Origin of the sequence: Thioalkalivibrio sp. (assembly GCF_007692535.1) — a bacterium.
Lineage (GTDB): Bacteria > Pseudomonadota > Gammaproteobacteria > Ectothiorhodospirales > Ectothiorhodospiraceae > Thioalkalivibrio.
On the sequence record NZ_REBW01000148.1, the window covers coordinates 1 to 41,229 of the forward strand.

The window sequence follows — 41,229 nt, forward strand, 5'->3', positions numbered from 1 at the left end:
GATCGTCGGCCATGTAGCCGATGGTGTAGATGTGCACCATCAGCGACACGAAGGTCACGACCAGCATCATCATCGCGGTCAGGTTGTCGACCAGGAAGCCGATCTCGAAGTGCAGCCCGTCGCTCACCATCCAGGTGTAGACGGTCTCGTTGTAGACCGGGGTGCCCCCGAACACGTGGGCATGGAAGACCACGACCGAGAGGAGGAACGAGACCGCAACCCCGAGGATGGTTACGCTGTGCGCGCCCACGCGGCCGATCTGCCGCCCGAACAGACCGGCAACGACCGCACCAAGCAGCGGCGCCAGAACGATGATGAGATATACCGTATCCATGGCGCCCTACCCCTTCATTGCGTCCAGATCCTGGACGTCGATGGTGCTTCGGTTGCGGAACAGCAGCACGAGGATCGCAAGGCCGATGGCGGCCTCGGCCGCGGCAACGGTCAGGATGAAGAACACGAACACCTGGCCCGCGAGATCCTGCAGGAAGAACGAGAACGCGATGAAGTTGATGTTCACCGCGAGCAGCATCAGCTCGATGCACATCAGCAGAACGATCACGTTCTTCCGGTTCAGGAAGATGCCGGCCACGCTGATCGAAAACAGCAGCGCAGCGAGCACCAGGTAGTGCGACAGCGTAATCATGGTTTGGCCCTGAGTTCCCAATGAGGGTCCGGTCGCCCGAATCCCGTCTCCATTACGGACGGCGCTCTGGCCGCCAGGCGTCGTTACTTATTCTTGTCCTGCGAGCTTTCGTCCTGCCGGCTCTTGCTCGGTCGACTCTTGTTCTTCTGCGCATCCCTCGACACCGACTCCATCGACACCAGTCGCACGCGGCCCTCGCGACGCGCCTTGACCTGTGTTGCCGGGTCGACATATTTGGTATCCGGTCGCCGGCGCATCGTCAGCGAGATCGCGGCGATGATCGCCACCAACAGGATCACCGCCGCGATCTCGAACGGGTAGACATACTCGGTGTAGAGGATCGCACCCAGCTCCGCGGTGTTGGAATAGTCGGCAGCGGCCCGCTCCGGGGCCTCCATCGTGATGAACCGGGTGATCACCAAGGTCAGCACCGTGGCCATCGCCGCCGCGACCACCAGGCCGGCCGGCAGAAACTCCGCGAAGCCCTCGCGCAGCCGCGCGATGTTGATGTCCAGCATCATCACCACGAACAGGAACAGCACCATCACCGCGCCGACGTACACCAGCACCAGCACGATGGCCAGGAACTCCGCCTCCAGCAGCAGCCAGATCGCGGCCGCGGTGAAGAAGGCCAGCACCAGGAATAGCGCCGCATGCACCGGGTTGCGCACGCTGATCATCGCCAGCGCCGCACCGAGGAGGATCGCGCCGAAGATGTAGAAAAGGATCAGTTCAAAGGTCATCGTCGGTCCCTGGCTCAGCGGTACATCGCGTCCGCCGAACGGGCGGCCGCGATCTCCTTCTCGTAGCGATCCCCGATCGCGAGCAGCTTATCCTTGGTCATGATCTGCTCACCCCGGTTTTCGAAATGGTATTCGAAGATGTGCGTCTCGACGATCGAGTCCACCGGGCAGGCCTCCTCGCAGAAGCCGCAGAAGATGCACTTGAACAGATCGATGTCGTAGCGGGTGGTCCGCCGGGTCCCGTCGGTCCGCTGCTCGGAATCAATGGTGATCGCCAATGCCGGGCAGACCGCCTCGCACAGCTTGCAGGCGATGCAGCGCTCCTCGCCGTTGGGGTAACGGCGCAGGGCATGCAGGCCACGGAAGCGCGGCGACATCGGTGTCTTCTCCTCCGGATACTGCACGGTGAACTTGCGCGCGAACAGGTAGCGTCCGGTCAGGCGCATGCCCAGCAGGAGTTCCCAGAGCAGGAAGGTCTTGAAGAAGTTGCGGATTGCGGTCATGTCATATTCCTCCGCTGCCCGGGGCGGGGCTCAGGCAAACCATGGACCCACCTTCAGGAAGATCAGCACGCCCAGCACGAACAGCCATACGATGGTGACCGGGATCAGCACCTTCCAGCCCAGCCGCATGATCTGATCGTAGCGATAGCGGGGGAAGGTCGCCCGGAACCACAGGAACAGGAACAGGAAGAAGGCGGTCTTGAGCAGGAACCAGTGGATTCCCGAGTCGAGGAACCAGCCGATCAGCGGCCAGGCGAACACGCTCTCCGGCACGATGCCCTGGAATGGCGAGAGCCAGCCGCCGAAGAACAGCAGCGCGGCAAGCGCCGAGATCAGGATCATGTTCGCGTATTCGGCCAGGAAGAAGACCGCGAAGGCCATGCCCGAATACTCGACGTGAAAACCTGCGACGATCTCCGATTCGCCCTCGGCCACGTCGAAGGGCGCGCGGTTGGTCTCGGCGACGCCGGAGATGAAGTACACCATGAACAGCGGGAACAGTGGCAGCAGGAACCAGTGGTAGATGCTCCCCTCCTGCGCCATGACGATCTGCCCCACGTTCAGGCTGCCCGCCGCCATGATCACGCCCACCAGCGCGAAACCCATCGCGATCTCGTAGGAGACGATCTGCGCGGCCGAGCGCATCGCGCCCAGCAGCGCGTATTTCGAATTGGAGGCCCAGCCGGCAATGATGATGCCGTACACCCCCAGCGAGGTCAGGGCCAGCAGGTAGAGCAGGCCCGCGTTGATGTCCGCCAGAACCATGCCGTCGTCAAAGGGAATCACCGCCCAGGCCGCCAGCGCCGGTGCGATCGCGAGGACCGGCGCGCTCAGGAACAGGAAACGGTTGGCGTTGGTGGGGACGATGACCTCCTTGGTCAACAGCTTCACCGCATCCGCGATCGGCTGCAGCCAGCCGCGAGGACCCACCCGGTTCGGCCCGATGCGGACCTGGATGTAGCCAATCACCTTGCGTTCCGCGTAGGTCGTGTAGGCGACCGCGAGCATCAGAGGCACGACGATCAGGGTGATCTTGAACAGGATCTGCATCACCACCGGCAGGCTGTAGAAGCTTTCCATGAGCCATTCAAACATGAGTCGTTCCTTGTCAGGCCCGGGCGAGGGTCACGGTGGTTCCCGGGGCGCCGAGACTTGCCAGCGCCGGGGCGCCCGCGACGGTTACCGCAATCCCGACCGGGATCGCCGCATCGAGCACCAGGGTCAGTTCTGCGTCGGCGCCGCCCTGCCGGATCCGCACCCGGGCACCATCCGCATGCGTGCCGGCAGACTGCGGATTCACGTAGACCGCATCGGCACGCAGGCCTTCGGACGAGGTCTGCAGGGGCCCGGCGCGACGCACCAGGGGATCACTGGAATACAGACCGCGCACCTGCATGCGGACCAGGCCGTCCGGCACTGCGGGGACCTCGACGTGCGCAAGGCGCAGGTCGATCTGGGTGCTGAACGGATCCCCCGGAAGTTCCTGCTTCAGTTCGTCACGCACGGCCCGGGAATCCATGTAGTCCATCCCGCGGACGTTCAGCAGGTTACCCAGTACGCGCCAGACCTTCCAGCCGGGACGCACCTCGCCGGGGGCGGTGGCCACGGCCCGAAAGCTCTGCCAGCGGCCCTCGGCATTGACCAGGGTGCCGGAGGTCTCGAAACCGGTCGCTACCGGAAGCAGCACGTCGGCCACCGCCTCGAGATCCGGGCCGGCGAAGGCAGCCAGCGCCACGACCATGCCGGCAGCGTCGAGCGCGCGCCGCGCCGCCGGCGGGTCGGCAAAGTCGCGTTCCGGATCGATCCCGGCGAGGACGAAGACGTCACGCCCCTCCTCGAGCATGGCCCGGACATTGGCCCCGGCCGTGGTCGAGGCTCCGCCGACGCCGCGGTGGGGTATGCAGCCGGCAAGCCAGGCACCGGAGGCATTCGCGCCGGGGGCCAGGTAGCCGAGCCGGGCCCCGGTGCTGCGCGCGATCCAGCCCGCCAGCGCTCGCAGCGTCGAAAAGGCAGGCCCCGTGATCGCCTCGGCGCCGAGCAGCAGGTGGGCCTGGTGCCCCTCGGTCAGGGCGGTGGCGATCCGTCGCTGGGCCTCGAGGGTGTCGTCGTCGTCCGTGGCCGCGGCAGCCACCACCTCGGCAAGTATCCTGGGCAGTTTCTTGCCCGACTTCGCGAGCTGTCCGGCGATGCCGGCAAGACCCAGCACAAGGCTGCGCGTGTCGCCCAGCAGTTGCGCCTCGGTGGAGTAGGTCAGGTCCAGCGCATGGGTGGAGACGACACTGACCCGCGCACCCTTCAAACCCGCCTTGCGCAGTCGATGGGCGAGCATGGGCTGCTCGCGACGCGGATTGCAGCCGACCAGCAGTACCGCGTCCGCGCGCTCCAGATCCTCGATGCTGCTGCCGAGCCAGGGAAACAGCGGTGCCCCGGCATCATCACTGAAGTCCAGCTGCTCCAGCCGATGGTCGATGTCGGTGACGCCGAGCCCGCGCAGGGTCTTCTGCGCCAGGTAGAGTTCCTCGAGCATCAGCGAAGGGGACAGCAGGGTGCCGATCCGTTCCGGTGCCGTGGTCCGCAGGCCCTCGGCAACGAAGGCAAGCGCCTCTTCCCAGGTGGCGTCCTTCCAGGTGCCGTCGCGCTTGATGCGCGGACGGGTCAGGCGGTCCTCCGCGTACAGCCCGGTGTAGCTGAAGCGGTCGCGGTCGGAGATCCAGGTCTCGTTGACCGCCTCGTTTTCCCGCGGCACCACCCGCATCACCCGGCCGTTGTGCGTATGCACGAAGACGTTCGAACCGACACCGTCGTGCGGAGCGACGGTCGGCGCCTGGTGGTATTCCCAGGCCCGCGCCCGGTAGCGTGAGGGCTTCGCGGTGAGAGCACCCACCGGACACAGGTCAATGACGTTGCCGGACAGCTCGTGGCTCACGGTGTGTTCGACGTAGGTGCCGATGCGCATGTGCTCGCCACGGCCGGTGGCGCCCAGTTCGCGCACACCTGCGATCTCCTCGCCAAAGCGAACACAGCGGGTGCAGTGGATGCAGCGGGTCATCTCGGTCTCGATCAGCGGCCCGATGTCCCTGTCCTTGACCACGCGCTTGGCCTCGGTGTAGCGGGACACGCTCTCGCCGTACCCCATCGCGACGTCCTGCAGCTCGCACTCCCCGCCCTGATCGCAGATCGGGCAGTCGAGCGGATGATTGATCAGCAGGAACTCCATCGTGCTCTTCTGGGCCGCGATCGCCAGCGGCGAGCGGGTGTGGACCTTCATGCCCTCCATCACCGGCGTGGCACAGGCCGGCAGCGGCTTCGGCGCCTTCTCCACCTCGACCAGGCACATGCGGCAGTTTGCAGCGACCGACAGCTTCTTGTGATAGCAGAAGCGCGGGATGCGGATGTTCGCCTCGTCGGCGACGTCGATCAGCATCGTGCCCTTCGGCGCGTGCAGCGTGCGTCCGTCGATCTCAAGCGTGACCAGGTCCTGGCTCATAGAGGTTTCCTGCACCGGGGCAGTCAGGCGGCCTGGGCCACCGGACTCCTGCCGTGCTGAATGTAGTGTTCGAATTCGTGGCGGTAATGCCTGATGAAGCTGCGCACCGGCATCGCTGCGGCATCGCCCAGCGCACAGATGGTGCGGCCCTCGATCTTGCTCGCGACGTCGTCGAGCCGTTCCAGGTCCTCGGGGCGGCCGCTGCCTTCGACGATGCGGGTCAGCATCCGGTAGAGCCAGCCCGTGCCCTCGCGACAGGGGGTGCACTGGCCGCAGGATTCGGAGAAATAGAACCGGGAGATGCGCTGCAGCACCCGCACCATGTCGGTGGTTTCGTCCATCACGATCACCGCACCGGAGCCCAGCATCGAGCCTGCCTTCGCGATCGAATCGTAGTCCATGTTGGCCTGCATCATGATGTCACCGGGCACGACCGGAACCGAGGACCCACCCGGGATGACCGCCTTGAGCCGACGTCCGTCGAGCACGCCGCCGGCAAGTTCCAGAAGATCCCTGAACGGCATCCCGAGCGGCACTTCGAAATTGCCGGGCTTGTTCACGTGCCCGGAGACCGAGAACAGCTTCTCGCCCCCGGATTTCGGCACCCCGAGGGCCGCGAACCACTCGCCGCCATTGCGGATGATGGACGGGATCGAGGCCAGGGACTCGGTGTTGTTGATGGTCGTCGGCCGGCCGTAGAGGCCGAAGTTGGCCGGGAAAGGCGGCTTGAACCGCGGCTGACCCTTCTTGCCTTCGAGGGACTCCAGCAGCGCGGTTTCCTCGCCGCAGATGTAGGCACCGGCGCCCAGCGAGGGATGAAGATCGAAGTCGACGCCCGAACCGAGGATGTCCTTGCCCAGGAAGCCGGCCTCGTAGGCCTCCTTCAGCGCGGTGGTGAAGCGCGTGTTCACCTCGTCCATGAACTCGCCGCGCATGTAGTTGTAACCGACCGTGGCACCGATCGCGTATCCCGCAATGGCCATGCCCTCGACCAGCGCATGCGGGTTGAAGCGCAGGATGTCCCGGTCCTTGCAGGTACCCGGCTCCGATTCGTCGGAGTTGCAGACGATGTATTTCTGCCCCGGGGTGTTGCGCGGCATGAAGCTCCATTTCAGCCCGGTGGGGAAACCGGCACCGCCCCGTCCGCGCAGGTTGGATTTCTTGACCTCCTCGATCACCTCCTCGGCCGGCATCCTTCCGCCGAAGACCTTCTTCAGCGCCTCGTACCCGCCAATGCTTTGATAGGTCTCCAGCGACCATGGGTTCTCGAGATCGCGGGTGGCGAAGCAGATCTGGTTGGCCATGGCTCAGGACTCCAGCTTGGAGAGGATCTCGTCCACCCGTTCGGGCGTCAGATTCTCGTGGTACACGTGATCGACCTGCATCATTGGCGCGCCACAGCAGGCCGCCAGACACTCTTCCTCGCGCTTCAGGTAGAACTTCCCGTCCGGAGTGGATTCGCCGAGCCGGATGCCGAGCTTGTTCTCGATGTGCTCGATGATGCGGTCGCCCCCGCGCAGCATGCAGGAGACATTGTCGCAGACGGCGATCGTGTGCCGCCCCACGGGCTTCAGTTCGTACATCGAATAGAACGATGCGGCCTCGTAGACCTCCATCGGCGGGATGCGAAGATACGCCGCCACCGCATCCATCATCGGCGTACTCAGGTAGCCCTCCTCGTGCTGCACCGCGCGCAGGGCGCCGAGCACCGCCGAACGGCGCTGATTCTCGGGATAGCGGGCCAGCCAGGCGTCGATCTCCTCGCGGGCATGATCGCTGAGTACGGCTTCGGTCTGGTTCTTCTGCGCGGACATTAGCGGTCCACCTCCCCGAACACGATGTCCTGCGTCCCGATGATCGCGACGACGTCCGCGAGCATGTGGCCCCGCGCCATCTCGTCCAGCGCCGACATGTGCGCGAACCCCGCCGCCCGCACCTTCAGGCGATAGGGCTTGTTCGCACCGTCGGAGACCAGGTACACGCCAAACTCGCCCTTCGGGTGCTCCACGGCCGCGTAGACCTCGCCCTCGGGCAGACAGAACCCCTCCGTGAACAGCTTGAAGTGATGGATCAGGGCCTCCATGTCGGCCTTCATCTCCTCGCGCCGCGGCGGCGAGAACTTGTAGTTCTCGAGCAGCACCGGGCCGGGATTGGCGCGCAACCACTCGACGCATTGCCGGATGATGCGGTTGGACTGGCGCATCTCTTCGATGCGCACCAGGTAGCGGTCGTAGCAGTCGCCGTTCACGCCCACCGGGATGTCGAAGTCCAGGCGGTCGTAGACCTCGTAGGGCTGCTTCCTGCGCAGATCCCACTCCACCCCGGAACCGCGCAGCATCGGCCCGGTCAGCCCCAGCTGCTTGGCCCGCTCGGGGGTGACCACCCCGATGTCGACGGTACGCTGTTTCCAGATCCGGTTGTCGGTCAGCAGGGTCTCGTACTCATCCACGCAGCCCGGGAACCGCTCGGTAAAGGACTCGATGAAGTCGAGCATCGAACCCTGACGGTTCTCGTTCAGGGCATCCACCTCGGCCTGGGTCTTCCAGCGCGAGGCGCTGAACTTCGGCATCGCGTCGGGGAGATCCCGCGCCACCCCGCCCGGGCGGTAGTAGGTCGCGTGCAACCGCGCGCCGCTGACCGCCTCGTAGCAGTCCATCAGGTCCTCCCGCTCGCGGAAGGCGTAGAGGAAGACCGTCATCGCGCCGATGTCGAGCGCATGCGCGCCCAGCCACAGCAGGTGGTTCAGGACGCGGGTGATCTCGTCGAACATCACGCGGATGTACTGCGCGCGCAGCGGCGGCTCGATCTGCAGCAGCTTTTCCATCGCCAGCACGTAGCCGTGTTCGTTGGCCATCATCGACACGTAGTCGAGCCGATCCATGTAGCCGATGGACTGGTTGTAAGGCTTGCTCTCGGCCAGTTTCTCGGTGCCGCGATGGAGCAGGCCGATGTGCGGGTCGGCGCGCTGGATCACCTCGCCGTCCATCTCCAGCACCAGGCGCAGCACGCCATGCGCGGAGGGGTGCTGTGGACCGAAGTTCAGGGTGAAGTTGCGGATCTCAGGCATCGTGGTCCTCTCCGGCCGGCTCGCCGTCAGCGTAGCGATGATCGTCACGGATCACCTTGGGCACCAGTACCCGCGGCTCGATCGTCACCGGCTGGTAGATCACCCGCTGCTGCTCCGGGTCGTAGCGCATCTCGACATGGCCGATCAGCGGGAAGTCCTTGCGGAAAGGATGCCCGACGAAGCCGTAGTCGGTCAGGATGCGGCGCAGATCGGGGTGCCCGGAGAAGAGGATTCCGAACAGGTCGAAGGCCTCGCGCTCGAACCAGTTCGCCCCGGCCCAGACCTCGGTCACGGACTCGATCTCCGGAAACTCGTCGTCGGGCAGCCATGCGCGCACGCGCAGGCGACGGTTGTGCGTCACCGAGAGGAGGTGCATGACCACGGCGAAGCGGGGACTGTCGCGTTCGATCTCGTCGGGCGCGTCGTCGAAGGTGAAGCGCCCGGAGGTCGCGGCCGTCACCCCGCGGCCGAAGCCCTGCGTCGATGCCGCCTCGGTGGACCACTCGGTGCGACCGTATTCCAGGTAGTCGACGCCGCACAGGTCCACCATCATGTCGAAGCCCAGTTCCGGATGATCGCGCAGGCGCTCGGCCACCGCCTTCCATTCCGCGGCGGGGACCTCGATCGTCACCTCGCCCAGCCGCACCTGCAGCAATTGCAGCTGCTGTTCGAACTCCGCCTGCAGGACATCGACCCAGTTCTCGCTTTCGGACATCGGTAACCCCGGCAGCTCAGCGTGCAATGGTGTTGGTGCGGCGGATCTTGTTCTGCAACTGGATGATCCCGTAGAGCAGGGCCTCCGCAGTCGGCGGGCAACCCGGCACATAGATGTCGACCGGGACGATGCGGTCGCAGCCGCGGACGACGGCATAGGAGTAGTGGTAGTAACCGCCCCCGTTGGCGCAGGAACCCATCGAGATCACCCAGCGGGGCTCGGCCATCTGGTCGTAGACCTTGCGCAGCGCCGGCGCCATCTTGTTGACCAGCGTGCCGGCCACGATCATCACGTCCGACTGGCGCGGGCTGGGCCGGAACACGATACCGAAGCGATCCAGGTCATAGCGCGCCGCGCCGGCGTGCATCATCTCCACCGCACAGCAGGCCAGACCGAAGGTCATCGGCCACAACGACCCGGTGCGGGCCCAGTTGATCAGCTTGTCGGCGGAAGTGGTGACGAAACCCTTCTCGAGAACGCCTTCTATTCCCATTCCAGGGCCCCCTTCTTCCATTCGTAGATGAAACCGACCACCAGGATGATCAGAAAGAGCGCCATCGCCAGCAGGCCGAACAGCCCGATGCTGTCCAGGGCAACCGCCCAGGGAAACAGGAACGCGATCTCGAGATCGAAGATGATGAACAGGATCGCGACGAGGTAGAAACGGACGTCGAATTTCAGGCGGGAGTCTTCGAAGGCCTCGAAGCCGCACTCGTAGGGGGAATTCTTCGCTGCGTCGGGTTTGCTCGGTCCGACCGCCATGCCCAGTGCGAGGGGCACGATACCCGCCACGGCGCCGACGACCAGGAAGATGAGTATGGGCAGGTAACCTTCCAGCATTCCTTTTCTCCCGAACGCCGCCAGGCGATGGCAGGTTCTTGGTGCGGACCGCCTTGAGACGCGGCACGCAAACTCGTGTGCTGGGTGAGATCTGGTGCAACAGGCAACCGGACCCGGCGCCATCACTCCCACCGGGCTGGGAGTCTAGGGTAAGCCCGGAAACAGTGTCAAGTTCTCTTAATATCGTAACCTATTGATATACTTGAATTAGTTTTATTTTTCGACAGCCGGTCTTGCGACACGGCGACCGCGCCGGAATGGTGCAGATGGTGGGACTCGAACCCACACGGCTTTCGCCACTACCCCCTCAAGATAGCGTGTCTACCAATTCCACCACATCTGCGTGCACTGTCCTGAGGCGGCTTCGCCGCCCCGCCCCGCCCGGGGCCGAGAACGAAGCCGAGGGCAGGAGATTACTCGGGTATGTCGCCCGGACGACCCGGCAACGGGTCGATGGGAAGGGATTCGTCGAGCACCCGCTCCTGGCGGGCCTCTTCCTGCATCTGATCGATCAGGCTGCGCGCCTCCGGCGCCGATGCGGCGAGGTAGGCGAGCGAGAGGCTGTTCACGAAGAATACCACCGCCAGGACAGCGGTGGCGCGGCTCAGGAAATTGGCCGAGCCTCGCGCGCCGAAGACCGTGGCCGAAGCCCCGCTGCCGAAGGCGGCACCGGCATCCGCTCCCTTGCCGTGCTGCATCAGCACCAGCGCGATCAGGGCAACAGCCACCGCCACCTGCACGACGAGCAGGATGCCATAAATCATACGTTGCCCTGCGCTTGCACCGCGGCAGCTGCGTTGACGATACCAATGAAGGAATCGGCGTCCAGCGAGGCACCGCCGATGAGTCCGCCGTCGATGTCCGGCAGGGAGAACAGCCCCGGTGCGTTGTCGGCCTTGACGCTGCCACCGTAGAGAATCCGAAGTCCGTCCGCGACTCTGGGATCGCGGCCCGCGACCCGGGCGCGAATGAAGGCGTGCACCTCGGCCGCTTGCTCCGGGCTCGCAGTCAAGCCGGTACCGATGGCCCATACAGGCTCGTAGGCGACGACCGCACGGTCGAAGGCCGCCACACCTGCCGCGTCCAGCACCGCATCGAGCTGTTCCGCCACCACCGCCTCGGTCCGCCCCGCCTCGCGATCGTCCAGTTGCTCGCCGACGCAAAGGATCGGGACGAGACCGGCCGACTGGGCCGCGATGAACTTGCGTGCAACCCAGGCGCTGTCTTCCTGCTGCCGGGCGCGACGCTCGGAGTGACCGACGATCACATACTCGCAGCCCAGCTCCTTCAGCATGTCCGCCGCGATCTCGCCCGTGAAGGCGCCCGCCGTCTCGTCGGAGCAGTCCTGTCCCCCGACGGAGATCGGCTTGCCCTGCAGCTGCGACACGACATCCGGCAGATAGACCGCGGGCGGGCACACGGCCACCGCCACGGCGTCACTGCCGTGAATGGCGCCGCTGAGCGCGGACAGAAGTTCTCGGTTCGCTGCCAGCGAGCCGTTCATCTTCCAGTTCCCTGCGACCAGTGCCTTACGCATGCAATCAACCTTGCTGAAGTATTCAATGAGGCGCGCGATGTTACCGGCGCGGTGCCTGCAAATCAACCTGGGCGACCGCGAGAGCCTCGCGGATCGCTGCGGCGATGCGCTGGGCGGCCGCCTCGATACGTACCGCGTCGTCACCCTCCACCATCACCCGGACCAGTGGCTCGGTGCCCGAGGGTCGCAGCAGCACCCGCCCGTTGCGGGCAAGTTCCGCAGAGACCTGTTCCACCATGGCCTTGATTGACGGTTTCTCCAGCACCCGGGCGGCGGAGCCCTCGACGGGCACGTTGATCAGGATCTGTGGATATTTCTTCACCGCCTGGCGCAGGACCGACAGCGGCTTGCCGGTGCGGTGCATCAGGTGCGCCACGCGCAGCGCCGCGACCGTACCGTCACCGGTCGTGGTGTGGCTCAGGCAGACGATGTGGCCGGAGCCCTCGCCACCGAGGTGCCAACCGTTGCGGCGCAGTTCCTCGAGCACGTAACGGTCACCCACCCGCGCACGCACGAAGGGGATACCGGCCGCGCCCAGGGCCATCTCAAGACCCAGATTGCTCATCTGCGTCCCGACCACACCCCCGGAAAAACCGCCGTCGGTGTGCTCGGACAGGGCCAGGATTCCAAGGATCTCATCGCCATCGACGACCTCGCCCTGCTCGTCGACCAGGATCACGCGGTCCCCGTCACCGTCGAGCGCAATACCGAGATGCGCGCCCACGGCGAGCACTCGCAGGCGCAGTTGCTCGGGATACAGCGCCCCGCAGTCGGCATTGATGTTGTAGCCGTCGGGACTGGCACCGATGGTCTCCACGTCCGCACCGAGTTCGTCGAAGACCTGCGGCGTGACGTTGTAGGTGGCTCCGTGCGCGCAGTCGATCACCAGCCGCAGGCCGCGGAGCTCGGAGCGCGCGGGAACCGCGCTCTTGCAGAACTCGATGTAGCGCCCGGCAGCATCGCGGATCCGCTCGGCCTTGCCGAGCCGGTGCGAATCCAGCGCGCCCATGGGGTGCTCCAGGTGGGCCTCGATCGCCTCCTCCATGGCATCCGGCAGCTTGTCGCCCTCGGGCGTGAAGAACTTGAAGCCATTGTCCTGGTAGGGGTTGTGCGACGCGCTGATCACCACGCCCGCCGCCGCCCGAAAAGTCCGGGTCAGGTAGGCGATCGCCGGGGTCGGCATCGGTCCCAGCAGCGCGATATCGACGCCCGCTGCCGACAGACCGGCCTCCATGGCGGATTCGAACATGTAGCCGGACACCCGCGTGTCCTTGCCGATCAGCACGGGACCCGAGCTTTCTTGACCCAGAACCGTGCCGACGGCGTAGCCGAGCCGCAGTGCAAACTCCGGCGTCATCGGCCACTCGCCTGTGCGACCACGAATTCCGTCGGTCCCGAAATACTTGCCCATCGGTCAGATCTCCCCTGTTTCCTGTTCACCCAGTGCCGCCAGAATCGCCAGCGCATCGGCGGTCTCCCGCACGTCGTGCACGCGCAGGATACGGGCACCCGCGCGCGCCGCCAGCATCGCTGCCGTGACGCTACCCATCAATCGATCCGTTACCAGCCTGTCCCCCAGCAGGGACCCGATCATGGACTTGCGGGACACTCCGACCAGCACCGGGTAACCAATGGCCACCAGTGTCGACAGCCCGCGAAACAACGCTATGTTGTGCTCCAGCGTCTTGCCAAACCCGAAGCCCGGATCGAGCACGATGCGCTCCTGCGCCACCCCGCGTGCCAGCAGCGCTTCGGCCTGTCCGGACAGAAACGCAACGACTTCGGCGACGACATCGCGGTACTGCGGTCGTTCCTGCATCGAGCGTGGCGTGCCCTGCATGTGCATCAGGCACACCGCGGCACCGCTCGCGGCGGCCACATCCATCGCGCCCGGAGCCCGAAGACCGTTGACGTCGTTGATCATGCCTGCCCCGGCCGCCACGGCCGCGCGCATCACCTCGGGCTTGCTCGTGTCGATGGACACCGGCACGTTCAGTTCCGTGCGCACCGCAGCGATCACCGGGATCACCCGCTCGAGCTCCGCATCCAGGGGTACGGATTCTGCGCCCGGACGGGTGGATTCGCCGCCCACATCGATGATGTCGGCCCCGTCGGCAACCAGCCTGCGTGCGTGCCCGATGGCGCTCTCCCGTCCGGCAAAGCGGCCGCCATCGGAAAAGGAGTCCGGCGTGACGTTCAAAACGCCCATGATCAGGGGGCGATCCAGCGGCAACCGATGTCCGGCAAAATCCAGGGGCAGGCGTTCGAGCATGCCGGGATGGTAATGGATTTACAAAAAAAAGGGGTACCCGGATAGGGATCCGGGTACCCCCGTGCACCGCCCTGGGCTCAGGGCTGCGGGGCGGGACCCCCGACGACCCCGGGACTGGGACGGTCGCCGGCATCCGCCGCGGGATCCGGACTCGGAGCGCCCACGTCGGGCTTGCCCGGGGCGTCCTCGTCCTTCCAATCCACTGGCGGTCTCGGATCACGGCCTTCCATGACATCCGTGATCTGCGGCTCGTCGATGGTCTCGTACTTCACCAGCGCGGCTGCCATCGCATGCAGTTTGTCCAGGTTGTCGGTCAGAATCGTCTTCGCCCGCTCGTAGGACGTGTCGATCACCCGGCGAACCTCCTCGTCGATGGCATGCGCGGTCTCGTCGGACATGTGCTTGGTCTGGGTGACCTGGCGTCCCAGGAAGACCTCGCCCTCGTCCTCCCCGTAGGCCAGCGGGCCCAGCCGATCGGACAATCCCCACTTGGTGACCATGTTGCGGGCGATCATCGTGGCACGCTCGATGTCGTTCGAGGCGCCGGTGGTGACCCGGTCGGCCCCGAAGATCAGTTCCTCCGCGATCCGACCGCCGAACAGGCTTGCGATCTGGCTCTCCAGGCGCGTCTTGGAGTGACTGTAGCGGTCCTCCTCGGGCAGGAACATGGTCACGCCGAGGGCGCGTCCACGCGGGATGATGCTGACCTTGTAGACCGGGTCATGCTCCGGCACGGTGCGGCCGACGATCGCGTGCCCGGCCTCGTGGTACGCGGTCAGCTTCTTCTCGTCCTCGCTCATCACCATGGACTTGCGTTCCGCGCCCATCATGATCTTGTCCTTGGCGCGTTCGAAGTCGGACATGTCGACGGTACGCTTGCCGGCACGGGCGGCGAACAGCGCAGCCTCGTTGACCAGGTTGGCGAGATCCGCGCCGGAGAAGCCCGGCGTGCCGCGCGCGATCAGGCTCGGCCGCACGTCGTCGGACAGCGGGACCTTGCGCATGTGCACCTTGAGGATCTGCTCGCGACCACGCACGTCCGGGGCCGGCACCACCACCTGGCGGTCGAAGCGGCCGGGACGCAGCAGCGCAGGATCGAGCACGTCGGGCCGGTTGGTGGCCGCGATGACGATTACGCCCTCGTTGCCCTCGAAACCGTCCATCTCGACCAGCAACTGGTTCAGCGTCTGTTCGCGCTCGTCGTGTCCGCCGCCCAGACCGGCACCCCGGTGACGGCCGACCGCGTCGATCTCGTCGATGAAGATAATGCAGGGCGCGTGCTTCTTCGCGGTCTCGAACATGTCACGGACCCGCGACGCGCCGACACCGACGAACATCTCCACGAAGTCGGAACCGGAGATGGTGAAGAAGGGCACCTTGGCCTCCCCCGCGATGGCCTTGGCCAGCAGGGTCTTGCCGGTTCCGGGAGAGCCGACCATCAGCACACCCCGCGGGATCTTGCCGCCGAGCTTCTGGAACTTCGACGGATCCCGGAGGAAGTCCACGAGTTCGGAGACCTCGTCCTTGGCCTCGTCGCAGCCGGCGACATCCGCGAAGGTCACCTTGACCTGGTCCTCGGACATCATCTTGGCCTTGCTCTTCCCGAAGGACATCGCACCGCGGCCTCCGGCCCCACCACCCTGCATCTGGCGCATGAAGTAGATCCAGACACCGATGAGCAGCAGCATCGGGAACCAGCTGATCAGGATATCCATCAGCAGCGAGCGCCGCTGGGGCTCCTGGGCGCGGATCTCGACGTTGTTCGCGAGCAGGTCACCGATCAGCCCCGGATCGTTGGGGCTCTCGGTCCGGAACGAGCGACCTTCGATGGTCGTGCCACGGATCGTGGTGCCCTCGATGGTCACGCTCTCCACCCGACCAGCCTTCACGTCGTTGATGAACGACGAGTAGGTCATGCTGCGGGCTTCCTGCTGCGGCTCGGGGCTGAAGTTGTTGAACACGGACATCAGCACGACCGCGATCACCGCCCAGATCACCAGATTTTTTACCAGGCCATTCAAAATAACACCTCGAAATCGCTTAGTTCGCCATAGTCAACGTTACACATCCCGGAGCCCTCGCGCCAATACGTACACTTCCCGTGACCGAGGCCGCGAAGCCTCTGGCTTGCGCACCATCACACGGCTGAACCGCTTTCGCATCTCACGCAGGAATTCATCCGAACCCTGCCCCTGAAACACTTTGACGAGGAAAGCCCCATTCGGTTTCAAAACCCTGACAGAAAGATCCAGCGCCAGTTCACAGAGGTAGATGGCCCGTGGCTGGTCGACCGCATCCGTTCCCGAGAGGTTGGGGGCGATATCCGACAGTACAAGGTCTGCCGGCTCGCCGCCCAGTCGGGCCAGGATGGCATTCAGGACCGACTCCTCGCGAAAATCCCCAGTCACGATGTCGACGCCCGGAATCGGGTCCATCGGCAGCAGGTCCGAGGCCACCACATGGCCCGACCGGCCCACGCGCTCCACGGCATACTGGCTCCACCCGCCGGGGGCCGCTCCCAGGTCGACCACGCGCATGCCCGGCCCCAGAAGATGGTCGCGCCGGTCGATCTCCGCAAGCTTGTAGACCGCGCGTGCACGATAGCCTTCCTGCTGGGCACGCACGACGAAGGGATCGTCGAAGTGCTCCCTGAGCCAGCGTTGACTGGACTTGCTGCGTTTCGCCATCCCCTCCCCTTCGGACCGGCAACGGCACCATGCTACACTGGCACCCCTACGAAACACCGGTATCTCGTACGTGGACCTGACCGACCCGCAGCGCAAGCTGCTTCGCAGCCTGGCGCACCCGCGCAAACCCATCGTGACCATCGGCCGCAACGGCCTGACAGATGCCGTGCTCGCCGAACTGGACCAGGCGCTGGAACATCACGAGCTGGTCAAGATCAAGGTCAAGATCGGCGATCGCGAGCACCGCAACGCCATGGTCAATGCCCTTTGCGAACGGACCGGCGCGGCCCTGATCCAGCGCATCGGATTCGTCGCCACCGTGTTTCGGCGCAATGCCGAAAAACCGGTGATCTCCCTGGTGTGATTCCCTTGGCGGGAATTCCTTCCCTCAGTTGACGTAGAGCACTTCCAGGATCTCGTACTCACGTGCGCCGCCGGGAGCCTGCACGGTCACCAGGTCGCCCTCTTCCTTGCCGATCAGCGCCCGGGCGATCGGCGAACTCACCGAAATCATGCCCTGCTTGATGTCGGCCTCGTCATCGCCGACGATGCGGTAGGTCACCGCGTTGCCGTCTTCCGTGGCCTCGAGCTTCACCGTCACGCCAAAGACGACCTTGCCGCTCTTCGGAAGGGTGGCGACATCGATGACCTGGGCGTTCGCGAGTTTGCCCTCGATCTCCCGGATCCGGCCCTCGATGAAGCTCTGCTGCTCGCGCGCGGCGTGGTATTCCGCGTTCTCCTTCAGGTCGCCGTGGGCGCGGGCTTCGGCAATGGCATTCACCACCCGGGGCCGGTCCTCGGCTTTCAGCCGGCGCAATTCCTCTTTCAGCTTCTCGGCACCGGCGACGGTCAGTGGGGTCTTGCTCATGATTCACTCCGGCCCTGCAGGCTCTCGGCATGCAGGTCCTGCAGGCAGAACACGTTCTCGAATTCCAGGTGGTCGAGCGCCTGCACGGTGGCCAGGGCGCCGGCAATGGTCGTCGTGTAGCTGACCTTGTGCATCAGCGCCTCGCGGCGGATGGTGAAGGAATCCGCGGTCGCCTGCTTGCCCTCCACCGTATTCACGATGAAGCTGATCTCGTCGTTCTTGATCATGTCGACGATGTGCGGCCGGCCCTCGGTGACCTTGTTCACCACCGTGACCTCGACGCCCTCCCCCTGCAGGAAGGCCGCAGTGCCGCGTGTCGCAAGCACTTCAAAGCCCAGTTCCACCAGGCGCCGGCCGACCTTGGCCAGGGTCGTAGCTTTGTCGATCTCGCGCACCGACACAAAGGCCTTGCCACGCACTGGCAGCCGCACGCCGGCTCCCAGCTGGCTCTTGGCGAAGGCCTCGGCGAAACTTCGCCCGACACCCATCACCTCGCCCGTCGATTTCATTTCCGGTCCCAGGATCGGATCCACGCCGGGGAACTTCGCGAACGGGAAGACCGCCTCCTTCACCGCGTAAAAGGCCGGTCGCACCGGTTCCCTCAACGCCTGTGCCTTCAGGCTGGTGCCCGCCATGCAGCGCGCGCCGATTTTTGCAAGGGGCAGGCCGACCACCTTGGATACGAAGGGCACCGTGCGCGAGGCGCGCGGGTTGACCTCCAGAACGTAGATGTCCTCGCCCTTGATCGCGAACTGGGTGTTCATCAGGCCGATGACCTTCAAGCCCAGCGCCATCCGGCGCACCTGCTCGGCCATCTCGTCCTGAAGTCGATCGGACAGCGAGAACGGCGGCAGCGAACAGGCCGAGTCGCCGGAGTGGACCCCGGCCTGCTCGATGTGTTCCATGATGCCGCCGATGAACACGTCCTGGCCGTCGCAGATCGCATCGACATCGACCTCGATCGCGTCGTCCAGAAAATGGTCCAGAAGCACCGGAGCGTCGTTGGAGACCGAGACCGCATCGCGCATGTAGCGCTTCAGGTCGTCTTCGTCGCGCACGATCTCCATCGCGCGCCCGCCGAGCACGTACGAGGGTCGCACGACCAGCGGATAGCCGATCTCGGCCGCCAGCTTCTCGGCCTCGTCCTCGCTGCGGGCGGTGCGGTTCGGGGGCTGACGAAGATCCAGCTTCTGCAGCAGGTGCTGGAAGCGCTCCCGGTCCTCTGCCAGGTCGATGGAATCCGGTGACGTACCGATGATCGGCACGCCCGCCGCCTCGAGGTCGCGCGCCAGCTTCAGCGGCGTCTGGCCACCGTACTGCACGATCACGCCCTTGGGCTTCTCCGCGGCGACGACTTCGAGCACGTCTTCCAGCGTCAGCGGCTCGAAATAGAGCCGGTCGGAGGTGTCGTAATCGGTGGAGACCGTCTCCGGATTGCAGTTGACCATGATGGTCTCGTAACCGTCCTCGCGCATCGCCAGCGCGGCGTGGACGCAGCAGTAATCGAACTCGATCCCCTGGCCGATCCGGTTGGGCCCGCCGCCCAGCACCATGATCTTCTCGCGGTCGGTGGGCTCGGCCTCGTTCTCTTCCTCGTAGGTGGAGTACATGTAGGCCGTCGTCGTCGCAAACTCGGCCGCGCAGGTATCGACGCGCTTGTACACCGGTCGCACGCCCAGGGCATGGCGCTGCTTGCGCACCGCTTTTTCGGTTTCGTTGAGCAACCGGGCCAGACGCCTGTCGGAGAATCCGCGGCGCTTCAGCTCGAACATCTCCTCCGGACGCAGGTCGTTCAGGAAGCGGTCCCGGGTGGTCTTCTCGATCTCGATCAGCTGGTGGATCTGGGCCAGGAACCAGCGATCGATCGCGGTCAGACCGAAGATTTCCTCGATGCTGAAACCCGCGCGAAAGCCGTCGGCGACGTTGAAGATCCGCTCCGGCCCGGGGTTTGCGAGCAATGTGCGCAGTCGCTCGACCACGTCATCGCCCTTCGCGTCGACCATCTCATCGAGGCCGTCGACCCCGATCTCGAGCCCGCGCAACGCTTTCTGCAGGGACTCCTGGAAAGTGCGCCCGATCGCCATGACCTCGCCGACCGACTTCATCTGCGTGGTCAGCCGCGCCTGGGCCTGCGGGAACTTCTCGAAGGTGAACCGCGGGATCTTGGTCACCACGTAGTCGATCGAGGGCTCGAAGGAGGCCGGGGTCAGCCCACCGGTGATGTCGTTGCGCAGTTCGTCCAGGGTGTAGCCCACGGCGAGCTTCGCGGCGATCTTGGCAATCGGGAAACCGGTGGCCTTGGACGCCAGCGCCGACGAACGCGACACGCGGGGGTTCATCTCGATCACGATGAGCCGACCGTCATCCGGGTTCACCGCGAACTGCACGTTGGAACCGCCGGTCTCGACGCCGATCTTGCGCAGCACCGCCAGCGAGGCGTCACGCATGATCTGGTATTCCTTGTCGGTCAGGGTCTGCGCCGGGGCCACGGTGATCGAGTCGCCCGTGTGCACGCCCATCGGGTCGAAGTTCTCGATGGAACAGACGATGATGCAGTTGTCCGCCTTGTCGCGGACCACCTCCATCTCGAACTCCTTCCAGCCCAGCGCAGACTCTTCCAGCAGCACCTCGTTGGTCGGCGACAGGTCCAGGCCGCCCTTCACGATTTCCTCGAATTCGTCGCGGTTGTAGGCGATGCCTCCCCCCGATCCGCCGAGGGTGAACGACGGCCGGATGATCACCGGGAAACCGATCTCCGGTTGCACCCGCTGCGCGTCCTCCCAGGTGTGGGCAATGAAGGCCCTCGGCGTGGCCAGCCCGATCTCGCTCATCGCTTCACGGAACCGCTCGCGGTCCTCGGCCATGTCGATCGCATCTTCGTTGGCGCCGATCATCTCGACGCCGAATTCCTTGAGCACGCCCTGGTTGGCCAGGTCCAGCGCGCAGTTCAGCGCGGTCTGTCCGCCCATGGTCGGCAGCAGCGCGTCCGGACGCTCCTTTTCGATGATCCTTGCAACCACGCGCCAGTCGACCGGCTCGATGTAGACCGCGTCGGCCGTCTCCGGGTCGGTCATGATGGTCGCCGGATTGGAATTGACCAGGATCACGCGGAACCCCTCCTCGCGCAGGGCCTTGCAGGCCTGAGCGCCGGAGTAGTCGAACTCGCAGGCCTGGCCGATCACGATCGGCCCGGCGCCGATGATCAGGACGCTCTGGATGTCGGTACGCTTGGGCATGGCAAGGCAGCTCCGGAGTCGGATTCGAGTGCGGCTTGGGGAAGGATCTAGCGGCGCGCGGCGCGCATCGCGGCGATGAAATCATCAAAGGCGGGGGCGACGTCATGCGGACCCGGGCTGGCTTCCGGGTGTCCCTGGAAGCTGAACGCCGGGCAGTCGTTGCGCGCAATGCCCTGCAGGGTGCCGTCGAACAGGGAGCGGTGGGTGGGCTCCAGGCAGTCCGGCAGGTTCTGCTCGTCGACCGCGAAACCGTGGTTCTGGCTGGAAATCATCACCTTGTTGCTGCGCAGGTCCTGGATCGGATGGTTGGCTCCGTGATGGCCAAACTTCATCTTCACCGTCCGTGCGCCGCTGGCCAGCCCGAGCAACTGGTGCCCAAGGCAGATGCCGAACAGCGGTGTCTGCTCCGTGCAGAAGCGACGGATGGTGGCCACTGCGTAATCGCAGGGCTCCGGATCGCCGGGTCCGTTGGAGAGGAAGATCCCGTCCGGCTGCATGTCCAGGGCGTCCTGCGCCGATGTGTGGGCCGGCACGACGGTCACCCGGCAGCCACGATCGACGAGCATGCGCAGGATGTTGTGTTTCATGCCGAAATCATAGGCGACCACGTGAAACTCGGCGTCGGTCGGGCTGAGCCGGTGCACCGGTCCGTCGAGATTCCAGGTGCCGTCCAGCCACTCGTAGCTGTTCCTGGTGGTGACCTCGCGCGCGAGATCCATGCCCTTGATGCCGGGAAAGGCGCGCGCCTGCTCCAGCGCACGCTCGACATCGATCTCGCCCCCCTGCATGCAGCCGTTCTGCGCACCCTTCTCCCGCAGGATGCGGGTCAGCTTGCGGGTGTCGATGCCGGAGATCGCGACCACCCGGTGACGCATCAGGAAATCGGGAAGCGACTCGCGGCTGCGCCAGTTGCTGACCAGCGGCGGCACATCACGCACGATCAGCCCGGCTGCGTGCACCCGTGCCGATTCGTCGTCCTCCGGAGTCGCGCCCACATTGCCAATGTGCGGGTAGGTGAGGGTAACCATCTGCCGGGCATAGGAGGGATCGGTCAGAATCTCCTGATAACCCGTCATCGCGGTGTTGAAGACCACCTCCCCGACGGTCTCCCCGACCGCCCCCACGGACTGGCCATGAAACACGGTTCCGTCTTCGAGAACGAGCACAGCGGGCACGGACACGGGCACCTCCGGAGTGGTGGCTTGCGCGCGACCCACCACTGCTGACAGTGGCGAGCACGTTGGCATACGGGATGTGCCTCAGTGTACGCGAGCGCCGAAACGCGGTCCAACCGGATCAGCGCAGGCCCAGGACGTCCTGCATGTCGTAGAGGCCGGGATCCTGACCACCGAGCCACACGGCGGCGCGCACGGCGCCGGCTGCGAAGGTCATCCGGCTGGTGGCTCGATGGGTGATCTCCACGCGCTCGCCGTCGGCAGCGAAGAGAGTCGTGTGTTCGCCGACGATGTCGCCCGCGCGGATGGTCGAAAAACCGATGGTCCTGCGCTGACGCGCCCCCGTGTGGCCCTCGCGGCCATAGACGGCATCCGTATCCAGATCCCGGCCGAGGGTATCCGCGACCACCCTCCCCAGACGCAGAGCGGTACCGGAGGGGGCATCGACCTTGTGCCGGTGATGAGCTTCGATGATCTCGATGTCCACAGAGTCGCCGAGCACCCGCGCCGCCAGCTCGACCAGCTTGAAGGTCAGGTTGACCCCGACACTCATGTTCGGCGCATACACCGCCGGAATCGCCTGCGCCGCGGCGCGCAATTCCTCCTCCTGGGCGGTCGAGAGTCCCGTGGTGCCGACCACCAGGCGCTTGCCCTGCGCGCGGCACAGCGCCGCGTGCGCAACGGTGGCCTCCGGACGCGTGAAGTCGATCAACACATCGAAGTCCGCAGGGACGGCAGCAAGATCGGAAACGACCCGCACCGCGGGATCCTGGCCAGCCAACGGCTGGCCTACCAGCGCACTCCCCTCCCGCTCACTGGCGGCACCCAGGCGCGCCGCCGGGTGCTCCGCCACCGCCTGTACCAGGGCCTGGCCCATGCGTCCGCCAACACCCGCGATCGCGATTCGCGTCATCTCAAGAATCTCCCTGTCCGAAACGTCGTTGGATCTTCGCGCAAGGGTACCGGGAAACCGGGGCCAATGGTGCCCGGACTCCCAGCCTGAAGAGTCATTCACGCGATTCGGTTCCGCAGCATGCCGAACGCCGAGACGAGTACACCCAAGCCCGCCAGCACCGCCGCAAGGACGTAGACCGAAGCCGGACTCACGCCGTCCCAGAGATAGCCGCTTGCGAGCGCGCCGATCGCTCCGCCCAACCCGAAACTCAGGGAGGAGTAGAGGGCCTGGCCGCGGCCCTGCAGTCTGCCGGGAAAATACAAGTGGATGAGCGAGATCGCCGCCGCGTGGTACACGCCGTAGCTGGCAGCGTGCAGCAGCTGAATGAAGATCAGCGCGGACAGGCTCTCCGGAATCGTGGCCAGCAGCCACCAGCGCAGCGTGGTCAGCAGCAGGGCCAGCGTGACCAGCGGCCAGGCCCCGAAGCGGAGGATCAGCCGGGGCATCACCAGGAACAGCACGACCTCCGCCGCCACGCCGAGAGCCCAGAGCTGCCCGGCGACGGCCCGGCTGAACCCCTGCCCCTCCACGTACAGCGTGAAGAAAGCATAGTAGGGACCGTGACTCGCCTGCATGAAGAAACAGGCCGCGAGCAAAGCGATCACCTCCGGCCGGCGCAGGACCGAAAGCAGCGGGATCAGTCCATCGCCGGAATGCAGTCCATCCGGGGGCTCGCGCACGCGCAGGGTGACGAGGTACAGCACCAGGAGGATTCCCAGCATGATCCAGGGCAGCCAGCTGAGCGCCAGTCTGTCGAGCAGCCACCCCAGCCCGACCACGGCGACGATGAAGCCGATCGAACCCCAGAGCCGGACCAGGGCGTACCTGTGGCTGTCGCGCCCCAGCGCACGCAGGGTGGTGGCCTCGAACTGCGGCAGGATCGCGTTCCAGAAAAAACTGAAGACGGCCATCACCACCGCCAGCCACCAGTAGCCGGAGTGGAGGAGCACCCCACCGAAGGTCAGCAGCGCCGCGAGCGCACCCCAGCGGATGATGGGCATGCGCACCCCGGTGCGATCGGCGAGCCAGCCCCAGACGTTCGGGGCGATGATCTTGGTCGCGAGGATGATCGCCATCAGCTGGCCGATCTGGGCACCGCTGAAGCCCAGATCGGAAAGATACGGCCCCCAGTAGGGCATGAACGCCCCGATACTGGCGAAATAGAAGAAATAGAAGCTCGAGAGACGAACGTGCTGGTTCACGGGCGCAGGGTCTTGCTGCTGTGTGAATGGAAGCCGACGCCTGGCACGGCAGACGCGCTGCTATGAGGAGACCGGTCCACTACAGGACTGCAGACTCTGGGCGAGAGGGCCGCAGCCCATGCCGCCGTCGTCACTGGACGGCCATGCGCCTCGGGCCATGGATCGCGAAAAACCCGGCTGCGGAATCGCGGACTGATCAGGAACCGCCGCTGCTGCGCGGAGGTGAACCCGTAATCTCGGTGAAAGGCGGCAGCCCGGTGCTGACATCGGCATTCTGGGCCCTGTTGCGCAGGGCATGATCCATCAGGACCAGCGCCAGCATGGCCTCGGCGATCGGCGTGGCCCGAATGCCGACACAGGGATCGTGGCGTCCCTTGGTCACCACCTCGACCGGCTCGCCCGCCATGTTCACGCTGCGGCCCGGCAGGCGGATGCTGGAAGTGGGCTTCAGAGCCATGCTGACGCGGATCGTCTGTCCCGAGGAGATGCCGCCCAGCACGCCACCGGAGTGATTGCTCAGAAAACCCTCCGGAGACATCTCGTCCCGATGTTCGGTGCCGCGCTGGTCGACCACGGCGAAACCGTCCCCGATCTCCACGCCCTTGACTGCGTTGATGCTCATCATCGCATGTGCGATGTCGGCGTCGAGACGGTCGAAGATCGGTTCACCCCACCCCGGAGGCACGCCGCGGGCCTCGACCTCGATGCGCGCCCCGACCGAATCGCCGGACTTGCGCAGCCGGTCCATGAAGGCCTCGAGTTCCGGTACCCGGTCGGGGTCCGGGGCAAAGAAGGGGTTCTGTTCCACGGCGGCCGCATCCCGGTACTCGACCCGGATGGGCCCGAGTTGCGATAGCCAGCCCCGGATCTCGACGCCGTAGCGGTGCGCCAGATATCGCTTCGCGATACCGCCGGCCGCCACCCGCAGCGCGGTCTCGCGCGCGGAACTACGGCCGCCGCCCCGGTAATCCCGGAACCCGTATTTCTGGTGGTAGGTGTAGTCGGCGTGGCCGGGACGGAAGCGGTCCTTGATGTCACCGTAATCCTTCGACCGCTGGTCGACGTTCTCGATCAGCAGCCCGATCGGAGCGCCCGTCGTCAGGCCCTCGAACACGCCGGATAGGATGCGGACCTGGTCCGGCTCGCGGCGCTGGGTCGTGTGCCGCGACTGCCCGGGGCGGCGCCGGTCCAGATCGCCCTGCAGGTCGTCCTCGCACACAGGAAGACCTGGAGGGCAGCCGTCGACAATGGCTCCCAGCGCCTGGCCATGGCTCTCGCCGAAAGTGGTAACGACGAATGACTTTCCGAAGCTGTTTCCCGACATTGGCGTAGTGTAGCCCGAGCCTGCCTGCAGTGGGTATTGTTCCGACTGTTCTGCCGTCCGCCATGGTTTATTGTCGTGATGAATTTTCGCGTCTGGGCCCCCTGAAAAACACGTTGTGGAAACGCCGGAAGCCCGGCGCGGTCGTTTCCACAAACGAATGGCGTATGATGAAAGTCAGCTGATCGCGTCCCGTGAATACGCCGTCTTCACGGGCGGGAAGGAGGTGTCATGTCCGTTACCGGGCACTATGCAGAACTCTCGCCAGCCACCCTCCCAGACCATGACCTGTCGCGGATGCTCCTGGACAACCTCGCCACGGGCGTCTTCGGCATCGACCGCGCAGGGAGGTTCACCTTCCTGAACCAGGCCGCCATACGGCTGTTCGGCTTCGCCACACCGGAGGCCGTCCTGGGCAAGGAGAGCCACTCGCTGACCTGCCATGCCAATGACCTTGGGATCCGTTACCACGAGTCGGACTGTCCGATCTATCGCGTCATGTCCACCGGCAAACCACTGGAAAGCGGCACGGACAGCTTTCGACGTGTCGACGGCAGCCCCTTCTTCGCACAGGTGCACGCGGCACCGCTAAGGGACAGCCAGGGCGAGGTCTGTGGTGCGGTGGTGGCCATCGAGGACATCACCGACCGCCTCTTCCGGGAACGCACGCTGGCCCAGTACAAGGCCGTGTTCGAAGCCGCCCGCGATGCGATCGTGCTCCACGACCAGCGCGTCATCGTGCATTGCAATCCTTCCAGCGTTGCCCTGTTTGGCGCCCAAGCGCCAACCGATCTCATCGGCCGCCATCCCGGCGGCTGCTCGCCGGAATTCCAGCCCGATGGGAGACTCTCGCGGGAGGCCGTGAATGCCTATACGAAACAGGCGCTGGCGGAGGGATCGGTGGCCTATGAATGGCTTTGCCAGGCGTTGGACGGGCGCACCTTTCCGAGCGAGGTCATGCTCAGCCGGGTCGATCTCCCCGAGGGTCCGATCCTGCAGGCGGTGATCCGCGACATCACGGACAGGCAAGTGGCTGAACAGGCTCTACGCCGCAGCGAGTCCGAGCTGGCTGCGGCGCAGGAGATCGCGCAACTCGGTAACTGGGCCTGGGACATCGCCAGCGGAACGATCGCCTGGTCGGATGAAGTCTATCGCATCTTCGGAGTGCAACCCGCCAACTTCAGCCCGAATTACAGTGATTTTCTGCGTTTCGTTCATCCGTCGGACCGGGAACGCATAACCACCGCGATCGACCATGCACTCAGCGGTCCGGGTGACTACGACCTGGAACATCGCATCCTTCGCGCCGATGGCAGCCAGCGCACGATTCATCAACGGGGCCGGATCGTACGCGACCCAACGGGAAGGCCAGCACGCATGCGCGGCACGGTCCAGGACGTGACCGAACGCCGGGCGCTGGAAGACCAGCTTCGTTACGAACGCGATCTCGGGGAGAGGGTACTCGAGGGGCTGCCGGCGATCTTCTTCCTCCTCGACGCGGGGGGACGCCCGATCCGCTGGAACCGGAATCTCGAGACGGTCATCGGGGTGCCGGCGGATGGCATCGGCGGACACAGGGCCATCGAATGCGTGGAACCGGGCGACCGGCACCGGGTTGCCGCAGCGATCCAGAAGACGTTGAACGAGGGGTCGGGCGATGTCGAGGCGGGGCTCGTGTCGCGCAACGGCTGGCCGATCCCCTATTACTTCACCGGCAACCGGGTCGAGCTCGCCAACGAGGTCTTCCTGGTGGGCTTTGGAGTGGATCTCTCGGAGCGCAGACGCCTGGAATTGGAGTTGGAACGCCAGGCCTCCCACGACAGGCTGACCGGCCTCTACAACCGCTGGAAGTTCGAGGAGGCGCTGAACCTGGAGACGGAGCGTGCCCGTCGCTACCGGACGGAGTTTTCCCTGGTCATGTTCGACATCGACTGGTTCAAGGAGGTCAACGACACCTACGGACACGACGTCGGGGACGCGGTGCTCCGCAAAATGGCCGAGGTGGTGGGTCAGCAGATCCGCCGCACCGATATACTGGCACGATGGGGCGGTGAGGAGTTCATGATCCTGCTGTCGGAGACCGGCCTGGAGCACGCGACACATCTCGCCGAGGCGACGAGGGTCCGGGTGGCGCAGGCGGACTTCCCGGGCCCGGGCCAGCTGACGATCAGTCTCGGGGTCACGCAATACCTGCAGGGTGAGACGATATCCACCCTGCTCAAGCGCGTGGACAAGGCGATGTATCAGGCCAAGGAACGAGGACGCGACTGCACCGTCGCCGCATGAGGGGCCCAGTGACGCGGGCCCCATGACGCGGGTTGTTCTTCCCGCGCCGGCCGTGCATCCTGACGCGCTCCGCCGCTTCATCGTCACCAACGAGGGACCGCGATGACTGCACCACTCCCGAGAAGAGTCACGCCGCAGCAGGCCTTCGAAAGCCTCGAGAAACGCCCAAGGGATCTCCTCGTGGATATCCGCTCGACCATGGAGTACCTGTTCGTGGGCCATCCCGTCGGAGCGGTGCACATCCCCTGGATCGATGAACCGGATTGGGTCGAGAACCCGCATTTCGTTGCCCAGGTTCGCAAACTGCTCCTGGGCGGCATCGGCGACGAGGGTGAGGATGCCCCGACCGTATTTCTGATCTGCCGGAGCGGGAAACGGTCACTGGCCGCCGGACAGGCCCTGATCGCCGAGGGGATCGATAACGTCTACTCCGTCGACGAGGGGTTCGAGGGACCGCTGGACAGCGAGCACCGTCGTTCCACGACTGCGGGCTGGCGCTTTCACGGTCTGCCCTGGGAACAGTGCTGAATCACTCGGGCAGTTGGTCCCGTGCCAGCAGGAAGACGCCCTCGCCGCCCCCGGCGAACTCCAGCCAGGTGAAGGGCAGCTCCGGAAAGGCAGCCTCCAGCGCCGGCTGGCTGTTCCCGACCTCGACGATCAACACGCCGCCTGTATTCAGACGAGCCTTCGCCCCGGCGAGTATGCGCCTGACGATGTCCAGGCCGTCCGCCCCGGCCGCAAGCCCCAGCGACGGTTCGTGCCGGTACTCGGGCGCCAGTGCCGCCATCTCGCCGGCGTCGACATACGGTGGATTGGAGACAATCAGGTCGAACCCGGGCGCGCCGGCGAGACCCTCGAAGACATCGCTGACAGCCAGCGTCACACGCTGTTCCAGGTCATGCTCCCGCACGTTGCGGCGCGCCACCGCCAGTGCGTCGGGCGACAGGTCGGCGAGCCAGACCTCGGCCTCGGGCAGTACCGTGGCCGTGGCGAGGCCGATGCAGCCGCTACCGGTACAGAGGTCCAGCACCCTGCCGATGGCACCAGGGTCGAGCCATGGGCTGAAACCCGCCTCGATCAACTCCGCGATCGGTGAACGCGGGATCAGCACGCGTTCGTCCACGTAGAACGGCAGGCCCATGAACCAGGCCTCGCGGGTGATGTACGCGGCGGGCTTGCGGGTGGTGATCCGCATGCGCAGAGCGGCCTCGACCCGGCGTCGCTCGGCGGGAGCGAGGCGACTGTTCCACCAGCTCTCCGGCAGGTCCAGCGGCAGGTCCAGCGCATGCAGCACCAGCCAGGCCGCCTCGTCGATCGCATTATCCGTACCATGCCCGAAACTGAGCCGCACGGCCCGGAACTGGCTGGCCCCGAAACGAATGAAATCGCGGATCGTCCGCAGATCGGTGACCGGATCCATGAAGGAGCCCTGGAAAGAGGTTGCCAAAATCCGCGCTGCCAGCCTCGGGCGTCCGGGAACCGCTCGCTGGCGTCGCGGCGCGAATTGCCGCACTCTACAACAATCCGATCCCAGGGTGCGCGGCCGTTCTCCGGGGCTAGTACCATCCAGCATTTAGACCCTGACAAAATTCATCCATGGCACTACATCTTTGGTATAATCTGATGCAGGGGTGGCCTGGACCCGAACAAGGTAGCAGGCTCTGCCGGCATGGCGATTTGGTGATGCGCGGCGACGTCGAGGGCGCACCGCGTGCGGCTGACACCGAGCCGCGAGGGCATCCATGATCAATTCGATTAGCGTTCTGTTCATCACCCTGGATCCGGATCTGGCCGGGCAGGTCATCGGCCGCATCCGCTACCGGGGCCACGCGGTCCGGCCGAAACAGGCCGGCAACGCACGGGACCTCGAGCGTCTGTTGCAGAGCCACCGCTTCGATGCTGTCGTTCTGATCGACGGCGATCTGGACATCGGGCTGGAGGAACTGACCGAGGCCCTGCACCGTGCCGGCCGTCAGACCCCCATCGTGATGCTGACCGACCGCGCACAGGAACTGCGCCTGAGCGCGGTCGAAGGCGGCGCCTTCGCAGTGGTGGACACCGAGAATCACGACGTGGCGGCGGCGATGACGCTGAAGGCCGTCGAGTACCTCAACAAGGGCCGAGAGATCAACCATCTCCGGACACTGCTGCAGGAAGCAGACCGGCGTTACCTGCTGATGCTGGACAGTTCCCGCTACCCTATCGCGTGTTTTCACGAGGGGGTCGCCACCTATGCCAACGACACGTGGCGGAATTGCTTCGAAATGGAACTCAGCGAAAGCCTGGACCACCTGACGCTCCAGGATCTCGTGATCCCCGATCAGCATGAAGACCTCGTCCACCTGCTGCGCATCCGTCAGAACCAACCCGAAAACGTGGAAACCTGCGAGACGCTGACCCTGCGGACCCGTCGCGGACAGACCTTCGACGCCGACCTCCTCCTGACCGGAGCCGTCATCGGGGGGCAGCCCTGTACTGTCGTGCACCTCTCGTTTGCGGGAGGAGAGCCCACACTCCAGGAACTGAACGGTGCTGCGATGAAGCCGCTCGGCCATGACCGCAGTCCGGGGCCGCCCTCCGGATCGGAAGGGAATGCCACGCCGCGAACGGACCCGGGAGCCGCACGCGCAAGGCCGAAGAACGAAGGCGCCAGGCCCGACGAGCCAGGAAACCCTGGGGACAAGGCCCCCGTCCGCCCGCCGGATGAGCCGCGCATGGACCCAGCCCAGCAGCAACGGGAATTCCTCCGGGCAGTCGAAAGAACCCTGGCGGACACCGCCCGCTCGGAGCTTCCGCTCGGCCTTGTGGTGTGCGCGCTGGATACCCGTGACAGGCAGCTGGGTGACTCGCCCGACGTACTTGGCAACGTGCTTCAGCGCACACTGGCGAATGGCCTTCCCCGCTCTGCAACCGTTGCCGTCCTGGAGAAGGGCCACTGCGGAATCCTCCTGTCCGACACCAACCGCGCGGCGGTCGAAGCGCAGCTTGACGCGCTGGTGAAGCAGGTCCACGAGCAGGCGATCCCCCTCGACGATGGCGGCACCATCACCGGCTCCCTGGCCTGCGGCGCCGTGCTGGCGGACGATACGGAGTCCTCCGCGCAGGAACTGCTGGACCGATGCCATCAAACCCTTGCCGAGGCCCGTGCCAGCGGTGGCGGCTGTTACCGTTTCCGTATGCCGCCCGGGATACAGCAAAGCGATCCCGAAGCCGACCGGATCTGGAAGACCCGCGTCGAGGAAGCGTTGCAGAAGAACAGCTTGAAGCTCCTGTATCAGCCCATCGTAAGCCTGCAGGGGGATGACTCGCCGCGATACGACGTCTTCGTCCGGCTCGAGGCGGAGGGTGGTGAGACGCACGAGCCCAACGAGTTCCTGCCCGCGGCGGAACGCAGCGGCGTTGCAGCGCATCTCGATCGCTGGATCATTCAGCACGCAGTCACCGCATTGTCGGAGCAGTTGCAGCGCGACCCGCGCACCACCTTTTTCGTCAGGCTCAGCCAGGGGTCCCTGGACGCGCAGGCCGTAGTGACCTGGCTGCAGGAGTTCCTCGAGCATTCCCAGGTTCCAGCGGGGAACATCGTCGTGGAATTCAAGGAAGCCACGATACTGACGCAGCTGGACAGCGCAGGGGCGACGGCCCAGGGCCTGAAGGCGCTGGGTGTGGGACTGTGCATCGGGGACTTCGGCAACGGGCTCGATCCCTTCAAGATCCTGGGACCGGTGGATGCGGGGTACATCAAGCTGGACGGTGGCTATGTCAGCCGTCTGGCCAGCGACCATTCCGCACAGGAGTCCGTGCGGCAACTCACCGAGACCGCCCGTGCGAGCGACCGGCAGGTCATCGTCCCGATGGTCGAGGACGCCGATACCCTGACCCTCCTGTTCAGTGTGCAGGTGAACCTGGTACAGGGATACTTCGTGCAGCCGCCCGGTGAACAGCTGGATTTCGACTTCGCAAGCGGGCTCTAAGCCTGCCCGCCGCATTCCGTTCACGGATCTTAAATGGCCACCCTAGACGCGCTCCTCGCACAACTGCTCAGGCTGCTTCCGCATCATGCGATCTCCAGGCTCACGCACCGGCTTGCCCGCTGGGAGTCGCCCCGGGTCCAGCCGCTGCTGCGCTGGTTCATCCGGCAGTATGGCCTGGACATGAGCGAGGCTGTGGAACCGGATCCTGCGGCCTACCCCAGCTTCAACGCGCTCTTCACCCGGGCGTTGCGCGCGGACGCCCGGCCGCTCGAGGGCGACGAGCAAAGCATCCTGAGCCCTGCCGACTCCAGGGTCAGCGCCTTCGGGCCCATCGAGTACGGCCAGATCTTTCAGGCCAAGGGGCACGCCTACACGGTGACCGAGCTTCTGGGGGGGTTCGCGGACCTGGCCGGGCCCTTTGCCCGCGGGTCGTTCCTGACCGTCTATCTGTCCCCGCGCGATTATCACCGGCTGCACATGCCGGTTTCGGGACGCCTGACCACGATGCTGCACATCCCGGGACGGCTTTTCTCGGTCAACCCACGCATCGTCGCCCACACGCCGCGCCTGTATGCCCGGAACGAGCGCGTGGTGGCCCTTTTCGACACTGCGTTCGGCCCCGTGGCCATGGCACTGATCGGCGCGATCAATGTCGGTTCGATCGAGACCGTCTGGGCCGGCGAGATCACGCCGCCCTCAGGCCGGGTCATCACCCGTACCGATTACGGCGATCAGGAAATCCGCCTGCAGCGTGGAGCCGAAATGGGGCGTTTCAATCTGGGCTCCTCCGTGGTGCTGCTGATGCCCGACCATCCGGTGCACTTCGACCCGGCGCTCGCCCCCGAGACTTTCGTCCGGTTTCGTCAGGAGATCGCGCGGATCGTTTCCTGGTCGGCCGTGCGGACTTAGGCCGATCCCCGTCAGGCGCGGCCCCAGGGGAAGTCGATGACCCGGGCGATATCCGCTTCTCCGAGCAGACACATCAGCAGACGATCGACCCCCAGCGCCACACCGGCGCAGTCGGGCAACCCGGACGCCATCGCGGAGGCAAAGAAACGGTCGGACTCCGGGATCGTCTGGCGGTTGCGCCGCCGACGTTCGAGATCCTGACCCTGCCGGGCGGAAAAGATCACGGGGTCGTTCAGTTCATGGAAGCCGTTGGCCAGCTCCAGGTCGCCCCAGTACAGTTCGAACCGGCTCGCGCAGCCCGGGGCGCGCGCGCTGGGCCGCGCCAACACCGCCTGGCTTTCCGGATAATCGAAGACAACGGTCAACTGCCCGGGCGCGAAGCGCGGCGCCAGCACCATTGCCATCAGCGCATCGAGCCAGCCGTCGCGATCGAGCTGCCCGATGACCCCAAGACCCTCGCGTCGCGCCGCGACAGCGCATTCCTCAGCGCTGCAGGTGAGCGGATTCAGGCCCAGCGCCTCCTGGAACAGGTCTGCGTAGGCCACCCGCCGCACCGACGCCTGGGGCCGGTTCCAGCCAGGATCCGCGGCTGCCACCGCCTGCACCAGTTCCAGCACCTCGTCCATCAGGCGCCGGTCGTCGAACCCCAACCGATACCATTCGAGCATGCTGAACTCGGGATTGTGCCGGACGCCCGTCTCCTCGCCGCGGAAGACCCGGGTCAGTTGAAAGATGTCGCCGGCTCCGTCGGCGAGCAGGCGTTTCATCGGGTATTCGGGGGAGGTGTGCAGGTAGCCGACAGTCCCGTCCGGCGCCCGCGCCCGCCAACTCTCGACGCCGGGATCCAGCGGTGCGCCGCTTGAGAGGATCGGCGTTTCCACCTCGAGCAGGCCCCGTGCGGCGAGGAATCCCCGCAGTGCGGCGTTAAGCCGCGCGCGATGAACCCGGGCCCGCGTGGCACAGGGACGCCAGGTCGCTGCCTCTGTTCCAGACACCCGCAACCCCTGGCTGGCTCCGGGCCGGCGCGCCATCAGACGCGGGAGACGTACTCACCCGAACGGGTATCGACCTTGACCACCTCACCCTCCTCGACGAACAGTGGCACCTTCACCACGGCGCCGGTCTCCAGGGTCGCCGGCTTGGTCCCCCCCTGGGCGGTATCGCCGCGCAACCCGGGGTCACACTGGACGATCGTCAACTCGACGAAATTGGGGGGTGTCACGGAGAGCGGTTCACCGTTCCACAACGTGACCGTGCAGACATCCTGTTCCTTCAGCCACTGTGCCGAATCGCCAAGCGCCGTCTGTCCCATCGCATATTGTTCGAAGGTATCCGGGACCATGAAGTGCCAGAACTCCCCGTCGGTGTAGAGATACTGCATGTCGGTGTCCATCACGTCGGCCGCCTCGACCGACTCGCCCGACTTGAAGGTCTTTTCCAACACGCGGCCGGTGCGCAGGTTACGTACCCGGACACGGCTGAAGGCCTGCCCCTTGCCCGGTTTCACGAACTCGTTCTCGACGATGGTCTGCGGATCGCCGTCGAGTAGAATCTTCAGTCCGCTCTTGAATTCGCTGGTACTGTAACTTGCCATGTCGCGTCGTCCTCGCGGCGGCCCCGCCGCCTGAAAATCAAAGAAGAGTGGCCGGTCAACGAGGTAACCATGTCCACAAATCCCGTTATGATACCCCGAGCCGCTGCGCCCGCACAGACTCCTGCGTGGCAACAGGCCCTGGCCCGGGCGATCGCGGACCCGCGCGAACTGCTCCGACGTCTCGAACTGGAACCCTCGCTGCTGCAGGACATGGAATGCGGCGACACCCTCTTCAGGACCCGGGTACCGGAGAGCTATCTCGCCCGCATCCGGCCCGGCGACCCACGCGATCCTCTGCTGCTGCAGGTACTGCCGCAGGCCGCGGAGGCCAATGATCACCCGGCGTTCGTGACGGACCCGGTGGGCGACGGCGGTGCAATGGCGGCCCCGGGTCTGCTGCACAAGTACCGCGGCCGCGTCCTGCTGGTCACCACCGGCGCCTGCGCCATCCACTGCCGCTACTGCTTCCGACGCGGATTTCCCTACGGCGAATTCAGCGCGGCGCGGGACTGGCAGCCGGCGCTGGACTACATCACTGGGCACCCGGACGTCGCCGAGGTCATCCTGAGCGGCGGCGACCCGCTGACCCTGCCCGACACGCGGCTGGCGAATCTGCTGCACCGGTTGGAAGCCATCCCCCACGTCAGCAGGCTGCGCATCCACAGCCGGCTGCCGATCGTGCTCCCGGAGCGGGTCGACGATGGCCTGCTGTCCTGGCTGGGCCAGGGCCGGCTGGATCAGGTGATGGTCCTGCACGCGAACCATCCCAGGGAATTCGAGGCCCCCGCCGATGGCGCATTGGCACGCCTTCGTGCCACGGGCATCACCCTGCTGAATCAGTCGGTGCTGCTGGCCGGAGTCAATGATGACATCGATACCCTGTGCCAGCTGCAGGAGGCGGGTTTTGCCGCAGGTGTCCTGCCGTATTACCTGCACCTGCTGGACCGGGTACGAGGGGCCTCCCATTTCGAGGTCGACGAGGCACGGGCACGCGCCCTGCATGACGCGATGCGGGTCCGGCTGCCAGGCTATCTGCTGCCGCGCCTGGTCCGCGAGATTCCGGGGGCCCCGGCCAAGACACCCGCCTGATGAACGTACCCGATGACGACGGAACGGACCATTCCCGCCCGGATTCGCCCGACGCTTTCAGACAGGCACGCAAGGGCTCGCAAATGCATGGCGATCGCACTCCCGTTGATTTAGCATGATGAAGTTTTTGCCGGCGGCAACGGGGGGTGACATGACCGACCAACATCCGAAATCGGGATTCACACTCCCACCACGTCATCCGGCTGACGCAGGCAGCTTTGCGCACAGGACACCCGAGGATCTCGACACCTGGATCAGCAGCCAGCAGTCTGGCGACCTCACATCGACCGCCACCGTGTTGCTCGAGGCATTGCGTTCGATCAACCGCATGACGATCGAGTACACCATGCTTGCAGGGCTGACTGCCGTATTCCTGGCCCGCATCCCCCCGATTCTCGACCAGATCGATGCGCATCTGCGGCAGTTGCCGATACCCCTGGGGCGCAAGACCCAGGCACTGGCCGCGGCATATTCCGAGGCCCTGCAGGAACTCGGCATCGTCTGCCTGCGCCTGGTGGACGACGGGCTGGAACAGAGACGTCTGCCGGCGCCTGATGCAGCCCCGCTCCTGCGCCGGGCGATGCTTCTCAACGGGCATCAATGCCTGCATTCCTGGCGTCTCTACCAGCCGCTGCCCGAGGGCACGTGGCTGCAGATGCATCACATCCTCACGCTTGCCGAGCGGCTGGGGGTCGCGTCCGAACCGGCGCTGGAGATGCCCCACGGCCACGGCCACGCACTGTCACCGGACAGTGTCGAGAGGCTCGCCGCATACGTCGCCGTACTCAGTTCCACCGGCGTCTATGCCCTCCGCCATGGGGAGATCGGCCCCCTCGCCCGTTGGCTGCAGTCCGTGCCGCTGCAGTGTTCCGAGCAGGTGCCCGCTGGTGCCAATGAATCCACGCCGCTGCTGCGCCTGGTGGTGGATTCGGACCGTGCGCCGTCGTTGGTCATCGGGTATCCGGGAACATCCAGCAAGACCCGCTTCGTCGATCTGGGCCCGGTCCTGACGGCCATCCGCTCCGGTCCGGCGGATGGCGGACAGCCAGGCTGGCACCCCTTCGACAGCGGGCTGGACCGCCGCCTGCTGAGCCTATGGGTGACGCCACCACAGCGGCGTTACAGCCGCGAGCCGACCGATACCGGCCCGATCATCACGGTGACCGGCCTGCAGGATATTCACGCGCTGGTCCGTGCGGATTACCGGCACCAGAGAAAGGTCGCCATCGGCGAGATCTCGGGAATCCAGGGCGGCCTGTCCGATCCCGTTTCCAGCGGGCCCGAGCAGATCCCCGCCGCCTTTTCGGTGGGGATCGGCGATTCCGACGATGCGCAGCTCAGCCTGCAGGTCGAGGACGCTGGTTCCCGATCCGACGACGACCCCCATTTCCGCTCGGACCGGCAGATGGACCGGCTGAGCGCAGCGTGGAACAACGCAGTCACGGGAATCAGTGCCCTCCCGGCTGGTGCCGGGCAGCCGCCGATGGTGCGCATGCTCCGACCCACCGCCGCGCGAATGCGGGATCTGGGTGCCGGCGGGCTCAGACTGGTTCTGCAATCTCCGACGAAGAAGATCTTCAGCGGCGACCTGATTGCGATCCGCACAGCGCGCAAGGAGCAGATCTTCTGGCAACTCGGCATGATTCGCTGGCTGTGCTACGAAGACGCCGACAACATCGCGGTGGGTATCCAGTACCTCGCGCCCGCCTGTGTCCCGACTGACATCCAGCTCTACCGGGGAAACAGACCGTCCGGCCAAGCCCAGCCAGGGCTGTTTTTCCCCAGGCGCGACCAGCCGGATACCGGAACGCTGGTATTTGCTCCCGGGGCCTTCGCCGCCGGCACGCGCGTGGTGTTCCGCGTCAAAGGTGAGGAGCAGGTGGTGAAACTGGAATCCGTTCAGACCGAGAGCCATACCTTTGCTCGCGCAGACTTCCCGATGCCGGCGCCCTCCCGAACCTGAGGCTTCGCGCGCGCCGACCCGCTCTGCCGTCAGCGCTGGACGCAAGAGTTCCGAACGCGGCCAGCATGGCATCGTCGCCGCCTTCTGATACTCTTCGGTATGATGAAGTTCGTTGCCAATGCAGGCCGATCCCGAATCCTGGAGTGGCGCACGGGCAGGGGGCCTTCTTGCTGAACGGACAGCATTGCATCCGGAGCGTGCCGATGACACTCCGGGAGGTGCCGGGCGGGGCTGTGCCTGAAGCCTCCCGCCGGTACGGGTGGGTACGCAGGGTTCAGGAATCCGGATGTCACAGAACATAGAAACCATCAACGTCCTCTTCGTGACACGCGAACCCGAACTTGCGGAACGCCTGATCAGCTGCGTCCGCATGCGCGGCCGGACGGTCCGCGCGCATCAGGCGGCGGACCGCGTTGAACTGGAGGAGCGCTTGCTGTCGCACCGCTTCCACATCATCGTGTTGATTGATCGCGGCATGGACGTGGGCACCCATGATGTCATTGGCGCGCTGCAGAATTCCGGCCGCCTCACCCCGGTACTGTTGCTGACCGACCGGCCCGAGGACGAACGCGTGGCCGACTACGAGGCCGGGGCCTTCGCCGCCATCAGCCTCGGCCCCGACGACGTCGCGGCGATCCTGATTCTGAAGGCGGTGGAATTCCATCTCTGCTGCACCCAGATGCATCGCCTGCAGAGCACCTTGCAGGCTGCTGAACGGCGCCACCTGCGCCTGCTCCAGGACTCCCCCACGCCAAACGCCTGTTTCCGACAGGGACAGATCCTGCTCGCCAACGACGCGTGGCGTGAATACTTCAAGATCGACGCCAGCGCGGATCTCTCCGGCTACGGTCTGGGCGACTTCGTCATCCCCGAGCAGCAGGACACGCTACGGCTGCTGGTGGAGGAACGAGCCGTTCAGAATGACAGCGCTGAGACCCGCCAGACGTTCCGCCTTCGGACAGCGCACGGGCGCAAGTTCGAGGGCGATCTGGTCCTGACCGGCGCCAGCGTCGATGGTGAGGCCTGCACGGTACTGCGGGTGGTGGCCAACGCCGATAAAGACGCCTCGGAACAACTGTCCGCGCTCGACCCGGTGACCGGTCTCCACAACCGCCAGCACCTCATCCAGACGCTGGAGCAGGTGCTGGCCGCATCGGCACGCGCCGAACTTCCCTTCGCCCTGATCGAGGCGTCAGTCGATGACTTCGAGCGCATTCACGGCACGCTGGGGTCGAGCAGTTCGGATATCCTGCTGACCGACATCGGCCTGCTGCTCGAGGAGCATTTCCCGCCTCCGGCCACCGTGGCACGCCTGGGCAACGAAGACTTCGGCATCCTGGTGCCCAGCGCGCGGCGAACGGAACTCGATCAACGGCTTGCCGCGTTGGTGCGGGCCGCCGCCGCGAGACAGATCAACCTGGACCAGGGTTCCACCGTGGTCTCCCTGTCCTGTGGCGCGATCATCGCGGATGATTCGGCTCCGACGATCGAAGGCTTGCTCGACCAGGCCGCTCGGGCCCTGGACGGGATCCGGCAGGCCGGCGGCAACGGCTACGCCTTCCAGCACCTCCTCTCGGACGCCCATGCCCGGGCCGAGTCCGATCAACAGTGGAAGGCGCGTCTCGAGGACGCCATCGCCCACCAGCGGCTGCGTCTCGTGTATCAACCCGTGGTCAATCTCCACGGCGGGGATTTTCCGCGCTTCAGTGTCTTCATGCGCGTGACGGGCCCCGATGGCGAGGTCTACGATCCGAGCGACTTCCTGCCCGCAGCCGAAAGGACCGGCATGGCGGCCACGATCGACCGCTGGATCATCAGCCATGCGATTCAGGCCCTTGCGGACCGCCTGAAGTCGGATCCCAGGACCACCTTTTTTCTGAAGCTGACCCGTGGTTCCCTGCTCGACGGGTCGGTCGTCGTCTGGCTGCAGAAGTTCCTGCACAAACGGCGGGTTCCGGCATCAAGGGTGGTGGTGGAGATCAAGGAGGCGACGATCATCACCAACCTGAAATCGGCGATCAGCACCGCACGCGGGCTGAAGGAGATGAATGCCTCGCTCTGTATCGACGACTTCGGCAACGGGCTCAATCCGTTCCACATCCTCCGCCACGTCGATGCCGACTACATCAAGCTCGACGGCGCCTTCGTGCGCGACGTCGTCAGCAACGAGATCATTCAGAAGGCCATTCGCCGCTTTACCGAGGGCGGACACGCCAAGGGCAAGCAGATCATCGTTCCAATGGTCGAGGATGCCGCCACGCTGGCCGTTCTGTTCAGCCTGAACGTCAACCTGGTGCAGGGCTACTTCGTGCATCCACCCAGCGAGCACATGGACTTCGATTTCACCCAGGTGATCTGAATCGACCCATCGATCCCTGCCAGCAGCCATTGCGGTCGGGTGCGTTGCCGCGCTTACTTGCCCCAGAACTTCAGATCCTCGAAGAAGCCCTTGACTCCGTCCAGCCAGGAGTGCGCCTGGGGGCTGTGACGGGTACCGCCCTCCTGCATGGATTCGTCAAACTCGCGCAGCAGTTCCTTCTGTTTATGCGTCAGGTTGACCGGCGTCTCCACCAGCACCCGGCACAACAGGTCACCGACGCCGCCCCCGTGCACCGAGGTCACGCCCTTGCCGCGCAGCCGAAACTGCTTGCCGCTTTGGGTTTCGGCGGGGATCTTCAGGGCCACCCGGCCGTTCAGACAGGGAACCTCCAGTTCACCACCCAGAGCGGCTGTCGCAAAGGAGATCGGCACTTCGCAGAGAAGGTCGTTGCCCTCGCGCCGGAACAACTTGTGCGGCTTGACCCGGACCTGCACATAGAGATCGCCCGGCGGCCCACCGTTGATTCCTGCCTCGCCCTGCCCGGAGAGGCGGATCCGGTCACCACTGTCCACGCCTGCCGGAATCTTCACGTCGAGGGTGTTCTGCTTCTGCACCCGGCCAGAGCCCCCGCAGGACTTGCAGGGGTTGGGGATCACCTTCCCTGTACCGTGGCAACGGGGGCAGGTCTGCTGTACCGAGAAGAAACCCTGCTGGATCCGCACCTGACCGACACCGTTACAGGTCGGGCAGGTCTCGGGGCTGGTGCCGGGTTCGGCTCCGGACCCGCCACAGGCTTCGCAGCTGGCAGTGGTCGGCACACGGATCTTGACCTCGGTCCCGAACACCGCCTCTTCCAGGCTCAGGTCCAGGTTGTACTGCAGATCGGAGCCGCGATAGGCGCGCTGCCCCCCGGCTCGCCCGCCGCCACCAAAGATATCGCCGAAGATGTCTTCGAAGATGTCGCTGAAGTTGCCGCCGCCCCCACCGCCGAAGCCGCCGGCCGCGGCGTCCACCCCCGCGTGGCCGTAGCGGTCGTAGGCGGCTCGCTTGTTGCTGTCGCTGAGAACATCGTAGGCCGCGCGGGCCTCCTTGAACTGGGCCTCGGCCGCGGAGTCGCCCGGATTGCGATCCGGATGGTGTTTCATCGCCAGGCGCCGGAACGCCTTCTTGATTGCTTCTGCCGAAGCGTCCCGGGAGACACCGAGCACTTCGTAGTAGTCACGCTGCGCCATATAGGATCCTTGCGGGTTGCCGCGCCCGCCCGTCCAGGCCACGCGGGAACGCGCACGCCCGGATCCCTCTCAGCGGTCTCCGGGCGTGCCTGATCGGGTCAGGATACCCACGGCCCGAAGGCCGTGGCATCACTCTCACTTCTTCTTGTCGTCGACCTCTTCGAACTCGGCGTCCACGACATCGTCGGATGCACCGGACTCGCTGCCACCGCCCGGCTGGGCGCCGCCCGCCTCTCCCTCTGCCGCGCCGCCGCCAGCCTTGGCATAGGCCCGCTCGGCGAGTTTGCCGGAGGCCTCCGCGAGTTTCTGGCTGGCCGTCTCGATCGCACCGACGTCATCGCCCTTGATCGCCTCGCGGGTTTCGTTGATGGCGGCCTCGATCGCCGAACGTTCGTCGGCCTCGACCTGGTCGGACAGATCCTTCAGCGACTTCTCTGCCGAGTGCACCAGGGCATCCGCCTGGTTGCGCGCCGCGACCAGCTCGTGGAAACGCTTGTCCTCCTCGGCATGGGCCTCGGCATCCTTGACCATCTTGTCGACTTCGTCGTCACTGAGACCCGAGGAGGCCTTGATCACGATGCGGTTCTCCTTGCCGGTGGCCTTGTCCCTGG

At 65.5% G+C, this 41,229-nt stretch carries 35 protein-coding genes, 1 tRNA gene and 2 pseudogenes; 8 read left to right on the top strand and 30 right to left on the bottom strand.

What is annotated here, in order from left to right:
• The 19 genes and pseudogenes from EA346_RS08120 to rlmE all read right to left on the bottom strand — a co-directional run.
• Nucleotides 1–334, bottom strand: a pseudogene (locus EA346_RS08120) (NADH-quinone oxidoreductase subunit L); the annotation flags it as partial.
• Between the two features lie 6 nt (nt 335–340).
• Nucleotides 341–646: an NADH-quinone oxidoreductase subunit NuoK gene (nuoK, locus tag EA346_RS08125; RefSeq protein WP_296757384.1), complete on the bottom strand. Its 306-nt coding sequence runs from the start codon at nt 644–646 to the stop codon at nt 341–343.
• An 83-nt stretch (nt 647–729) separates the two neighbouring features.
• Nucleotides 730–1,389: an NADH-quinone oxidoreductase subunit J gene (locus tag EA346_RS08130; protein WP_296757386.1), complete on the bottom strand. Its 660-nt coding sequence runs from the start codon at nt 1,387–1,389 to the stop codon at nt 730–732.
• A gap of 14 nt (nt 1,390–1,403) precedes the next feature.
• Entirely contained in the window at nt 1,404–1,892 is a 489-nt protein-coding gene (nuoI, locus tag EA346_RS08135; RefSeq protein ID WP_296757387.1) for an NADH-quinone oxidoreductase subunit NuoI, read from the bottom strand.
• Nucleotides 1,893–1,922: 30 nt separating this feature from the next.
• Nucleotides 1,923–2,987 (bottom strand): NADH-quinone oxidoreductase subunit NuoH, encoded by a 1,065-nt coding sequence (gene nuoH, locus EA346_RS08140; RefSeq protein WP_296757389.1) that lies wholly within the window; start codon nt 2,985–2,987, stop codon nt 1,923–1,925.
• 13 nt (nt 2,988–3,000) lie between these two features.
• Nucleotides 3,001–5,379, bottom strand: a complete 2,379-nt coding sequence (nuoG, locus tag EA346_RS08145; protein ID WP_296757390.1) for an NADH-quinone oxidoreductase subunit NuoG — start codon at nt 5,377–5,379, stop codon at nt 3,001–3,003.
• A gap of 23 nt (nt 5,380–5,402) precedes the next feature.
• A complete protein-coding gene (gene nuoF, locus EA346_RS08150; protein WP_296757392.1) occupies nt 5,403–6,683 on the bottom strand; it encodes an NADH-quinone oxidoreductase subunit NuoF in 1,281 nt (426 codons plus the stop codon).
• A 3-nt stretch (nt 6,684–6,686) separates the two neighbouring features.
• Complete coding sequence (nuoE, locus tag EA346_RS08155; protein WP_296757394.1) at nt 6,687–7,193, bottom strand: NADH-quinone oxidoreductase subunit NuoE; 507 nt, start codon at nt 7,191–7,193, stop codon at nt 6,687–6,689.
• Entirely contained in the window at nt 7,193–8,446 is a 1,254-nt protein-coding gene (locus tag EA346_RS08160) for an NADH-quinone oxidoreductase subunit D (protein ID WP_296757395.1), read from the bottom strand. The genes nuoE and EA346_RS08160 overlap by 1 nt, the downstream gene beginning before the upstream one ends.
• Nucleotides 8,439–9,161: an NADH-quinone oxidoreductase subunit C gene (locus EA346_RS08165; RefSeq protein ID WP_296757397.1), complete on the bottom strand. Its 723-nt coding sequence runs from the start codon at nt 9,159–9,161 to the stop codon at nt 8,439–8,441. Before EA346_RS08165 ends, EA346_RS08160 begins: the two co-directional genes overlap by 8 nt.
• Nucleotides 9,162–9,177: 16 nt before the next feature.
• Entirely contained in the window at nt 9,178–9,654 is a 477-nt protein-coding gene (locus tag EA346_RS08170; protein WP_296748806.1) for an NADH-quinone oxidoreductase subunit B family protein, read from the bottom strand.
• Nucleotides 9,645–10,001, bottom strand: coding sequence for an NADH-quinone oxidoreductase subunit A (locus EA346_RS08175; protein WP_296757398.1), 357 nt, complete (start codon nt 9,999–10,001; stop codon nt 9,645–9,647). Before EA346_RS08175 ends, EA346_RS08170 begins: the two co-directional genes overlap by 10 nt.
• Nucleotides 10,002–10,259: 258 nt before the next feature.
• A tRNA-Leu gene (locus EA346_RS08180) sits at nt 10,260–10,344 on the bottom strand.
• 157 nt (nt 10,345–10,501) lie between these two features.
• A pseudogene (secG, locus tag EA346_RS08185) lies at nt 10,502–10,765 on the bottom strand (preprotein translocase subunit SecG); the annotation flags it as partial.
• Complete coding sequence (tpiA, locus tag EA346_RS08190; RefSeq protein ID WP_296757402.1) at nt 10,762–11,538, bottom strand: triose-phosphate isomerase; 777 nt, start codon at nt 11,536–11,538, stop codon at nt 10,762–10,764. The gene tpiA and the pseudogene secG, both read right to left, overlap by 4 nt.
• Before the next feature lie 40 nt (nt 11,539–11,578).
• Nucleotides 11,579–12,949 carry a phosphoglucosamine mutase gene (glmM, locus tag EA346_RS08195; protein WP_296757403.1) on the bottom strand — a complete coding sequence of 457 codons (1,371 nt, stop codon included), beginning with the start codon at nt 12,947–12,949 and terminating at the stop codon, nt 11,579–11,581.
• Nucleotides 12,950–12,952: 3 nt separating this feature from the next.
• Nucleotides 12,953–13,810 (bottom strand): dihydropteroate synthase, encoded by an 858-nt coding sequence (gene folP, locus EA346_RS08200; protein ID WP_296757405.1) that lies wholly within the window; start codon nt 13,808–13,810, stop codon nt 12,953–12,955.
• 77 nt (nt 13,811–13,887) lie between these two features.
• Entirely contained in the window at nt 13,888–15,831 is a 1,944-nt protein-coding gene (ftsH, locus tag EA346_RS08205) for an ATP-dependent zinc metalloprotease FtsH (protein WP_296757406.1), read from the bottom strand.
• 39 nt (nt 15,832–15,870) lie between these two features.
• Nucleotides 15,871–16,497, bottom strand: a complete 627-nt coding sequence (gene rlmE, locus EA346_RS08210; RefSeq protein ID WP_296757408.1) for a 23S rRNA (uridine(2552)-2'-O)-methyltransferase RlmE — start codon at nt 16,495–16,497, stop codon at nt 15,871–15,873.
• Between the two features lie 70 nt (nt 16,498–16,567).
• Between rlmE and yhbY the strand changes: the two genes are divergently transcribed.
• On the top strand, nt 16,568–16,861 hold the full coding sequence (gene yhbY / locus EA346_RS08215; protein WP_296757410.1) for a ribosome assembly RNA-binding protein YhbY: 294 nt from the start codon (nt 16,568–16,570) through the stop codon (nt 16,859–16,861).
• A gap of 24 nt (nt 16,862–16,885) precedes the next feature.
• On the opposite strand, the gene greA is transcribed toward yhbY, so the two are convergent.
• The 6 genes from greA to aroC form a co-directional block, all read right to left on the bottom strand.
• Nucleotides 16,886–17,365 (bottom strand): transcription elongation factor GreA, encoded by a 480-nt coding sequence (greA, locus tag EA346_RS08220; RefSeq protein ID WP_296757411.1) that lies wholly within the window; start codon nt 17,363–17,365, stop codon nt 16,886–16,888.
• Nucleotides 17,362–20,601 carry a carbamoyl-phosphate synthase large subunit gene (gene carB, locus EA346_RS08225; protein ID WP_296757413.1) on the bottom strand — a complete coding sequence of 1,080 codons (3,240 nt, stop codon included), beginning with the start codon at nt 20,599–20,601 and terminating at the stop codon, nt 17,362–17,364. Before carB ends, greA begins: the two co-directional genes overlap by 4 nt.
• Before the next feature lie 47 nt (nt 20,602–20,648).
• On the bottom strand, nt 20,649–21,782 hold the full coding sequence (gene carA / locus EA346_RS08230) for a glutamine-hydrolyzing carbamoyl-phosphate synthase small subunit (protein ID WP_296757414.1): 1,134 nt from the start codon (nt 21,780–21,782) through the stop codon (nt 20,649–20,651).
• 115 nt (nt 21,783–21,897) lie between these two features.
• Nucleotides 21,898–22,689, bottom strand: a complete 792-nt coding sequence (gene dapB / locus EA346_RS08235; protein ID WP_296757416.1) for a 4-hydroxy-tetrahydrodipicolinate reductase — start codon at nt 22,687–22,689, stop codon at nt 21,898–21,900.
• A 98-nt stretch (nt 22,690–22,787) separates the two neighbouring features.
• Nucleotides 22,788–23,933: an MFS transporter gene (locus EA346_RS08240; RefSeq protein WP_296757418.1), complete on the bottom strand. Its 1,146-nt coding sequence runs from the start codon at nt 23,931–23,933 to the stop codon at nt 22,788–22,790.
• 196 nt (nt 23,934–24,129) lie between these two features.
• Nucleotides 24,130–25,257 (bottom strand): chorismate synthase, encoded by a 1,128-nt coding sequence (gene aroC / locus EA346_RS08245; RefSeq protein WP_296757419.1) that lies wholly within the window; start codon nt 25,255–25,257, stop codon nt 24,130–24,132.
• A gap of 228 nt (nt 25,258–25,485) precedes the next feature.
• Here aroC and EA346_RS08250 point away from each other — a divergent pair, with 228 nt between their 5' ends.
• The gene (locus tag EA346_RS08250; protein WP_296757421.1) at nt 25,486–27,540 is read left to right on the top strand and encodes a sensor domain-containing diguanylate cyclase; all 2,055 of its coding nucleotides are present in this window, start codon (nt 25,486–25,488) and stop codon (nt 27,538–27,540) included.
• A 102-nt stretch (nt 27,541–27,642) separates the two neighbouring features.
• Nucleotides 27,643–28,068, top strand: coding sequence for a rhodanese-like domain-containing protein (locus EA346_RS08255; protein WP_296757423.1), 426 nt, complete (start codon nt 27,643–27,645; stop codon nt 28,066–28,068).
• A 1-nt stretch (nt 28,069) separates the two neighbouring features.
• Here the strand turns inward: EA346_RS08255 and prmB are convergent, their stop codons facing one another.
• On the bottom strand, nt 28,070–28,960 hold the full coding sequence (prmB, locus tag EA346_RS08260) for a 50S ribosomal protein L3 N(5)-glutamine methyltransferase (protein WP_296757425.1): 891 nt from the start codon (nt 28,958–28,960) through the stop codon (nt 28,070–28,072).
• 322 nt (nt 28,961–29,282) lie between these two features.
• Here prmB and EA346_RS08265 point away from each other — a divergent pair, with 322 nt between their 5' ends.
• On the top strand, nt 29,283–31,511 hold the full coding sequence (locus EA346_RS08265; RefSeq protein WP_296757427.1) for an EAL domain-containing protein: 2,229 nt from the start codon (nt 29,283–29,285) through the stop codon (nt 31,509–31,511).
• A gap of 33 nt (nt 31,512–31,544) precedes the next feature.
• Nucleotides 31,545–32,420 (top strand): archaetidylserine decarboxylase, encoded by an 876-nt coding sequence (asd, locus tag EA346_RS08270; protein WP_296757430.1) that lies wholly within the window; start codon nt 31,545–31,547, stop codon nt 32,418–32,420.
• 11 nt (nt 32,421–32,431) lie between these two features.
• Here asd and epmA read toward each other — a convergent pair whose 3' ends face one another.
• Nucleotides 32,432–33,415: an EF-P lysine aminoacylase EpmA gene (gene epmA, locus EA346_RS08275; protein WP_296757432.1), complete on the bottom strand. Its 984-nt coding sequence runs from the start codon at nt 33,413–33,415 to the stop codon at nt 32,432–32,434.
• 35 nt (nt 33,416–33,450) lie between these two features.
• On the bottom strand, nt 33,451–34,014 hold the full coding sequence (gene efp / locus EA346_RS08280) for an elongation factor P (RefSeq protein ID WP_296757435.1): 564 nt from the start codon (nt 34,012–34,014) through the stop codon (nt 33,451–33,453).
• 69 nt (nt 34,015–34,083) lie between these two features.
• Between efp and epmB the strand changes: the two genes are divergently transcribed.
• The 3 genes from epmB to EA346_RS08295 all read left to right on the top strand — a co-directional run bounded on the left by epmB (nt 34,084) and on the right by EA346_RS08295 (nt 39,425).
• Nucleotides 34,084–35,103 (top strand): EF-P beta-lysylation protein EpmB, encoded by a 1,020-nt coding sequence (epmB, locus tag EA346_RS08285; protein ID WP_296757436.1) that lies wholly within the window; start codon nt 34,084–34,086, stop codon nt 35,101–35,103.
• Between the two features lie 151 nt (nt 35,104–35,254).
• Nucleotides 35,255–37,066 carry a hypothetical protein gene (locus tag EA346_RS08290; RefSeq protein WP_296757437.1) on the top strand — a complete coding sequence of 604 codons (1,812 nt, stop codon included), beginning with the start codon at nt 35,255–35,257 and terminating at the stop codon, nt 37,064–37,066.
• A 286-nt stretch (nt 37,067–37,352) separates the two neighbouring features.
• The gene (locus EA346_RS08295; protein ID WP_296757439.1) at nt 37,353–39,425 is read left to right on the top strand and encodes an EAL domain-containing protein; all 2,073 of its coding nucleotides are present in this window, start codon (nt 37,353–37,355) and stop codon (nt 39,423–39,425) included.
• 53 nt (nt 39,426–39,478) lie between these two features.
• Here EA346_RS08295 and dnaJ read toward each other — a convergent pair whose 3' ends face one another.
• Together dnaJ and EA346_RS08305 are read right to left on the bottom strand one after the other, a co-directional pair.
• The gene (gene dnaJ, locus EA346_RS08300; RefSeq protein WP_296757440.1) at nt 39,479–40,618 is read right to left on the bottom strand and encodes a molecular chaperone DnaJ; all 1,140 of its coding nucleotides are present in this window, start codon (nt 40,616–40,618) and stop codon (nt 39,479–39,481) included.
• Nucleotides 40,619–40,753: 135 nt separating this feature from the next.
• Nucleotides 40,754–41,229, bottom strand: a 476-nt coding sequence (locus EA346_RS08305; RefSeq protein ID WP_296757443.1) for an Hsp70 family protein, incomplete at its 5' end; no start/stop codon positions are given.

What these genes read in the sequence shown, in the direction of transcription:
- nuoK (WP_296757384.1), bottom strand. Translation starts at nt 646, where the DNA reads ATGATTACGCTGTCGCACTACCTGGTGCTCGCTGCGCTGCTGTTTTCG.
- EA346_RS08130 (WP_296757386.1), bottom strand. Translation starts at nt 1,389, where the DNA reads ATGACCTTTGAACTGATCCTTTTCTACATCTTCGGCGCGATCCTCCTC.
- nuoI (WP_296757387.1), bottom strand. Translation starts at nt 1,892, where the DNA reads ATGACCGCAATCCGCAACTTCTTCAAGACCTTCCTGCTCTGGGAACTC.
- nuoH (WP_296757389.1), bottom strand. Translation starts at nt 2,987, where the DNA reads ATGTTTGAATGGCTCATGGAAAGCTTCTACAGCCTGCCGGTGGTGATG.
- nuoG (WP_296757390.1), bottom strand. Translation starts at nt 5,379, where the DNA reads ATGAGCCAGGACCTGGTCACGCTTGAGATCGACGGACGCACGCTGCAC.
- nuoF (WP_296757392.1), bottom strand. Translation starts at nt 6,683, where the DNA reads ATGGCCAACCAGATCTGCTTCGCCACCCGCGATCTCGAGAACCCATGG.
- nuoE (WP_296757394.1), bottom strand. Translation starts at nt 7,193, where the DNA reads ATGTCCGCGCAGAAGAACCAGACCGAAGCCGTACTCAGCGATCATGCC.
- EA346_RS08160 (WP_296757395.1), bottom strand. Translation starts at nt 8,446, where the DNA reads ATGCCTGAGATCCGCAACTTCACCCTGAACTTCGGTCCACAGCACCCC.
- EA346_RS08165 (WP_296757397.1), bottom strand. Translation starts at nt 9,161, where the DNA reads ATGTCCGAAAGCGAGAACTGGGTCGATGTCCTGCAGGCGGAGTTCGAA.
- EA346_RS08170 (WP_296748806.1), bottom strand. Translation starts at nt 9,654, where the DNA reads ATGGGAATAGAAGGCGTTCTCGAGAAGGGTTTCGTCACCACTTCCGCC.
- EA346_RS08175 (WP_296757398.1), bottom strand. Translation starts at nt 10,001, where the DNA reads ATGCTGGAAGGTTACCTGCCCATACTCATCTTCCTGGTCGTCGGCGCC.
- tpiA (WP_296757402.1), bottom strand. Translation starts at nt 11,538, where the DNA reads ATGCGTAAGGCACTGGTCGCAGGGAACTGGAAGATGAACGGCTCGCTG.
- glmM (WP_296757403.1), bottom strand. Translation starts at nt 12,949, where the DNA reads ATGGGCAAGTATTTCGGGACCGACGGAATTCGTGGTCGCACAGGCGAG.
- folP (WP_296757405.1), bottom strand. Translation starts at nt 13,810, where the DNA reads ATGCTCGAACGCCTGCCCCTGGATTTTGCCGGACATCGGTTGCCGCTG.
- rlmE (WP_296757408.1), bottom strand. Translation starts at nt 16,497, where the DNA reads ATGGCGAAACGCAGCAAGTCCAGTCAACGCTGGCTCAGGGAGCACTTC.
- greA (WP_296757411.1), bottom strand. Translation starts at nt 17,365, where the DNA reads ATGAGCAAGACCCCACTGACCGTCGCCGGTGCCGAGAAGCTGAAAGAG.
- carB (WP_296757413.1), bottom strand. Translation starts at nt 20,601, where the DNA reads ATGCCCAAGCGTACCGACATCCAGAGCGTCCTGATCATCGGCGCCGGG.
- dapB (WP_296757416.1), bottom strand. Translation starts at nt 22,689, where the DNA reads ATGACGCGAATCGCGATCGCGGGTGTTGGCGGACGCATGGGCCAGGCC.
- aroC (WP_296757419.1), bottom strand. Translation starts at nt 25,257, where the DNA reads ATGTCGGGAAACAGCTTCGGAAAGTCATTCGTCGTTACCACTTTCGGC.
- EA346_RS08250 (WP_296757421.1), top strand. Translation starts at nt 25,486, where the DNA reads ATGTCCGTTACCGGGCACTATGCAGAACTCTCGCCAGCCACCCTCCCA.
- EA346_RS08255 (WP_296757423.1), top strand. Translation starts at nt 27,643, where the DNA reads ATGACTGCACCACTCCCGAGAAGAGTCACGCCGCAGCAGGCCTTCGAA.
- prmB (WP_296757425.1), bottom strand. Translation starts at nt 28,960, where the DNA reads ATGGATCCGGTCACCGATCTGCGGACGATCCGCGATTTCATTCGTTTC.
- EA346_RS08265 (WP_296757427.1), top strand. Translation starts at nt 29,283, where the DNA reads ATGATCAATTCGATTAGCGTTCTGTTCATCACCCTGGATCCGGATCTG.
- asd (WP_296757430.1), top strand. Translation starts at nt 31,545, where the DNA reads ATGGCCACCCTAGACGCGCTCCTCGCACAACTGCTCAGGCTGCTTCCG.
- efp (WP_296757435.1), bottom strand. Translation starts at nt 34,014, where the DNA reads ATGGCAAGTTACAGTACCAGCGAATTCAAGAGCGGACTGAAGATTCTA.
- epmB (WP_296757436.1), top strand. Translation starts at nt 34,084, where the DNA reads ATGTCCACAAATCCCGTTATGATACCCCGAGCCGCTGCGCCCGCACAG.
- EA346_RS08290 (WP_296757437.1), top strand. Translation starts at nt 35,255, where the DNA reads ATGACCGACCAACATCCGAAATCGGGATTCACACTCCCACCACGTCAT.
- EA346_RS08295 (WP_296757439.1), top strand. Translation starts at nt 37,353, where the DNA reads ATGTCACAGAACATAGAAACCATCAACGTCCTCTTCGTGACACGCGAA.
- dnaJ (WP_296757440.1), bottom strand. Translation starts at nt 40,618, where the DNA reads ATGGCGCAGCGTGACTACTACGAAGTGCTCGGTGTCTCCCGGGACGCT.